At 36.7% G+C, this 53,495-nt stretch carries 43 protein-coding genes (1 of these 43 only partly in view); 17 read left to right on the top strand and 26 right to left on the bottom strand.

Annotation, left to right across the window (positions count from 1 at the left end):
- Nucleotides 1-549: 549 nt before the first annotated feature.
- From DBR39_RS21910 to DBR39_RS21865, 10 genes are all read right to left on the bottom strand, one after another.
- Nucleotides 550-1,119 (bottom strand): hypothetical protein, encoded by a 570-nt coding sequence (locus DBR39_RS21910; protein WP_124536673.1) that lies wholly within the window; start codon nucleotides 1,117-1,119, stop codon nucleotides 550-552.
- A gap of 9 nt (nucleotides 1,120-1,128) precedes the next feature.
- The gene (locus DBR39_RS21905; RefSeq protein ID WP_124536671.1) at nucleotides 1,129-1,662 is read right to left on the bottom strand and encodes a hypothetical protein; all 534 of its coding nucleotides are present in this window, start codon (nucleotides 1,660-1,662) and stop codon (nucleotides 1,129-1,131) included.
- Nucleotides 1,659-4,409 carry a hypothetical protein gene (locus tag DBR39_RS21900; RefSeq protein WP_124536669.1) on the bottom strand — a complete coding sequence of 917 codons (2,751 nt, stop codon included), beginning with the start codon at nucleotides 4,407-4,409 and terminating at the stop codon, nucleotides 1,659-1,661. The genes DBR39_RS21905 and DBR39_RS21900 overlap by 4 nt, the downstream gene beginning before the upstream one ends.
- Nucleotides 4,402-5,208, bottom strand: coding sequence for a WxL protein host-binding domain-containing protein (locus tag DBR39_RS21895; RefSeq protein WP_228447896.1), 807 nt, complete (start codon nucleotides 5,206-5,208; stop codon nucleotides 4,402-4,404). Before DBR39_RS21895 ends, DBR39_RS21900 begins: the two co-directional genes overlap by 8 nt.
- Before the next feature lie 102 nt (nucleotides 5,209-5,310).
- Entirely contained in the window at nucleotides 5,311-5,889 is a 579-nt protein-coding gene (locus DBR39_RS21890; RefSeq protein WP_124536667.1) for a hypothetical protein, read from the bottom strand.
- A 186-nt stretch (nucleotides 5,890-6,075) separates the two neighbouring features.
- Nucleotides 6,076-8,421: a phosphocholine-specific phospholipase C gene (locus DBR39_RS21885; RefSeq protein WP_124536665.1), complete on the bottom strand. Its 2,346-nt coding sequence runs from the start codon at nucleotides 8,419-8,421 to the stop codon at nucleotides 6,076-6,078.
- An 82-nt stretch (nucleotides 8,422-8,503) separates the two neighbouring features.
- A complete protein-coding gene (locus DBR39_RS21880) occupies nucleotides 8,504-10,024 on the bottom strand; it encodes a SusD/RagB family nutrient-binding outer membrane lipoprotein (RefSeq protein WP_228447895.1) in 1,521 nt (506 codons plus the stop codon).
- A gap of 20 nt (nucleotides 10,025-10,044) precedes the next feature.
- Nucleotides 10,045-13,185 carry a SusC/RagA family TonB-linked outer membrane protein gene (locus DBR39_RS21875; RefSeq protein WP_185147242.1) on the bottom strand — a complete coding sequence of 1,047 codons (3,141 nt, stop codon included), beginning with the start codon at nucleotides 13,183-13,185 and terminating at the stop codon, nucleotides 10,045-10,047.
- Nucleotides 13,186-13,517: 332 nt separating this feature from the next.
- Nucleotides 13,518-15,122, bottom strand: coding sequence for a hypothetical protein (locus tag DBR39_RS21870; RefSeq protein ID WP_228447894.1), 1,605 nt, complete (start codon nucleotides 15,120-15,122; stop codon nucleotides 13,518-13,520).
- Nucleotides 15,123-15,276: 154 nt separating this feature from the next.
- Nucleotides 15,277-16,065 carry an SDR family oxidoreductase gene (locus DBR39_RS21865; RefSeq protein ID WP_124536683.1) on the bottom strand — a complete coding sequence of 263 codons (789 nt, stop codon included), beginning with the start codon at nucleotides 16,063-16,065 and terminating at the stop codon, nucleotides 15,277-15,279.
- A 395-nt stretch (nucleotides 16,066-16,460) separates the two neighbouring features.
- Here DBR39_RS21865 and DBR39_RS21860 point away from each other — a divergent pair, with 395 nt between their 5' ends.
- From DBR39_RS21860 to DBR39_RS21850, 3 genes are all read left to right on the top strand, one after another.
- On the top strand, nucleotides 16,461-19,349 hold the full coding sequence (locus DBR39_RS21860; RefSeq protein ID WP_124536661.1) for a SusC/RagA family TonB-linked outer membrane protein: 2,889 nt from the start codon (nucleotides 16,461-16,463) through the stop codon (nucleotides 19,347-19,349).
- Between the two features lie 27 nt (nucleotides 19,350-19,376).
- On the top strand, nucleotides 19,377-20,885 hold the full coding sequence (locus tag DBR39_RS21855; protein WP_124536659.1) for a RagB/SusD family nutrient uptake outer membrane protein: 1,509 nt from the start codon (nucleotides 19,377-19,379) through the stop codon (nucleotides 20,883-20,885).
- A gap of 155 nt (nucleotides 20,886-21,040) precedes the next feature.
- Nucleotides 21,041-22,867 (top strand): alkaline phosphatase, encoded by a 1,827-nt coding sequence (locus tag DBR39_RS21850; RefSeq protein ID WP_124536657.1) that lies wholly within the window; start codon nucleotides 21,041-21,043, stop codon nucleotides 22,865-22,867.
- Nucleotides 22,868-23,083: 216 nt separating this feature from the next.
- Here DBR39_RS21850 and DBR39_RS21845 read toward each other — a convergent pair whose 3' ends face one another.
- The 5 genes from DBR39_RS21845 to DBR39_RS21825 all read right to left on the bottom strand — a co-directional run bounded on the left by DBR39_RS21845 (nucleotide 23,084) and on the right by DBR39_RS21825 (nucleotide 28,194).
- The gene (locus tag DBR39_RS21845) at nucleotides 23,084-24,067 is read right to left on the bottom strand and encodes a phosphatidylinositol-specific phospholipase C (RefSeq protein ID WP_228447893.1); all 984 of its coding nucleotides are present in this window, start codon (nucleotides 24,065-24,067) and stop codon (nucleotides 23,084-23,086) included.
- A 346-nt stretch (nucleotides 24,068-24,413) separates the two neighbouring features.
- The gene (locus tag DBR39_RS21840) at nucleotides 24,414-25,091 is read right to left on the bottom strand and encodes a hypothetical protein (RefSeq protein WP_124536653.1); all 678 of its coding nucleotides are present in this window, start codon (nucleotides 25,089-25,091) and stop codon (nucleotides 24,414-24,416) included.
- A 73-nt stretch (nucleotides 25,092-25,164) separates the two neighbouring features.
- Nucleotides 25,165-26,388 carry a 3-phosphoshikimate 1-carboxyvinyltransferase gene (locus DBR39_RS21835; RefSeq protein ID WP_124536651.1) on the bottom strand — a complete coding sequence of 408 codons (1,224 nt, stop codon included), beginning with the start codon at nucleotides 26,386-26,388 and terminating at the stop codon, nucleotides 25,165-25,167.
- A gap of 70 nt (nucleotides 26,389-26,458) precedes the next feature.
- Nucleotides 26,459-26,785 (bottom strand): nucleotide pyrophosphohydrolase, encoded by a 327-nt coding sequence (locus DBR39_RS21830; RefSeq protein ID WP_034692883.1) that lies wholly within the window; start codon nucleotides 26,783-26,785, stop codon nucleotides 26,459-26,461.
- Nucleotides 26,785-28,194 (bottom strand): hypothetical protein, encoded by a 1,410-nt coding sequence (locus DBR39_RS21825; protein WP_124536649.1) that lies wholly within the window; start codon nucleotides 28,192-28,194, stop codon nucleotides 26,785-26,787. Before DBR39_RS21825 ends, DBR39_RS21830 begins: the two co-directional genes overlap by 1 nt.
- Before the next feature lie 183 nt (nucleotides 28,195-28,377).
- Here DBR39_RS21825 and DBR39_RS21820 point away from each other — a divergent pair, with 183 nt between their 5' ends.
- From DBR39_RS21820 to DBR39_RS21785, 8 genes are all read left to right on the top strand, one after another.
- Nucleotides 28,378-28,629, top strand: coding sequence for a type B 50S ribosomal protein L31 (locus DBR39_RS21820; RefSeq protein WP_047489008.1), 252 nt, complete (start codon nucleotides 28,378-28,380; stop codon nucleotides 28,627-28,629).
- Nucleotides 28,630-28,907: 278 nt separating this feature from the next.
- On the top strand, nucleotides 28,908-30,068 hold the full coding sequence (locus DBR39_RS21815) for a GlmU family protein (protein WP_124536647.1): 1,161 nt from the start codon (nucleotides 28,908-28,910) through the stop codon (nucleotides 30,066-30,068).
- A 99-nt stretch (nucleotides 30,069-30,167) separates the two neighbouring features.
- A complete protein-coding gene (locus DBR39_RS21810) occupies nucleotides 30,168-30,677 on the top strand; it encodes an RNA polymerase sigma factor (protein ID WP_124536645.1) in 510 nt (169 codons plus the stop codon).
- Nucleotides 30,652-31,332 (top strand): hypothetical protein, encoded by a 681-nt coding sequence (locus DBR39_RS21805; protein WP_124536643.1) that lies wholly within the window; start codon nucleotides 30,652-30,654, stop codon nucleotides 31,330-31,332. Before DBR39_RS21810 ends, DBR39_RS21805 begins: the two co-directional genes overlap by 26 nt.
- A gap of 16 nt (nucleotides 31,333-31,348) precedes the next feature.
- A complete protein-coding gene (locus DBR39_RS21800) occupies nucleotides 31,349-32,635 on the top strand; it encodes a DUF4252 domain-containing protein (RefSeq protein WP_228447892.1) in 1,287 nt (428 codons plus the stop codon).
- A gap of 10 nt (nucleotides 32,636-32,645) precedes the next feature.
- Nucleotides 32,646-33,152 carry a DUF4252 domain-containing protein gene (locus DBR39_RS21795; protein ID WP_124536641.1) on the top strand — a complete coding sequence of 169 codons (507 nt, stop codon included), beginning with the start codon at nucleotides 32,646-32,648 and terminating at the stop codon, nucleotides 33,150-33,152.
- Between the two features lie 184 nt (nucleotides 33,153-33,336).
- On the top strand, nucleotides 33,337-34,797 hold the full coding sequence (gene guaB, locus DBR39_RS21790; protein WP_109739018.1) for an IMP dehydrogenase: 1,461 nt from the start codon (nucleotides 33,337-33,339) through the stop codon (nucleotides 34,795-34,797).
- Between the two features lie 350 nt (nucleotides 34,798-35,147).
- Nucleotides 35,148-37,016, top strand: a complete 1,869-nt coding sequence (locus tag DBR39_RS21785; RefSeq protein ID WP_124536639.1) for a GEVED domain-containing protein — start codon at nucleotides 35,148-35,150, stop codon at nucleotides 37,014-37,016.
- A 202-nt stretch (nucleotides 37,017-37,218) separates the two neighbouring features.
- On the opposite strand, the gene DBR39_RS21780 is transcribed toward DBR39_RS21785, so the two are convergent.
- From DBR39_RS21780 to ruvC, 4 genes are all read right to left on the bottom strand, one after another.
- Nucleotides 37,219-37,905, bottom strand: a complete 687-nt coding sequence (locus DBR39_RS21780; protein WP_124536637.1) for a T9SS type A sorting domain-containing protein — start codon at nucleotides 37,903-37,905, stop codon at nucleotides 37,219-37,221.
- 5 nt (nucleotides 37,906-37,910) lie between these two features.
- On the bottom strand, nucleotides 37,911-38,504 hold the full coding sequence (locus tag DBR39_RS21775; protein WP_124536636.1) for a phage tail protein: 594 nt from the start codon (nucleotides 38,502-38,504) through the stop codon (nucleotides 37,911-37,913).
- A 195-nt stretch (nucleotides 38,505-38,699) separates the two neighbouring features.
- Complete coding sequence (locus tag DBR39_RS21770; RefSeq protein WP_124536634.1) at nucleotides 38,700-39,770, bottom strand: DUF4407 domain-containing protein; 1,071 nt, start codon at nucleotides 39,768-39,770, stop codon at nucleotides 38,700-38,702.
- A 151-nt stretch (nucleotides 39,771-39,921) separates the two neighbouring features.
- On the bottom strand, nucleotides 39,922-40,476 hold the full coding sequence (gene ruvC / locus DBR39_RS21765; protein WP_103231265.1) for a crossover junction endodeoxyribonuclease RuvC: 555 nt from the start codon (nucleotides 40,474-40,476) through the stop codon (nucleotides 39,922-39,924).
- A 101-nt stretch (nucleotides 40,477-40,577) separates the two neighbouring features.
- Here ruvC and DBR39_RS21760 point away from each other — a divergent pair, with 101 nt between their 5' ends.
- Both DBR39_RS21760 and DBR39_RS21755 read left to right on the top strand, forming a co-directional pair.
- Nucleotides 40,578-41,069, top strand: coding sequence for a hypothetical protein (locus DBR39_RS21760; RefSeq protein WP_124536632.1), 492 nt, complete (start codon nucleotides 40,578-40,580; stop codon nucleotides 41,067-41,069).
- Between the two features lie 2 nt (nucleotides 41,070-41,071).
- On the top strand, nucleotides 41,072-42,430 hold the full coding sequence (locus tag DBR39_RS21755; protein ID WP_124536630.1) for a M64 family metallopeptidase: 1,359 nt from the start codon (nucleotides 41,072-41,074) through the stop codon (nucleotides 42,428-42,430).
- Nucleotides 42,431-42,460: 30 nt separating this feature from the next.
- Here the strand turns inward: DBR39_RS21755 and DBR39_RS21750 are convergent, their stop codons facing one another.
- Nucleotides 42,461-42,985 carry a 2'-5' RNA ligase family protein gene (locus tag DBR39_RS21750; protein WP_124536628.1) on the bottom strand — a complete coding sequence of 175 codons (525 nt, stop codon included), beginning with the start codon at nucleotides 42,983-42,985 and terminating at the stop codon, nucleotides 42,461-42,463.
- Between the two features lie 81 nt (nucleotides 42,986-43,066).
- On the opposite strand from DBR39_RS21750, the gene DBR39_RS21745 reads away from it, so the two are divergent.
- Both DBR39_RS21745 and DBR39_RS21740 read left to right on the top strand, forming a co-directional pair.
- Complete coding sequence (locus DBR39_RS21745) at nucleotides 43,067-43,390, top strand: PadR family transcriptional regulator (protein WP_103231261.1); 324 nt, start codon at nucleotides 43,067-43,069, stop codon at nucleotides 43,388-43,390.
- On the top strand, nucleotides 43,387-44,106 hold the full coding sequence (locus DBR39_RS21740; protein WP_124536626.1) for a hypothetical protein: 720 nt from the start codon (nucleotides 43,387-43,389) through the stop codon (nucleotides 44,104-44,106). The genes DBR39_RS21745 and DBR39_RS21740 overlap by 4 nt, the downstream gene beginning before the upstream one ends.
- Before the next feature lie 14 nt (nucleotides 44,107-44,120).
- Here DBR39_RS21740 and DBR39_RS21735 read toward each other — a convergent pair whose 3' ends face one another.
- From DBR39_RS21735 to DBR39_RS21710, 5 genes are all read right to left on the bottom strand, one after another.
- Nucleotides 44,121-45,230 (bottom strand): serine hydrolase domain-containing protein, encoded by a 1,110-nt coding sequence (locus DBR39_RS21735; protein ID WP_124536624.1) that lies wholly within the window; start codon nucleotides 45,228-45,230, stop codon nucleotides 44,121-44,123.
- Nucleotides 45,231-45,537: 307 nt separating this feature from the next.
- Nucleotides 45,538-46,245, bottom strand: a complete 708-nt coding sequence (locus DBR39_RS21725) for a diphthine--ammonia ligase (RefSeq protein WP_124536622.1) — start codon at nucleotides 46,243-46,245, stop codon at nucleotides 45,538-45,540.
- Between the two features lie 58 nt (nucleotides 46,246-46,303).
- A complete protein-coding gene (locus tag DBR39_RS21720) occupies nucleotides 46,304-47,194 on the bottom strand; it encodes a hypothetical protein (protein ID WP_124536620.1) in 891 nt (296 codons plus the stop codon).
- Nucleotides 47,195-47,273: 79 nt separating this feature from the next.
- A complete protein-coding gene (locus DBR39_RS21715) occupies nucleotides 47,274-47,474 on the bottom strand; it encodes a hypothetical protein (RefSeq protein WP_124536618.1) in 201 nt (66 codons plus the stop codon).
- A 176-nt stretch (nucleotides 47,475-47,650) separates the two neighbouring features.
- Complete coding sequence (locus DBR39_RS21710; RefSeq protein ID WP_124536616.1) at nucleotides 47,651-50,998, bottom strand: methylmalonyl-CoA mutase family protein; 3,348 nt, start codon at nucleotides 50,996-50,998, stop codon at nucleotides 47,651-47,653.
- 248 nt (nucleotides 50,999-51,246) lie between these two features.
- Between DBR39_RS21710 and DBR39_RS21705 the strand changes: the two genes are divergently transcribed.
- A complete protein-coding gene (locus tag DBR39_RS21705) occupies nucleotides 51,247-51,579 on the top strand; it encodes a hypothetical protein (protein WP_124536679.1) in 333 nt (110 codons plus the stop codon).
- 49 nt (nucleotides 51,580-51,628) lie between these two features.
- Here the strand turns inward: DBR39_RS21705 and DBR39_RS21700 are convergent, their stop codons facing one another.
- Entirely contained in the window at nucleotides 51,629-52,738 is a 1,110-nt protein-coding gene (locus DBR39_RS21700; protein ID WP_124536614.1) for a DUF3667 domain-containing protein, read from the bottom strand.
- A gap of 348 nt (nucleotides 52,739-53,086) precedes the next feature.
- Here DBR39_RS21700 and rplM point away from each other — a divergent pair, with 348 nt between their 5' ends.
- On the top strand, nucleotides 53,087-53,495 hold the 5' portion of the coding sequence (rplM, locus tag DBR39_RS21695; protein WP_027375420.1) for a 50S ribosomal protein L13. It continues 47 nt past the right edge of the window; 409 of the gene's 456 nt are visible here — the first part of the coding sequence; its start codon is at nucleotides 53,087-53,089; the stop codon falls past the right edge of the window.

Here is a 53,495-nt window from a genome sequence, read left to right as displayed (position 1 = left end):
TCTTTAATTTAGCTTCATTATTATTTATCTTCTTTAAGTTCATAGGACTAACCGAATGATAAGTTTTGGCTAAAGCCAGATGGAAATGGATTTTTTGACCAGAACGGGCTAAAGCCCGCTCCTATTGAATATGATAAATGTAGAATAATCAAAGCTGATCAATTACAGCCTAAAACCAGAACCTCGAATCTCATAATTCATCACTTATAATTTATAATTATCTTGCTTTTAGCCCCGATAGTAATGGTTACCCCGCAGCTTGAGTTGGAGAGTTGGTGGGGTTTGAGTGTAGCAGCGCACTGGCGCGAGGAGTATGAATGGATAGCGGGATCAAGCTCCTGATTTTTGATTTATTAGGATGTAGATTCTTTATCTTATTTAAGCCTTTATACTGCTTATGATCTATACAAATCTATTGAGAGGGCAGGAATGATTCAATACTTGCCAGAAACCACCTTATTTTAGCCGAAACAAATAAAAAAACCGCTTCTGCAAAGAAACGGTTCTCATTTATGATATATTGAATTACAATCGTATTGAAAAGAAACTTTAATTTGCCCCTATTGTAAAAACTATTTGTGCGCTATATGTTGCCGCAGGAATGGTTACAGAAACACCACCTATCTCCAGCTGCACATTCATGGCAGAATAGTTTACACTGTTGCCAAGACCTAATACTCCAGTAAATGTTATGGTTGAAAGGGTTACAGAGCCGGCTTGTGGTATCTCTATAAAATTGACATTTCCACCGGAAATTGTAGCGGTACATAGTACACAGAGACCGGTGATCGCTGTAGTTCCACCGCTTCTTTTTGCGTAAAGTTTCAAAGCACTATTCCAGGAAGTGGGAACATAGTGCATACTGATCTTAGCACCTGCACTGCTAAGGAGATTTAGAAAAGATCCGGGTAAATTACCGGATAATGTTAGTTGGCTTGGATTGTCGTAAGTTCCAGTATAGTTGGTTCCAGCCTCAGTGATTGTAGGAACGCTTACCGTCCAGTTAGTTCCCGCAATATTTATGGTTTGCCCCTCAAGATAACTGCCCATTATTAAAGCAATAATGTATAGATATCTTTTTAAGAGTATTTCTCTGAGAAAAGGACTGTTGATTTTCATTTTTAGATTTTATTCTGTGATGGTATAGGTAACTATAATAGCTGTATTAGCCTGTGCTTCTAAGTTAGAATAAGTATTAGTAGCGAGTGAAAAGGTGAGTGCATGCCCATTATTAGGACCATTACCGGTATATGCACCTCCAATACCACTAATGATCGTAACAGGGGTAGTTGTAAGAATAACCTGCCCTGAAGAAGTACCTAATGTTCCTCCGCCTGCTCCTGAAGCCGCTGCTGCCTGAAGTCTTATATTCACCCCAGGGATAAGTTTGTTAATAGATGCCGTAATTCTTCTGGTAGGCCCTGCGGAAGCAATAGCAGACGTGTAATTGACCCATTTTGATGTATTGGGAGTTGGAACCCCCAAAGCATTTCCAGCCTCGGTAGGTGCTGTAAAATTTAAAATAATATTTCCCGTAGGTTCAATATCCATTAAGGTTACTTTAGGCAATGTAAGAGTAACAGTGGTACTGGCAGTCTGGGAATAGATACAACCGGATGCAATAAAAGATACTAGTAATAATATGGGACGGATCAAAATCATCTTTTCTTTTTTATTTCATTATACCCTACTTTTAAGGACTCCTGTTGGTATTTTATTTCTATCTGCTGTTTGACAACATTGATGCTTAATTTCTTTGTTTCTGCAGGTTTTAAAGTAAACTGGAACTTGTCTGTTGAAATTTTATAGCGCTTATCCAGACCATTGCGGTACACTTTTACGATCCAATCCCCTGGTCGGAGATAAGTGAAATCAAAGTCGTCACCTATAAAGCAGATCTTACGGTAAGTCTGGTCATTACTGGTAGCTTCTACAATGATACTTTCCCTTTTTTTCTTTCCCTTTATAGTCTGCAGCTGTTCAATATCCGTTTGATCTTTTTCTCCAGTCTCAAGGAACTGAATATGCCCCTGAACATTAGCGGCAGTTGTTAATCCGAAATTTAAAGTATTTTCTTTATTCATAAGCGAAATTGCCGCTGGAAAAGTTTGAGTCGGAATATCGCTGATACCCATCGTTGAGCGGTCTATCTCCAGAAAATAATTGCCGGGGATAACATTTTTAAATAAATAATTACCTTCTTTATCTGTAATTGACAAATAGCTTCCGAGCATCAATCTTATTCCCTCAGTTTTTTTGATACCCAGATTGCTGATATTACCCATTAAAGTTACATATTCAGCCGTTTTCTGTACCGGAATATTTGGGCGCCATGTATACCGCATTGAAAATATAAAATCCTTATTTCCTATTTCTCCTCTTTGCAATGAATATCTGCCTGAAAGATCAAGTTCATTTCCGGGGAATAATTGCTGATGGAACAAAAGTTCAAATAAATTCCTGTCTTTGAAATATTCTTCCGGCATATAATTGTTCTGATAAAAAAGGCTTAAGCTGGTCTTGTCAGAAAACCGGCTGAAGATTCTTGCTCCATAATAAAAGTTTTTCTGATTTTCGAGCTGATATCTTGAACTGATGGCATAGCTTCCAAATAGATTAAAGGAAGTTCTGAATTTCTGAAACGAGAGATTGGCAGAATAGAAACTGGAGTTGCCGCTAAATCCAATAAGGTAATTATCTGTTTTCCCAAACTGCCCGTCAAGATTTATCTGGAATACTCCTATCTGCTGATTAATACTGATTTTAAAATACCGTTCATAATAATCAAACTGTTTAGGTTCCAAACGATCCTTGTAAGTTTGATAGCCGTTATTAAGGATGATAAAGCCACTAGGCATATATTTGTATTGTACTCCATATTGGAAATACTTTCGATAAGGTGCTGCCAGTAATAAAGTATCCCGTTGAAAATTTTTGGCGTCCTGCATATAATTGGCAAAAACACTCAGCTTTTTGGAAATATTATAATAAATATTACCGTTAAAAGTACTGGTATTCGTGAAATATCCTGCAAACTCAGGGCTTGCTTTCATATACATTAAGCTTCCATTGAATCGTTCAAAATTAGCTTCGGCCTGAACGATATAGGCTGTTCCATCCGTTTTTTTGGTTGTACTGTATGCAGCTTCGCCGGAAAGATTAATATTTTTTGTGATTTTAAATTTTCCTTTAGCATAGGGAAGATGGGCATCAGAGTCTAGCCTTACATCACTGTAATTGATCTCTCCCTTTCTGGGGGTCTTGTAAAGATATCCTACAGAAATTTCAGACTCTTTTCTGATCTTAAAGGCTGAATAGAAATTGAACTCATCTTTTATATCCCTGAAAAACCTGGGATGGTTGTAAAAACCACCGAAACTTACTTTATTAAAATCATATCGGACTTCTGCACCGCGGCCATATCTTGCAAACTCTGTCAAATATGAAGAAGAATACGTTTTGTCACCAAGATGAACCGAAAATTTATCCCGTTTATAATTCACAAAATACTCTTCATATTGGGTAAATGTATTGAGCTCTATAGGATTGTGTGTGACTGCCCGAAATTCAATCTGGTTTTTATTGTCTTTATCGAGTGTTCCTTTACCGTAGATCTCTCCCTGAAAACCATCATTATACACTCCCATATTCTGCATTCCAATGAAAGATAACGAAACAGCAACGGGAAGCCTGTGATAAATGTCGTTTTCAGACGGCTTTACTGATATTACCTGAGTGCTTATATAGACACTCTGACTGTCTTTAAAATTACCTTTTGAATAAACCGAAAGATTAAGGTTCTGAAATTCGTTTTGGGAAAGCTCAGGATTTGTTACTTTATGAATCGTTATTATTTTTGAGTCATTAGGTGCCAGTACTAATGATGATTCATTGTCAACAATGGCATTTTTACTTTCCAAGATAATATCTTCTGTTACATTGCCATTATTTTTTAAAAGAAATGAAGCGCGGATAGTTTCTCCAGCCCTTACAAACTCTGGTGAACTCAAAGCTGTGACAGATATATTCCGGTTTCCGGAAACAGTGATTTTTGAAGTTTTGGCAAAGGATATTGCATTATTTCTGTCTGTAATATTCAATGTTACAGAATAGATACCCTGTCCAGTTTCTGTTGCAATACGCAGAGGAACCAGATATACTGATGTTTCGTGAGGAGCAATTTGAAGTTCGCCTTTTGATAAAATCGGGATGATATGCGGACTTGAGGTACCCACTGAAATATCATAAGTCCTGTTTTCAGCTGAATTATTTTCTAATGTGAACGGGATAGAAGTAGACATTCCCGGTAATAAACTATCTTTTTTACTCATCAATCGGTTAGATTGCTGTTGAGAAAAAATAAATACCGGGAATAATGATATAATAAATAAAGTCCAAGTTCTAATCATTTTTTACTTCTAATTCCACATTGAGTGCAAATGCATTCTCCTCTTCATCAGTTGCTATAATTGCTGCTTTATATTTTTCAGGAGGTACTTTACTGATATCAATGTAAAATGTTTTGGACGTATTGGGCAGAAGTCCCATCGTTAAACTTGAATAAGTACCTAATTTTTCCCCCGTGTTACGGTTATAGATTTCAATAGCTGTTGTGGGTTTACAATAAAGATTGCCATTGTTTGCGATGGCTACCATCACAGTCCGTTTTCCCTCTAGCTTTTCTACTTTTACGCTTTCAAACTTAAGGATTGGCTTAGCTTTTTCTGTTTCAGAATCTGTAATGACCTGGATAGCATATCGTATAACAGAAGTAATGTTTACTCCTGCTTTATTGTCACTAGGTTTTATGTCCTCCACCGGTTCTACAATGATGACACTCCAATAGCTTCCGGGATCGATGGCTTGATTGGGAACCGTAATTTCATAAAATACCTCTGTTTTCTCATTACCTTTAAGAGTAACCAGGTTGGTATTAAGTTTTACCCATTCTCCATTAGAGCGTTTGTTGGTATGCAGTGCTGTGTAATTGATGGTTCCGTCAGCCTGGTAGGTAAAGTCCTGTAAAAATAATTTTACACTCTGAGGATTTTTGCTTGTATTTTCAATGGCAACTTTTCCTTTGTACACCTTTCCGTTTTCAATTTTGTAAGAATGCGTAAGCCCGTTGAGAATCACAATACCGGCATGTAAAAAGCTGAACTGCAACATCAGGGTGATCAAAAGAAGAATACGCTTTATCATCATCATTATTTAAAGTTTGGAGTTAATCATTAATAATACAAAACCAGGAAGAAACTGAATGCCAGCTTCTTCTTGTTTTCGAATGCAGAAAAGAATTTTATTTAAATTCTAATTGTCTGATATTGTATACGTAACGGTAGCTACTACAGTGGCTGTTGCCTGTAAGTCTGCATAAGCTGCCACCCCTCCAGGGCCGCTTCCTGCAGCAAGAGCATACGTAAGATTGTGGCCGTTATTTGCTCCATTTCCTGTATAAGCACTTCCAATTCCAGAAATAATAGTCTGGCCGGCAGCACTTAAAGTCAATAGACCTGCGGATGTTCCTAATGTACCAGCTCCGGCTCCGGTAGCTGCAGCAGCAGTTACATGAAGATCAACTCCAGGGATGATAGCATTCATACTTACACTTACATTACGGGTAGGATCTGCAACAGATTTGATGGAAGAATAATTAAGCCATAAGGTAGTGTTGGCCGTAGCTGGAGTAATAGGATTCCCTGCTTCTGTAGGCGCTGTAAATCCAAGAGTAATATTTTTCGTGGCAGCTGGTTCAATATCTACCAAAGCAACTTCAGGAATAGAAATTGTGACGGTATGGCCATCCGAATTGGTATCCTGCGCGCTCAGATTTCCAGACAGAGCAAACGCAAATAAAGACATTGCAATAGTTAAATTTAATTTTTTCATGATACTGATAATTAGTTAAGTGAATATAACGAAATTCAGTATACTTTGAAAAAAAAATACAATAATTTTCATATTGATGCTTATTTGCATTATGTAATGAATTATAATTGAAAGATGCTTTAAAGATAACTCAAAAAAAGACCTGTACGTTTTGGTACAGGTTTTTGTAGATATTTGAATCATTTTTTATGCCCAATGTGGATCAGATACAGAAACTTTTCCGGTCTCTATTCTTCCCGCAAAATGCCATAGATGATCGTTTAGCGTTAATTTCAAATCATACCAGCCTTTATTTTTATCAAGATCGATACTGATTTTTTCTTCCGGTTTTTGTACAGAAATTGTTTTTTTAGTTTTTCCGTACAGATCTTCCATGCTTATGGAAATATTTTTGCTTTTGTGGTTTCTGATGATCAGTTCAATCTGATTTTTTGAGGTCATATTCACCAAAACTATCTCTAATTCTGGAATATTACTTCCCTTAAACTTCCTGAAAAAGCCATTGGGACCGAAAACTTCATACTCATAGGCTCCGGAATGTACAGCATGGGACAGTTCCTGCTTTGCATATAATGCATATGAAAAATGATAATGAGTACTGTTGAATTGAGTTCTGTCGTAGACAAGCAAAGGAACTCCATTCTCTTTTAAATTGATCATTTTTATATTCCCGCCTTCCAGATTGACATGAAAATGATAAGGCAGCGGGTTAGATGGTTTCAACCCTCTTTCCTGAATTTCAAGTAAATTATTATTAAGCTCGCTTTCAGAATACCATTTCAAATTGGGAACAGGTTTGTTTTTGGCTGCATTGATGGTTTTAGCATAGTCTTTCTGATCCAGATAATTCATCTGTGGAGCTTTTACACTGGAAGAATTGAAGGCAGAGGTAAGATCTCCGCATATTGATCTTCTCCAGTCACTGATATTGTCAACATGAACATTCTTATTGAATTTTTTCATGATAAATTTCTCCAGAAACTGCAGCACAGACGTGTGATCTGAAACTTCAGAATTGACAAAGCCTCCTTTTGTCCATGGTGAAGCAATGATCATGGGAACTCTATACCCAAGACCTACGGTACCTTCAATTTTTTCATAATTTTTTAAAGAAGGATTTGACATATATTCCTGGGATTGATCTACATATTCGACCCCTTCTTTTCCATTCATATCCACAGGCTGGCTTGGATTCACCGGTGGTGCAAAAGGAAGAACGTGGTCAAAATATCCGTCATTTTCATCATAATTGATGATAAATATTGTTTTTTTCCAGGTTTCAGGATCTTTGGTAAGAATATTCAACACTTCAGAAATATACCATGCACCATACCATGGTGATCCCGGGTGATCAGAGAAATGTTCGGGAGCTACCAGCCAGGAAACCAGTGGAAGTTTTTTCTCTTCCACATCTTTACGGAACTGGAACAATACATCTCCTTCCGGAACAACCAGTCGTTCTCCGTTTTCATCCTTTCCGATTTCCAGATTCCAGTAATCAGGATCGTTTACATTGGTAGTGAAAGCTTTTTCATGAAGGTTTTTTTCTTCTTTTGAAAGCTTTGAATAATTATCCGGATGGTATTTTATCTGATCTTCCTGAACTTCAGCCATCATGGCTTCCAGTCTCTCTTTCTGCTTAGGATTTTTTTCAATCTCCTGTTTCAGATAGGCTATGATATTAGGGATATTCTGATAATATCCTTTTGAAAACTTTACGTTGAATTTTGAAAACCATTCAATCGGGTTATCAGTGAAATTACTTAACCAGGCTTCCTGTTCCCCGGACATTCCTTTTGGAAGGCTTATTTCATTCTGATAAATTCTCCACGAAACATTCTGCTGTTCCAAAATCTCTGGGAAACTTTTCCATTTTGCCTGTTTCGCTTTATCATAATCAATATTTTCGTTGACAACATTGGCCTTTACTTTTCCGTTTTGCTGTTCTCTTAATGTTCCTGACCAAAGGAACAATCTGTTCGGAGTAGTTCCGGTAAGGGAAGAGCAGAAATACTGATCGAATATGGTAAAGGCATCGGCCAGCTGATAATAGAACGGAAGATCTTCACGGTTGTAATACCCTAATGTCAACGGAATATTTTTATAATCTTTATTTCCTGAGGCTTTAGCCTGAAGCCACTGGTCATATTTTCCTTTATTCAGAGCTTTTTGCTGATCTGCCCATGAGTGAGGCAGTGAGCTCATCCAGGTTGATTTTGTATTTCTTAAATCCAGACGGGCAGGAGATGCATATTTTCCTTCGTCATTCTTTTGAAAGAAAACGGAATGTCCATCCTGCTTTATAAAAGCTCTTTTATCCAGGAAACCCCTTACTCCTTTGAGTGCCCCAAAAGCATGGTCAAATGAGCGGTTCTCCTGCATCAGGATTACGACATGTTCTGCATCAAAAAATGTAGACTGGGCAGCCGGATCAATGGCTAAAGCTTTTAAAATGGAAGGATGAAGAACACTTGAAGTTCCCAATCCTGCTAATAAAAGACTTGATTTCTCTAAAAATTCTCTTCTGTTCATATTCAATCGTAATAAGAAAGAAACCGCAAGTTAATAGGATTTTCCTGCGGTTTCTTTGTTTTATATAAAATTAATCAGATTTCTATTGTAACCACCAAGGTTTAGAGTTAATATTATCATTTCCTCCATATTGAGCGGCTACTGCAGCTTTTAAATTACTGCTGTTATAGTTGTATTCAGATTGTGGATATCTGAATCTGAACGGTGCAGCAACCCCATTTTTCAGAGGATAGTTTGGATATCCGGTTCTTAAGTAGTCAAAATAAGAGGTCCATTGTGCCTGATGGAACATCGTCATATATTTTTGAGTCATGATTTTTTCCACCTGCGTTTGCAAAGGATCAGCATTATTATAAACTACCAATGGCGTTGCCAGATATTGGTTCACATCAAAACCTGAGAAATATTGTCCCGGATTTTTTACATAGGTCTGATAAAAACTGAAACTTGCTTTGATGGCATTATCATAATGTGTTTTTGCAGATCCGGAAATCCACCCTCTGGCAGTAGCTTCTGCCAGAATAAATTCTAATTCCGAATAGCTAAGAACTGAAGCCGGCTCATTGGTTGGATCTTTATAAAAACGGTCGTTCACTTTAGAGATGTTTTTTGCTGTGATCAGAGCAGCATTGTCAGAATAAGGAGAAGTAGGATTTCCTCCATTATAAGCTGTATAATCTGTGATGGCTTTTCCGGCTTCTTTAGCCCCGGTAGTCTGTGCTGCAAACGTAAACAGACGTGGGTCTTGTCTGCTTTTGAACATATTGATGAAATAGTCTGCCATATACAAACTGGAACCATATCCGCTGTTGTTAAACATTGTATATCTGCTGTCTGCAGCATCCGCAAACTTAAGCTCCCCGTTATCAGCAATAGAAGTCATGAGAGACTGGCTTCCTGCAATAGAAGCAAATTCTGTCGCAATATTATAACTTCCTACCGTAGTTTTTTTAGATAAAGTGATCAGAACTTTCAGACGGAATGAGTTGATGAGTTTCTTCCATTTTAAAGCATCTCCGTTATAAACAATATCGCCTTCAATTTTATCATTGGTATTAATAAGATCATTGGCTTCTTTCAATTCTGATAAAATTCCGGACATGATGGCTTCCTGGCTATCATACTTTGGTTGTGTAATTCCGGATTCTCCTTTTGCAGCTTCGGAATAAGGAGCACTTCCTACTTTTAAGCTGATATTGAAAAAATGATAGGCTCTCAGAAACTTACCAATAGCGGCATAGTTTTTATTGTTGATCTTTTCAGCTTCCTGCATCATTTTTCCTGTATTCAGGAGTCCTTTGGTGTAGACTTCAAAAGAGGCATCATTCCATTTCATATACTGGTATGCATTTTCACCATCCGTACCAATCATCATTCTTGAGGCATACATATTATCACCGTTTACCTGAAACGTATATTTTTCTACATAGGTCAGAAGAAATTTAGGATCAATGCTGGCCTGATCATTAGGGTTTTCATTGATTTTATCAAGGTTGGATTCACATGAAGCCAATGTCAGAAGTCCTGCAGCAAATAAAGATTTCATCAGCCACTTTCCCGTTTTACCTTTTTGCCCTTTCACTTTATTGATATTATTTTTCATTGTCTTGACGTACTTTTTAGTTAAAACTTAAGATTAAAACCGATTCCGAACCATCTGCTCGAAGGATCCTGAATATCATTTTCCGTTTTTGCCTGGAAATCAGGGTCAGAATAAAGGTTCTTTGATTTTTTCCACATCGCCAGATTATAGGCAGAAATATTGGCAGTGAAACCTTTTACCATTCCTTTTGGGTTCAGTAATGAAGAGAAATCATATTCCAGTACTACAGATCTAAGTTTGATGAAAGTTCTGTCAAAAACGTTAGCAAACTCTTCACTTTCATCCTGCGTTACCCTTGCCTGGTATGGATAATTCTGCGCCCAGTCCTGGAAGCTGATCGCTTTTGTATGTGGAGTATAAAGACCGGTTGTAGGATTAAAATTAACCCCATCCGGTACAAAATAATAGGATCCCGGATTTGCATATTCCAGATCTCTGTACGCTACGGAATTAGGATGTTTTCCTCCCCACCACATTTTTTCCACTACCTGAGACCTCATCACACCACCGATGCTTCCATCGATTCCGATATTTAAAGTAAATTTCTTGTATTTGAAAGTGTTGTTGAAACCAAAGGTCCAGTCCGGATTAAAATGTCCCAGATTGCTTGGTGCATTGGCTCTTGTCGGCATTCCTGTATTGGCATCCAGAATGACTTTTCCGTCCGGAGATTTTTGCCATGTATAATCATAATAACTGTCCATTCTTTCACCTAACTTGATGTTTTTATAGTTAGGCATATTGTCATAGATGGAAGTCAGCTTTTGCTCATAAGTACTCCAGTTGATTAAAGTTTTCCAACTGAAATCAGCAGTTTTTACCGGAACTAGCCCAAGGGAAACTTCAAATCCTTTGGTGGTATACTCATTCCCGTTTACATATTGTGAAGTGAAGCCTGATGATTCTGCAGCCGGGAACTGAAGAATATTATTATAATCTAATGTTCTGAAATAAGTGGCATCTAAGGTAATTCTGTTATTCAGGAAACCTGCACTTAACCCTAATTCATAAGACTTTGTCTGCTCCGGCTTCAGAGAGTTTTCTACGTTCAGAGTGGTTGGGTAATAATAAGTAGGATTTCCGTTGAATGTAACTCCCTGATTATTCAGATAATAATTTCTGATAGAATAAGGCTGGAAGTCATACGCTACTTTTGCCCATGAAGCAGAAAGCTTTAACATATTAATAGATTCCGGCAATTTTACAAGGTTTGAAATAACTGCACTGATGGAAGCTGAAGGATAGAAGTAAGATCTGTTGGCCTTAGGCAGGGTAGAAGACCAGTCGTTACGTCCTGAAATATTAATGAAGAAAGCATTGTACAACCCGATATCAATCGTAGAATAAGCACTGTAAATCAACTTTTCCTTTAGATAGGAATAATTTTTCAGCGCTCCGATCGAGTTTTCAAACGTGTACACTTCCGGAATTTTTAAACCGTCCGTAGATCTTTCGTTGTTATTGTTTTTATAATAGAAAGCTGAACCTCCGGCATTGATGGTGAAATCAAAGTTTTCAGATATTTTTTTCTTGTAAGTTGCCAGCACATCATAATTGAGGTTCCATGTTTTGTTGTCCCTTAAAATATAACCTCCACTTCTTGGTGCATCGTAGTTGAAATAGGAATAAGGGCTTAATACCTCTGTTTTGCTATGATTTTCCACAAGAGATATTCTACCCTTTACTGAAAGATCCTGGGTAGCCTTATACTCTAAAGCGGTCTGAGCATTGATGATATTCGTTCTGTTCTGATTTTTATAATACTCAGCTCCGAACCATGGATTATTGTACCAGGCGTAGTTCCAGTTGGCTTGTGCCGTTCCTTCCCTTCCCGGAATCCACATGTGATTTTTTAGAGCTTTTCCGTCTACATCACCTCCCATCCAGATCAGGATGGTGTACATATGTCCGCTTGGGTTGTAATTATAGTTGGGAATATTAGGAGTAAAAGCCTGGTTGAAATTGAATTTCGTATCAAATATTAATTTATCTCCCAGATGATTCTCAGAAGAGAAGTTGATGCCGTATTTCTGAAGATAGGAATTAGGAATTCGGTCATCATAATTCATGAAGTTTCCTGAAAACCTGTATATATCTTTATTATCTCTATAGCTGATGGCGAAATTATTGTTGTTAATTACCGCAGGCTTTAAGAAAGTACTTAAGTTATCGTGGTATTTCCAGTCAATCGGAACTCTTTCGTATCTTGATTTATCATCATACTGAGTTCCTGTTACTGCTCCGTACCATGGAACAACCTGTCCCGTTACTTTATCTCTGATAGGGCTGTTCCATTGGGCAATCTGTAAACCCGGAACAAATTTTGGTCCCCAGATCATATCTCCATCATTCACCCCACCATCAGCTCCGTCCCAGAATTCATATTTTCCGTGAGAACCGTTACCGTATTCTGTCTGGGTTTTGGGAAGATTGGTAAATCCTCCGGTGATCATAGTATTCTGAGAAAATTCTACAGAGAATCCTTTCTTCTTAGCATTTTTTGTTGTGATCAAAACAGCTCCGTAACGACCTCTTGAACCATATAAAGCGGAAGCGGTAGCTCCTTTCAATACGTTAATGTTTTCAATATTGTTAGGATCCAGATTCTGGAAAACTTCTCTTTCCACAATTACCCCATCAATAACAAAAACCAGGTTGGAGTTTCCTCTTAAAGTAAACTGAGGCGCCTGCTGCATTCCGGTTGGGTTGGAAACATTCAGACCGGCTACCTGTCCTGAGAATAAATTCCCAATGCTTGGTGTGGTGATGGTTTCAAACTGTTTTGTTCCCACTTCCTGAGTAGAATACCCAATCTTTTCTTTCTTTTTAGCAATACCTAATGCGGTAATCACAACCCCTTCAATCTGCTTTTCGTTTGGCTTTTTTAAAATAACAGAATACTGTTTTTTGGAAGAAACCTCAACGGTATAAACGGAAAAATCAGGAGCAAAAAACTCAAGAATGTCTTTAGGGTTTGCAGAAATGGTGAAATTACCATTTTGATCTGTAGTAGCAGTCTTTCCTGTGTTTTTGTCGGTGATGTTTACACCGGAAACACTAGAACCGTTTTCTGATTTTACATTTCCGGAGATATTGATTTCCTGAGCGGAAAAATAAAGGGGAAGTAAAAAAACGGCAAAAGTAGCTAGAGTCTTCTTCATTTTTTTGAAGACAAATTTAGCGGAGCACTGTTACCTGTATTTTAATGAAGTATTAAAATAAAAATACGATTTTAATATTTTTTAACACAAAGAATTAATAGAATGGTAAAACCAAAATAGTCTTTTGTATAAGGACTTTTGCTTTATTGTATAGATATTAATATAAGGTAGGAAGCTGTGAGAGGGAGGCTGGAAGTTGTTGAGGTGTTGTCAACTTCTTGAAATCTGCAGTAATAAATTTTTGAAGAAGAACTTTCGTCTTATGACAGAAACAAATTTTGAAACCTAGACTCCGATAACTTCCAGCCTCCAGCTTCCTTCTTCCTTTCTTTTTAAAACCTGCTCAGAATCCCCCAGTGAATTTTGATATCATTAAACTTAAAAGGATTTCCGAACTCGTTACCATTAGACAGCTGGAAACTCATCAGACCGATAGGAATGAAGAAATTAAAACCAAGACCCACACTGTAGAGTTTAGGCTTTACTTTCAGCGATTTATTATTGAGCTGCCCGTATTGCCCAAAGAGGTCGAAAAAGGCCTGATTACCGATCAGATACCGGTATTCCAAACCTCCGTAGTAGTAAAAGTCGGCGGCGAGAGAGTTCTCATTGAATCCCCGCATGGAGTTCCAGCCCCCGAAACGGTATAATTCGTTGGCAGAGAATTCTATTTTAGAATCCATCATGGCGCCTTCCGCCTTAATGTTCAGGAAGTGGTTCCCCGAAATATGGTAATTATGCTCCCCAAAGAAATAAAACTGGTTTTGGGTAGCTTTGATGTTATTTTTAGAATAGGTTGTTGTTAAAAAGTCATATCCCGCATTGATCCTTGTTTTATAAAGGAAAAGGTCAATATCGGTAGGCTCGGTCATTTCAAACCATATCCCGATCCCATTTTTGGTATAATCTTTTCCCTGAACGTACAGAGTGTCAATAATGGTTGAGCTTTCCAAAGTTGCCCTTAAACCGATTTTATTCCGGTTGTTGATATGGTAATAAAAGGCCGGAAGGAATTTTACGTTGGCAAATGTAGAATCCTGTCGGTAGATATTTACTTTTGCATTCATCCCGACATTTGATTTGAACAGGTATGGAATATCTACCTGGAGATCAAAATTCTGCCCTTTATCAGGGTTTCTCTGCCAGTATAAATTGACGGTTTCAAAACCGTTGAACATATTCCTGAAATTCACATTCATGGTACCGTTTAACGTAAACTTGGAGCTTTTGTCGTTCCCGAAACCAATTACCCCATCAAAAGTATTGGTCTTTTTCTTTTCCAGAAACAGGTAAATACTCGTAGAGTCTTTTGTGAATAAGGTTTGTGGCTGCCGTTCAAGAGTCAGGAAGGGATGGCTCTGAAAAGTTTTATTGATAGCCAAAAGGTTTTTGTCATCGTAATTTTTGCCTTTAAATTCCTTTTCCAGGTTTTTGATGAATCTTCTGGGAACTTTTTCATATCCTTTAACGACAAAATTATTGATCGTTCTTTTATCATTCTTGTTGATGTCAAGTTCTACAATAGGATAACCGTTTTTCTGTCCTTTAAATTTAGATTTTATTCTGCTGAAAGAATACCCGTCATCTATATAAGTTTTGTTGATGCTTTTCTTGGTGGAATCTAAATTTTTAGTAAAAAAATCTTTCTGAATCTTTAGCTTCTGAACAAGAGAATCGGTAAGGCTAACATAAGTTTGATTAAAATTCTTCCCTTTATCATAGAAAATTTCGGTACTGTCGCCTTTTATTTTTACATCTTTCAGTTGAGTGAAGAAATAATTACTCTGGGCCAATGAATCCAGAAATTTCACCGCAGAAGTGGAATCCTTTACTTTTTTTCTGACCTTGGTTTCTGTATCAATCAGCCAATAATGCTTCTTCTGCGCTTGTGTAAAAACGCAGAACAGTACAAAAAATATTTTCAGAAACAGTTTCAATCCCAAATGTATCTACACCATAGACGAGTGATGAAATAAAGTGTAATGATAAGATAAAACTTAAAGCAAAGCTTGTCTTACTCATTCTTTACCACTTAATCCTTCTTAATGGTTTACAAATTATATTATTAATTAGCTTTCTATACAACTGAAACTAGTCCAGTTTATTATACTTCTTCATCAAATTCTCATAAGTTCCCTGTGGAAGAATCCATTTCAACGGAACCCCGATTTTCTGCCCGAATTTACCAAAATAATAATGAGCTTTCCATTTATTTTTTGCTAAAAGTTTTTCAATGTATTCTGCTACTTCCAAAGGCTCAGTTCCATCATTCACATGAGAATTCATGAGCGCATAAACTTTGTCGAAAACATTTTTATACGGTTGTGAAACTTGTGCTATAACTCTGTTGTCTGCAATATTGGTTTTGATATCTCCCAAATGCAGTGAGCATACTTCAATATTCCATGGGTATACCTCATACCTCATCGCTTCCGTTACTTTATCCAGAGCAGACTTTGAAGCAGAATAAAATCCACGGAAAGGCAGACCCATTTCACTTCCGATGCTGGATACATTGATGATTTTTCCAAATTTATGTTCACGCATTTTCGGAAGAACGGCGCTCATCATTTGTACAGGTCCTGCAAGATTCAGACTGAAAAGTTTCAGAATATCTTCTTTGCTGGAATCTTCCACAGCACCTACCATTCCCATTCCGGCATTGTTGATCAGAACATCAATTCTGGTTTCTGTTTTTACAACCTCAGCAATAGCATTCTGAACAGCGGTGTTATCGGTAACATCAGTAGGGATAGACCTGAAGTATTGGCTTTCTGTGTGCTTTCTGCTTAATCCGTATACTTTATGCCCTTTTTTTCCAAAATATTCGGCCAATGCAAACCCGATTCCTGATGAGGTTCCTGTAATGATGATGGTCATTGAATTCGTATGATTTTTATTGTTTTTATTTTTCTTCTGACATCCATCAGACCATTTTGCAGATCTGTGTTCAAAAGTAAAATCTATTTTCAGCAAATGTAAAAAAAGAAAAAGGAACTCTGCCACTTATTATTTCTGAAATGGCTTAAATGCTTGTTTAGACATTTTTTTCAAGGGATGATAAACTTAAAATAAAGTTAATCTCAATCATGCATAGAATATCAAAGGAATGATTACTTTTAATTACTTATTTGTTTGATTATTAGTATTTTAATATTGTTGTGTGGTAGGTGTTATCTGTGAAAAGCTAAAATTTCTTAATAAAAACATAAGGAAACCTTAATGAATGGTGGGAGCGGACTGGTCTAATTTTGCACCTAATCAAAAAGGATATCATGAATGTATTTAAAATCCCTGTCTCAGTAACTTATTTAACGGGTAGGGTATTACTTATTGGTGCAATATCAGCTTCACCGATGTTCCTCGCTCAGAAAAAAGACAGCTTAAAAGAAAAATCCATCGACGAGATTGTTGTTGTAGGATACGGAACACAGAAAAAAAGTAAAGTTTCCGGCGCTGTTTCGGAGGCTTCACTGGATAAGCTTACTTCCAGGTCTTTATCTGGAGTAGGAGAAGTTCTTCAGGGTAAAGCGCCCGGAGTAACTGTAGTGAACGAAGGTGGAGATCCTAACGGAGCACCTAAGGTAAATATTCGTGGTCTGGGAGGAATCAATGGAGAAACTCCTCTTTATGTGGTAGATGGAGTGGTTTTTAACGGAACACCATCTATTAATCCCAACGATATACAGGATATTTCTGTACTTAAAGATGCTTCTGCCGCGATTTATGGGGCAAGGTCTTCCGGAGGGGTTATCCTTATCACCACTAAAAGAGGAAAAAAAGGAAATCTTACGGTAGATTTTGATGTTAAATATGGAGTGAATCAGGCATGGAGGCTGAAAGAATCTCTGAATGCGGCTGAATTCCAGGATGTAATGTACAAAGCATATGAAAATGCCGGAAAACTGGGAAGCTTACCAATAGCTTTTAACCCTAGCCAATATCCTGACGGAAGAATTACCAGAACAGACTGGATGAAAGAAATTTTCAGAACAGGAACTATTCAGGAATACAATGTCAACCTAAGCGGAGGAAGTGAAAAATCCAGATATTTTGTGGGAATGAACCACAGAAGCCTGGAAGGGATCCTACTGAATACTCAGGCAAAACGATACAATTTTAGAGTGAATTCTGAACATAAAGTAAAAGACTGGTTGACGATTGGAGAAAATATGTATTATAATTACTCTGACGGAAATACAGCCGATACAAAAAGTGGGTATACAGGAGCTTTAGTAGCTGCTATGTATTATCCGCCAAATGTTCCGGTGTATACTCCTAACGGGGCATTCTCTGGATTGCCGATTGATGTGGCAGGAGGTTACGGAGATATGATCAACCCGGTTGCTTATCTTAAAAGGATCAGCATCAGAAATCCTACCCATGAGATTTTAATCAATCCTTATGCTGAAATTACTTTAGCAAAAGATTTAAAATTCCGTTCCAACTTCTCACAGACATTTAAGCTTGGGGATGTGAAGAACTTTACGTACAGAGTATTGGAAGTCGGGAAAATTTTCGATACCAATAATTTAGAATACCAGTCTAACAATTCATCTACAGCACTTGCAGAGCAGTTGTTAACCTATAAAATTTCTGCCGGACAGCATAATTTTGACTTCCTGGGTGGTTTTACTTTCCAGAAAACAATTGATGATGGTTTTGTAGCAAAATCTTATGACTTCAGAAGTGAAGCTGAGGTTTTCCAACACCTTCAGAATGCAGCAGATACCAATAAAGATGTTTCCAGTTACAGATTCAAACAATCTTTGGTTTCTTATCTGGCGAGAGTAAACTATGACTATGCAGGAAAGTATATCGTAAGTTTATTGGGAAGACGTGACGGTTCTTCACTGGTAGCAAAGCAAAACAGATTTGCTAATTACTATGCCGTTTCTGGTGCGTGGGTGGTTTCGAAAGAAAACTTTATGCAGGATATTTCATGGCTTTCAAGTCTGAAACTGAGAGGAAGTTATGGTATTCTGGGTAACCTTGGAGGAATTTCACCACAAGCTGTGAATCCATTGATGACGAGAGATAATAATGTGATTTTTGGACAGGATCCTTCTCAGAATATCGCGTATTATGCGACTACACGTCCAAATCCAGATCTGAAATGGGGGAAGTCTGAGCAGACGAACTTTGGGGTAGATGCTTCATTCTTTCACAACAGCCTTTCTTTACAGTTCGACTACTTCGTAAAGAATTCCAAAGATCAGATCTTCAACGTAAGCTTACCAAGTACGGCAACTTATAATAATCAGTATGTAAATGCAGGATTGTTCCAGGATAGAGGGTATGAATTAGGGATCAATTATAACAAGGTAGTTTCAGGTGATTTTACTTTCTCTGTCGGAGCGACAATGAGTCAACTAAAAAATACGGTAAAGCAGTTAGCTAATGTAGATGAGATATTTATCAACGACAATGGAGTAAGAGGAGTATTGAAACCAACCCGTATAAAAGTAGGTGATCCTCTATATTCTTTCTATGGCTATAAGACCGGAGGAATTTTTCAGACTCAGGAAGAAATCAACAATTATAAAGATGCCAACGGAAACCTTATCCAGCCGAATGCTAAACCGGGAGATATCAAATTCCTGAAGAAAGAAGGAAATACAGGAGTGCTTAATAATAATGACTTTGTCAATCTTGGAAGCCCTTATCCTAAATTCTCTTACGGATTCTCTTACAATATGACATGGAAAAACTTTGATCTGAATCTATTCTTCCAGGGAGTATATGGAAATAAAATATTCAACGGAATGAAGTTTATTTCTTTGAACCCGGGTGGAACAGGACAAAACTATAATATGGACCGAGATATCCTGAATGCATGGACGCCTCAGAACACGAATACTGATATTCCAAGGCTGGTACACGGAGATCCAAGCGGGAATTACTCCAAAGTATCGGATTTCTATGTAGAAGACGGGTCTTATTTAAGACTGAAGAACCTTACTATCGGGTATTCATTACCGAAAGAGCTTTACAGCAAGCTGGATGTAAATAAAGTGAGAGTATATATGACGACCAACAACTTGTTTACGATAACGAAATATACAGGATTTGATCCTGAAGTAGGAATGAATTCTTATGGTGTAGATACCGGAAGATATCCTCAGGCACGCTCATTCATCTTTGGGGTGGAGATCGGTTTATAATTTTTTAACCCAACAAAAAGTAAAAAAATGAAATTATTCAATAAAATATTTTTAATCTCAGGAATATCCGTAATGCTTTTATCGTGTACAGGAGAGCTGGATGTTCAGCCGGAAGGTACCCCTACCGAAGCCAGTTTCTGGAAGACAGAGAATGATCTTATTACCGGAGCAAACGCCATGTATAAGCCGTTATTCGACGGAGAATTTTATGGAAGAGGTCTTTTCTGGTTTATCAATGCCAGTGATGATATGGTAACCGGAAGAGCGAAAAGTGAAGCGGATAATGCAAAAAATTTCAGCAGCAATTACATTGCAGCAGGAGATCTTGAAACCCAGTGGAACAAAAGATATAATGTAATCGGAGTTGCCAACCGTGTGATCCGTAATATTGATAATATCCAGACTTCACAGGCTATCAAAAACAAATATCTTGGAGAAGCTTTGTTCATGAGCAGCAGAATGTATTTTGAACTTGCCTATTCTTACGGGAATGAAAAAGCAGGGATTCCTATTATCGACCGTTCAAAAGATCCTGATCCAAACCCCATTCCGAGAGCGGCAAACGTAATGGAAAACTATACTTACATCGTAAACGATCTGAAAAGAGCCGCAGAATTATTGCCTACCCAGGCAGAGCTTCCGGCAAAAGACTACGGTAGACCTCATAAAGCTGCAGCATGGGCACTTTTGGCAAAAGTATATCTTTTTATGAAAGACTGGAAAAATGCAGAGTTCTGGGCTAATGAAGTAATGACGAAAGGAAACAGAAGTCTTCTGAACAATTTTTCCGATGTCTTCAAGGCTGAAAACAGCTACAGTTCAGAATACATCTGGTCTATTCCTGGAACACCTAAGTTTACTGCATGGGGAAGTATTCTTCCGGGAGTAATGCTTGAAAATAAAGGATGGGGAGAATATAACGGCTGGGGATATTTCCAACCGACTAAAGAACTATTTGACGAATACGAAGCAGGAGATCTTAGAAGAAGTGCTACCATCCTGAAAATAGGTGACAAGTTTACATTTAATGGAAAGGAAAGAACATATGCTTCCAGCAATTCCCTTACCGGATACCAGTTCAATAAATATATGGATGCCTTCAAATATCAGCTGAACAGCGGTCACGTGAGTGCCAACGGAGATTATCCATGTACAGACCTTGCCGTTCCGATCATGCGTTATGCTGAGGTAATTCTTATCAAAGCAGAAGCTTTATTGATGCAGGGGAAATCTGCAGACCAGGAGATCAATATGATCAGAGTACGTGCAGGTTTGTCTGCAAAAAACGGATGTACGATAGCAGATCTGAAGCATGAGAGACGTTGTGAACTGGCAGGTGAATGGGCAGACAGACACAGAGACCTTGTACGTTGGGGAGATGCGCAGGCAGCGTATGCTAAGCCTCTGCACGGTATCAATGGACAGGTAGTCTGGGCAGCAAGAAACTTTAATCCAGCTGTACATAATGTTTGGGCAGTTCCTCAGGCTGAAATCGTAAACAGTCATGGGATCATCAAACAAAATGAAGGCTGGTAAAATTTAACCTTATTATGGGTCACTATATCATTGCAGAGATTCTGTGATGATATAGTTTTTTCAAAGGGATTATGAAACGTCCATGGCAAATGTGGACATACACCGATATTGATGTTAGGTGTTCCTTTCGATCCATAAATAATAAAGATATACGAATGAAATTATCAAAAATATGGGCTGTACTGGCCCTGGCTGTTTTTTCCAAAAATCAGGCACAGAATTATTTACATTACAATGTAGGGAATGCACATTCACATAATGATTATATGCAGGAGATCCCTTTTTGGGAGGCTTATTATGCCAATTTTGGTTCCATAGAGGCAGATGTTTTTCTGGTAAAGGATCAACTTTGGGTAGCTCATACCGAGAAAGAACTTTCTGCAGACAGAACATTGGAAAATTTGTATCTCGATCCTATTTCAAAACAGATTAAGCTGAATAAAGGAAATATCTATTCGGATGCCAACAAAAAACTGCAGCTGCTGATTGATATTAAGCAAGATTATAAAACATCACTGGCAGCGTTGGTCAGTACATTAAAAAAGTATCCTGAGATTACAGGAAACACAGGAATTAAAATTGTGATTACCGGAGACAGACCTCAGCCGGGAGATTTTAAAAACTATCCGAATTATCTTTACTTTGACGGAGATCTTGATAAAAGCTATTCTGCAGACCAGTTGAAAAGAGTAGGGATGTTCAGTGCAGACCTTCCGGGATTGGTAAAATGGAATGGAAAAGGAATTCCAAGAGATGAAGAAACAGCAAGGATTAAAACGGCCGTTGAAAAAGCACATTCCCAGCAAAAGCCTGTTCGTTTTTACGGAGCTCCGGACTTTCCGAATGCATGGGTAAATTTTATGGATTTGGGAGTAGATTATATCAATACTGATCACATTCCGGATCTTAAAAAGTTCATGAATGCTATTCCGAAAAACTTTTATAAAAATACAAAAGAGTACAGTACTTATACCCCGACTTATAAATCAGACGGAGTGGTAAAAAAAGTAAAGAATGTTATCCTCCTTATCCCGGACGGAACTTCTTTGCCTCAATATTATGCTGCCTTTACAGCCAATAAAGGGAAGCTGAATGTTTTCAACATGAAATCCACAGGCCTTTCCAAAACCAATTCATCCAATGCTTACATTACAGATTCAGCACCGGGTTCTACAGCATTTGCGACTGGTGTAAAGACCAAAAACACTTTTGTAGGAGTTGATAATATGGGGAAAGCACTGGCACAGATTCCTGATATTATCGCTGAGAAAGGAATGGTTTCGGGATTGATTTCCACAGGAGATGTTACAGATGCTACTCCTGCTGACTTCTACGCACATTCTGATAACAGGAACAGTTCAGAACCTATTCTGAAAGATTTTGCGGCTTCAAAAACGAAAATTCTGATTGGTGGTCCTACAAGTGGATTATCTCAGGAAAATCTGAAGAAATTTAAAGAGGCTAAAGTTGATTTGTATCAAGATCTGAAATCAGTGACTACAATAAACAACCGTACTCTGGTTATTGATCCTTTGGCTTCACAAAGAATCACCAACGGAAGAGGAAACTGGCTTGCAGATGCATTCGACCTTACCTTAAATGATTTAAAGAAGAATGAAAAAGGATTCTTTATGATGATAGAAGCCTCTCAGACTGACGGAGGAGGGCATAGTAACAATATCGAACAGCTGGTTACAGAATTACTGGATTTTGATCATGTCGTTGGTAAGGCGATGAAATTTGCTGACGAGAATAAAGAAACCTTAGTAATCGTCGTAGGAGATCATGAAACAGGAGGATTAACTCTTTTGGATGGAAGCCTGAAAGACGGCTGGGTATTCGGAAATTTCAGTACCAACGATCATACCTCTATTCCGTCAAGTGTTTTTGCTTACGGACCGAATTCCAAAGAATTCACAGGACTGTTTGAAAATACAGAGATCTTCAATAAAATATTGGAGGCTTACGGAATTCAAAAATAGTTTTTAATTTTAATACTTTTACTTTTACAAAGAGAGGTTGTTTCGTTATGGAAACAGCCTTTTTTTTGTATTAATTTAAGGCTTCCCAGATTAAGCAGGTGTTTGTGGATAATCTGCGTTATCTGCAAAATCTGCGAGAAATAAAAGCAGAGCAAGATTTAAAAAGGCTGCCTCAACAAGAGAGACAGCCTATGGATATATCTAACAAATAATAAATTAGAAATTGGTTTTCACGATGAGCTCAGACAGCTCAGCATTTACAAAGTCAATCGGCATTATTCCAAATGATCCCTGAGTATTTGTTTGGAAGAATGTTTTAAGTTTTGGATTAATATTGTTGGATACCGTGGGAATGCTTGGGATCCCGAAGATTCCAGGTTTATATCCGCTGGTGAAGTTCACGAAAAGTTTACCGTTGGTATCATTTTTTGCATCATTAAGAAGGTTGGAAATTCCGTTCCATTTATCGTCATTGTTCGTCACCTTATAATAATCCTGAACTTTCAGCTGTACACCGGAATTGTTGATGTCAAATGTTGTATTATCCGCCCAAGGTGAAGCGTTGATTCCCTTAGTTGTTCCTGAAGAAAATCTTCTTAATAACTTGATCTTTCCTCTCACGGCACCTAATGTAGGAATATTGGCTCCAAGATCCCATTTAGAAGAGTTTTTCTGTACATAGGAGTCAAAAGTCTGTTCAAAACTTCTGGTCGTATTTGAAGCGTCATATTCTTCCTTTACAGACATGATAATCGTTTCAGACGGATGGCTGTTAAGGAACGCATAACACGCATTCAATACATCATCAAAATTCAGATTTTGGTAAATCGCTCCGTGATGAATAGCAAAAGAATTGTCAATATGTCTGCAGCGGATATCCAGAAAACGGACTCCTGCATTCAGTTGTTCTGCAATGCTGAGGTCTTGAGTTTTAGCCGTACCTGATACAACAGGGGCATCTACACGTGCTCCGGAATCATGAGTTCCGGGAATGGAAATTTTTGAAATAGAAATATTATCCTGAAGACCAGACATCCAGCTATTCATTGCGATAGGCAGTAATGAAGTCTTACTACTTGCTTTTGCTAACGACATTGAAGAGGTTTCATTAGAATCTCTTTCCATCATACTGTCATTTGAACAGGAAAAAAAGATAGACGCAGTCACCACCCCAAGAGTGATGGCTGTAAAACGTTTCATGTTTTGTTTGAACATAGTTTTTTTATTTTTTAATGCAGCTTAAAAATAAGAATATATCAAAACATGAGGAGTTAATTTAACTTTAATAGATAATTAAGTTGATATAAAGTCAGGAACTTAGGAGACAGATTTTTATTAACGCAAAGTTTATTTTTTGTTCTGGAAATATAGAGAGCAAAGATGAAATCAATGAAATTGATTTTTTCTAAGCGGATGTATAATTCAAGCTTCATCAACGACATATGTCGGCCTCTTTGCTTTCTTTAATATGACGATAGAATTATTTTACTTTGCGTTTAAAAATAAGCAAAAAGTAATATCCAGTATTCAGTTTCAATCTTCCATCCTAAAAAACAAAATCCTCCTTCAGCCCGGGAAGTCTGAAGTTGTGATCTCCGATAAAGAAATCATTCATTTTAATAAGCGGGAATTTATGGGTAAATTCTTTGTGTAAGTTTTCGGGTACTTTAGTTTCATCATCACAGGATGAATATTCTCTGTCAACAATAACCTTTCCTGTAGAAAAATTGATTTCATTGGTAAAACTGAAATCACAGGTATCTTCAAAATGATCATGTGAACCTATCAGATAGAAATCTCCATTCTGAAATCTGAAGGTATATTTATATTGCTGGGTATGCCTTGAGTTGGTGAAAAACTGCTGTTCAATAGTAAGACAGTTATTTTTTATATTGATTTCAAGAACGTTATCAGAAGGATAAAACCCGAACCCGCTTGAAAAAAGAATGGCAGAATTTTCTTTCCATACTTTTAGACCGCTGTTTTCCTTTTTCAGAATATAAAAAACCCTCTGGTAGTCACTTGTACCTTCCGGGTTTTGCATGTATGATGCTTTTATATCCGTATTAAATATCAGGATAATTTCATCTTTTCCATCTTTGTCAAGATCACCTTTGGCTTCTGCAATCTGAGTATACCCTTTAGGAACCGAAAAACTTTTCAGATTCTGGGCAGATAAGCTTGAAACAGATAAAACAAACAAAAAGGAAAAGCAATGTTTCATGGTTATTATATAAAATTAAAAAGTGGTAATCCGAAATAAAATCATTTTCAAATTACCACTTTTTTGTATAACATTAATGAGTCAGTATATTTTCAAGATCTTTCCAGAACATTGGATAAGACTTTTCTACCACATCTTCATCTTCAATATTAAGTTCTTTAATCAGACTAAACGGAGCAAAACTCATTGCCATTCTGTGATCCTGGTACGTTTTGATCAAAATATTGTCTTCCGGTTCTCCAAAACTGATCGATTTAATGGTTAAATCCGTAATTTCTGTTACAGTACCAAGTTTTTTAAGCTCATTATATAATGCCAGAAGTCTGTCGGTTTCCTTTACTCTTAAAGTTCCCAATCCGGAAATATCGAAAGGAATCTTTAAAGCTGCTGCTGTTACACAAAGTGTTTGTGCAATATCGGGACAGTTGTTCATATCCAGAACAATTTTCTCCGGGAAAGAAAAATCAGGCTGAGGTTCCAATGTAAGCTTGTGTTCTTCTTCAATATAAGTTGTTTTGATTCCGAAGAAATCCTCATATATCTTTGCAATTGCAGAATCTCCCTGAGTAGACTCTTTATAAAAACTTTTCAGGTGAATTGTTTCTCTTCCCAAAGCACAGATAGAGTAGAAGTATGAAGCAGAGCTCCAGTCACTTTCGACTTCATAATGTACTATGGCAGAATTGTTTTCAGGAGCGAAAGAATGTACTTTGATGGTATTTCCTTCAAAGCTGTTTCGTATCCCAAACTTAGTAAGGATATCAAGGGTCATTTCAATATAAGACCTTGATGTAACTTCTCCTACAAGATTAATTTCCAGTCCGTTTTCAAGTTTTCCTGCAACAAGAAGAAGAGATGTGATAAACTGGCTTGAAATATTTGCCGGAACATTTACAGACGTTTGAGTAATTTTTTTTCCTGTAATTTTTAAAGGAGGAAAACCTTCATTCTCCATATACTCAATTTCTACTCCAAGATCTCTCAAAGCACTTACCAGGTTTTTGATCGGTCTTTCTTTCATTCTCCCGGATCCGGTAAGGATAGTCGTTTTCCCTTCCTGAATAGAATAATAAGAAGTAAGAAAACGCATTGCCGTTCCTGCGTGATGGATATCTACCACTTCCGTATCCTCAGATAATGCCTTTTTCAATAGCTGTGTATCCTGAGAATTGGATAAATTTCCGATTTTTATATTGCTAAACAGACTTTCCAGAATCAATAAACGATTCGAAATACTTTTCGAACCGCTGATCTGTACTGTTTTTCCTCCTAATAATTTTGATTTTTCTAGCTTCATTATGATCTACATTATATTTAAAAATGATGAGTTTAAAATTCATTGATAATTCATAACTCATCATTTATAATTATTTAAGTTTTTCGTTATTCTGATGCCGGTCTTTATCACGGTCAGTTTTGATTTTCATTTTTCTGTCGAAAGCGTCCTGCAGATTTACCCCGGTCTGGTTGGCCAGGCATAATGTTACAAAAAGTACATCTGCCAGTTCTTCGCCAAGATCTTTATTCTTATCGCTTTCCTTTTCACTTTGTTCACCATATCTTCTGGCAATGATTCTTGCCACTTCACCTACTTCCTCTGTCAGCATCGCCATATTGGTAAGTTCATTAAAGTATCTTACCCCAATGGTTTTGATCCATTCATCGACCTGCTGTTGTAACTGGGTAATTTCCATTATTGATAAGCTCCTAGAGTTGGGTTAGTCGTTCTGGATACATTGACAATATCAAAAGGTACGGTTGCTGCAACAGCAACATTCCCTTTTCCAATGGCTGGTGAAGTAGATTTTACTCTTAAATTCATTTTAGCCATAAAATAATTGACAAACTGCGGATCGGTATTCTTCGTTGTTTGTACCACACCTGGATTATTGTCAAAAGTGAAACCTGCTCCTGTAGCGCTGGTATATTTTATGAGTGAATTTTGAAGTAAGAACTCAAACTGCTGTCCAGGAGTTGCTTCAAAATGAACAGCATCATCTCTGTCAGAATATACAATACTGTTTTTGATGTTAAGCTGCTGTAGGGCTCCCTGCTGTGTTTGTCCTGCATCATTCTTCCATTCATTGGCTGCAAAAATTCCCGTTCTGTCGAAAGAACTCATTGTTTTAGAATAGTTTGCAATCGTAGCATGGGTATAGCTGTGTTTTCCACCCAGGAAAATTCCGATACATGATAACCCACAGTTGTTCATCACCAGGTTATTGGCATTTACTGTAGAACCTACTGCGTAAATACCGTATTCAAAGAACGTATGGATAAATGAATTGGTAATAGTAGCATTGGTTTGTCTCATATCAAGTCCTCTTGTTCCTCCGAAAAGTCTTGCATGGTTCATTTTAAGAGTAGAATTTGCTTCCATTTTGATAGAATTCCAGTTTTTAGGAATGGTATCATAATAAGGATCATTTCTGTCTCCACGAAGAATAACCTGATCGGCCATTGTTCCGTTGATATTTAAGACCGCTCCGGAAGAAACTTTCATTCCACTGTTTTTGTGGAAATACACTTTGGTTCCAGCGTTTATATCAAGGGTTACACTTGGATTAATGGTAAGGTTTCCGTAGATGATCTTTGCTTTATTGTTATTCCACGTTGTAGAATTGGTAATCACATTCGGATTCCCGGGAGTCTGAATAAAAAATTCAGCATCCTGAACTACGGAGAATAGAGTCACATGCTGCTGTCCCGTAGGTCCGGTGAACAGAACTTTGTCTTCAGCAATGGCTTCAGGTCCGGTAGCTGTAGGGGCAATTTCAACAAAAATATAAAGGCTGTCCTTCTTTCTTAAAGGAACATTCTTAAAATCATATCCCGGTTTTCCGTCTACATTGATTCTATATAATGAAGCAGCTCCTTTTTCAAGATTTACTCTTGGGATCATGATATCCTTATCTTCATTATTATATACCTTTACAACATATGTTTCTGAACGTACCTGGTGATATACCGTATCACAGAATACGGTGTCTCTTGAAAACCTCAGCGGCTGTGTAGGGCTGTCAAACGTAATATCATCCTTATTACACGATACCGCTATCAGTAACATCCAGAAGGAAAAAGCCAGTAATAATTTGAATTTCATTGAAATTAAAGTTTAAGTAAGTTCCAAATTTAACGAAAATACTTTAAATTTCTTATCAAGAAAAAAAAATGAATTCAGTATTTGGAAATTAGAAAAAATGTTGTATTTTTGCAACCTAAAATTTAGCAGAGAAATATCCATTACTATTTCGAAAGCAAACTTAATTTTTTTAAAAATAGTATTATGAAAAACGGAATCCACCCAGAAAATTATAGACTTGTTGTTTTCAAAGATATGAGTAACGACGAGGTGTTTCTTTGCAAGTCTACTGCGGAAACAAAAGACACTATCGAGTACGAAGGACAAGAGTATCCTCTAATCAAAATGGAAATCTCTTCTAGTTCTCACCCTTTCTACACAGGAAAAGTTAAATTAGTTGACACAGCTGGTAGAGTTGATAAGTTCATGAACAAATACAAAAAATTCGCTAAGTAATTTTTGTATACTTAAAAATATAGAAGTCTTCCAATCTTTGGAAGACTTTTTTTATGTAAATCAGGGCTCTGCTTGATATTCAATAGGAACGGGCTTTAGCCCGTTTAATAAAATAAAAAATTCTATTCACTGGCTTTAGCCAAAACTTATTCCACATTTCCCAACTTACCACTTCTTTTTGTATTTTTGTTTAGAAAGAATTTAGAATCTGCAGGTTCATTTCAGTGAACTCTATCTCAGGCTCTATTCTCCAACCTCTAATCTTTAACTTCTAAAAAATGCAATTAGTATTTTCAGACGCACAATATTGGGAAGATTTTCTTCCACTTACTTTTACCCGCCCGGTTGCTGCGATGCGATGCGGAATCCTGACATTCTCTGAGAGATGGCAGAAAATCCTGGAAAATGAAGAAGTATCTTATTTCACGGAAATGTATCTTCAGGATAAATTTAAAAGTCCGGAGGAAAAAGAAAGTCTCTTTTTAGTTCCGAACTTCCTGCCTACGGAAACTGTGATTCAGCAGATTAAAGATCTTAAGCAGGGAGAAGCGTTGGTTTATGAAGACGAATTGATCGCTGCTAAAATCAACATGAAAGATTTTTCTCTGAATCAGATTGAAAAAATGACGGATATTAAGGAAGATCTTATTTTTTTTAAAAGGCCAAAAGATTTATTTTCCTATAATCATCACGCCATTGATTTCGATTTTGAATTGCTTACCAAAGGAAAAACCTCACAGGAATTGTCCTCAACAAATGGCTTTTTAGGAGATAAAAAAGATCTGTTTATCGAAGAAGGTGCTGAAATTGAATTTTCCACACTGAATACCAAAACAGGTAAGATCTATATCGGTAAAAATGCCGAAGTTATGGAAGGCTGCCATCTTAGAGGCCCTGTTACACTTGGAGAAGATTCTAAGTTTAATCTGGGAGCTAAAATTTATGGAGCAACCACTATTGGCCCTCACTGTAAAGTAGGAGGTGAAGTGAATAATATTATCATTTTTGGATACACTAGCAAAGGGCATGAAGGTTTCATCGGAAACTCTGTAATAGGAGAGTGGTGCAACTTCGGTGCTGATACCAATTCTTCCAATCTTAAAAATAATTACAGCCCTGTAAAACTTTGGAACTACAGAATCAAGGCGTTTGAAGATACCGGTTTACAGTTTGCAGGTCTGATTATGGGAGATCATTCCAAAACAGCCATCAATACCCAGTTGAATACTGGAACCGTAATTGGTGTAGCTTCTAATATATTCAAACCAGGATTTCCACCCAATCTTGTGGAAAACTTTTCATGGGGCGGATTGAAAGATGATGAAAGATTTAAGCTGGATAAAGTATATGAAGTGGCAGAAAGGGCTATGGCCAGAAGAAAAGTGGCTTTAACAGAAGAAGATAAAGCGATTTTAAAACATATTTTTGATACGTATTAATTCTATAAAAATAAAAACTTCAATTTTTTTTGAAGTTTTTTTATTTTTGATGTAATAGATTTGAAACGGCAGTTGTCTTACCTATAAGAAACAAAACTCATGACCCAAGAAACTTTCAAGAATACGGTGTTTATTCTCAAAGACGAGATGTATCGTTTTGCGAAGCGGTTTGTCATGAGCAGTGATGAAGCAGAAGATGTAGTACAGGATCTCATGATGAAGTTTTGGCAGAAGAGGGATGAGCTTGAGCAATTTGGAAATTTTAAGTCCTATGCGCTGAAGTCTGTCCGGAACGAATGCCTGAACCGGCTGAAGCATCACGATGTCAAGATAGGCTTTGCGGATATGCAGCTTCATCGCTCGGAGCTTTATAGTATGGAAGTTGATAACCTTAAGGAACATATTATAGGATTTATCAATCAGCTCCCCGAGAAACAAAAGATGGTCATCCACTTGAAAGATGTAGAAGAATACGATGTTTCCGAAATTTCTGAAATGCTGGAAATGGAGGAAAATGCAGTAAGGGTAAACCTTATGCGTGCGAGACAAAAAGTAAAAGAACAAATCTCACAACTGATGAGCTATGAAAAAAGATCAATTACAAGATAAATACGACGAAATCTTCCGGGATATAAAGGAAGAAAAAATGGACTGGAGCTTTGAAGACTTTCTTCAGACTGCAGAAGGTGCGGAACCGGAACAGAATACTGCACCTATTATTCCATTGGAAGAAAAGAAAAAGCCCTCTTTTCCTAAATGGTTCTGGATGGCCGCCAGTGTAATGCTGGTTTTCGGAATCGGATTCTTTCTGAATAATAACTCCGGTACAGAAGTACAGGATACAGGAAAACTGGTGAAAGATGAAATCTTAAAACAGAAGTCCGGATTTATCGAAGAGAACAGTGACCACCAGGAACAGGTTGCCGTGAATCACACAGACTCTATTTCCGGAGTGAAAAAAGATTCTGTCTTTCAGGATAACCAGGTAGCAGAAAAGGATGTAATGGACGAGATCCTACCAAAAAGAGGAAGACTCAAAAAGGAAACTAGACCTAGATATGTAAGCAATTCCTCAAACAACAAAAATATAAATGATTCAGCATCAGCTTACAATGATTCTTATGTAATTGTAAACGGCAAAAGAATCAGTAGTGAAAAAGAAGCCCTGGATGTTACCAGATATTCCTTTATGAAATTAGGAAATGAGTTTAAAAAAACAGTAGCATCTTCTCAGAAAAATGAAAATCTTGACAGCGAATACTAAAAATCAGAACAATCCCATGAAAAAAATATTTTTTATAATAGCCATAATGCTAAGCAGTTTTGCAACTTATTCTGCACAGACTGAGAAATTGGATAAGCTTTTTCAGGATTTTGAAAAAAAAGGAAGAGTAACCTCTATTAATATCAAAAAACCGATGTTCAAGCTATTGAATACCATTGATGTTGATGATGCTTATATCGGAAAAATAAAACCTATTCTGAACGAGGTAGATGGTCTTAAAATTCTGATTATCCCCAAAATTACATTTCCAGATCGTTTAAAAGATGAAAATCTTGCCAATATAAAAATGAATGAAGATAAGACGGCAAGAGTAAACGATGCTTTGAGGTCCCTTAACTTCAATGAACTGATGTCCATGAGCAGTGACGGAACCTCCATGAAATTCTTGGCTGAAGATGAAAAAGACAACTACCTGGAAAATCTTGTATTCAATGTAGATTCCAAAGAAGAGAATATTATTTTTATTCTTAACGGAAAAATGAAATTATCAGATGTGAATAAGATCATTAATTCTGGGGAAACCACAACTTCTTCTGTGACGACTTCCGTGAGAAATGACCTTACTTCTGGTAACACCTCTTCCTATCTGAATGGAGATAACAGAAACGTAGGTGAATTCTCAAAGATAGATGCCAGTGTAGGAGTAAATGTTACTTTCAAACAGGAAAACACAAGAAGTGTAAAAGTAATTGCAGATGCAGATAAACTTCAATATGTTATCACAAAAGTGGAAAATGGAGTGCTAAAAATATATGTAGACAATAAAGGAGTTAGAAATCTGAGATTTAAAAATCTGAATATCAATGTTTCAGCTCCCAGTATTAACGCTATAAAAACATCATCAGGCAGTATCTTTACAGCAGTGAACCCTATTACTGGAAGCAGTTTGGCAATTGAGGCAGAGTCTGGCTCTATTATTAAAGGAACATTCAATGTGAATCAGACAGCAGCAGTTGCAGTGAGCTCAGGTTCGGTAGTGGATGTTGATGTTAAAACACCCAACCTGGCATTGGATATATCCAGTGGTGCAAGCGTTAGCTTATCCGGGGAGTCCGCTTCTGCTGTGATTGATATCAGCAGTGGAGCATCTTGTAAAGCAGATGATCTTAAAATAGGTACAGCAGTAGTAGAATCTACTTCAGGTGCAAGTCTTTCCTTACTGGTTACAGATAAGCTGAAAGTAAGCGTTTCTTCAGGAGCTGCTGTAAAACTGAAAGGAAATCCAGAGCTGGATGCCAAAGTAGATAAAGTTTCGGGAGGAAGCTTCAGACAAATCAAATAAAAACTAAACTATGAAGACTCTTAAAAACATTTTCCTTGCTATTCTGACAATAGGTATGCTTCAATCATGCATCGTTTCAGAAAAACCGAACATTGACTTTTTTCAAAATTCAAAATATGATTTCAAAGGAGCTCGGTTCGCCAGTATTAATGTACCCATGATTTTGGCTAAATCTTATATTAAAAAAGCTTTAAGGGAAGAAGGAGAAAGTGAGGAGACCATCAATCTGGTAAAGAAAGCTTCTAAGATAAAAGTGCTTACAGTAACCAATGGGAGTCAGGAAATGCTTAATGATTATACCCAATATCTGAATAATAACCATTATGAGGAATGGGCTACTATAAAACATGACGGAGATAATATCAATGTAAGGGTAAAACAAGATGGAGATGCTATTAAAAATATGCTGCTTACCGTAGGCTCCAATAATCATGAAATTGTTTTTGTAGATGTGAAAGGAAATTTTACGGCTAATGATATTTCCAAAATGATCAATTCCATTTCTGTAAATAATTAATTAAACCCTTTAATGTAGTAACTAGCAATTAGTTTCAAACATATTCAATTATTTTGTACCGTAACCGTTCTTATAAAAAGGACGGTTTTTCGATTTAAGTTATTGATTATTAAATTTTATTTAAACTATTAAAAAGGATTTTCATATCTCATTAAAATAACCTAATTTTGCAAAGAAAGTAAAGATGTCTATTCATAACAAAATTGTAGAGACAGCCATCACTTTCGATGACGTTCTTCTAGTCCCTTCTTATTCAGAAGTTTTACCTAACCAGGTTTCATTAAAATCAAGACTTACCGACAAAATCACGCTGAATGTTCCGATAGTTTCCGCTGCGATGGACACTGTTACTGAAGCTGATCTGTCAATTGCTTTGGCAAGAGTCGGAGGTTTAGGCTTTATTCACAAAAACATGACGATCGATGAGCAGGCTGCTCAGGTAAATCGTGTGAAGCGTTCCGAAAACGGAATGATCTCTGATCCGGTAACATTATCCAAAGACCATACTTTAGCTGAAGCTAAAGCATTGATGTCCAAATATAAAATTTCAGGGCTTCCGGTAGTGAATGCTGATAATGTTCTGATCGGAATTATTACCAACAGAGATGTAAAGTATCAGGAAAATCTTGATATGAAAGTAGAAGAGATCATGACCAAAGAAAATCTGATCACTTCTGACAAAAACACCAACCTTGAAAAGGCAAAAGAAATCCTTCTTAAGAACAGAGTTGAAAAACTTCCTATTGTAGATAAAGAGAATAAACTTGTGGGATTAATTACGATCAAGGATATTGACAATCAATTGGAATACCCGAACGCAAATAAAGATGAAAATGGTCGTCTTATTGTAGGGGCTGGAGTAGGTGTAGGAGAAGATACATTGGTAAGAATTGAAGCTTTGGTAAAAGCCGGAGTTGATATTGTAGCCATTGATTCTGCTCACGGTCATTCTAAAGGTGTTCTTGATAAAATTGCTGAAATCAGAAAGAAATATCCAAACCTTGATATTGTAGGAGGGAATATTGTTACTGCAGAAGCTGCAAAAGACCTTATTGAAGCAGGTGCAAACGTACTTAAAGTAGGTGTTGGTCCAGGTTCTATCTGTACTACCAGAGTAGTTGCAGGGGTAGGAGTTCCTCAGCTATCTGCCATCTATAACGTTTACGAATATGCTAAGTCTCAAAATGTAACGGTAATTGCTGATGGAGGAATCAAACTATCAGGAGATATCGTTAAAGCTATTGCAAGTGGAGCAGGTGCAGTAATGCTAGGTTCACTTTTAGCTGGTACAGATGAGGCTCCGGGTGAAGAAATTATCTTCCAGGGAAGAAAGTTCAAGTCTTACCAGGGAATGGGAAGCCTTTCGGCAATGAAGAGAGGAGGTAAAGAAAGATATTTCCAGAGTGAAGCTAAGAAATTCGTTCCGGAAGGGATCGAAGGAAGAGTACCGCATAAAGGAAAATTGGAAGATGTAATTTTCCAGTTGACAGGAGGTTTGAGAGCAGGTATGGGATACTGTGGATCTAAGGATATCGAGACGCTGCAAAAAGATTCTAAATTGGTAATGATCACAGGAAGTGGATTGAAAGAATCTCATCCGCATGATGTCATTATTACACAAGAAGCTCCAAATTATTCTTTATAAAATTATAATTGAATTTTTATACGAAAAACCGCACAATTAGTGCGGTTTTTTTATTTTATGATTTCGTTTTAATGTTTTGATTTAAAATATATTAGTTTTAATTTTCTATTTTATTGAATTATCTATTTGTTTGTATTTTTCGTTTTTTAATGATAATAAATTAATTAAAATAAATATTATATGAAATGATGTTAATTTTATTTTTAGATTAAAATGTAACAATAATGCGTCTTTTTCTACTAACTGTAGTAAAGTTTTAAATTTTGTGATGATTTTTAGTTATAAATACCACTAATTAATTCATGAAATTAATAAATTTGCAACTTGTTTAATTTTTTTAAATTATTGAAATGAAGAGAACTATACTTTGTGGAGTATTATTGCTATCCCTTTCGGTATCAGCACAGCAAAAAAAAGATTGGTGTGATTTTGATAACGAACAAAGAGTACATCAAAAACAGAACGGAAAAGTTGACGAAATGATTCGTAATATCCGTGACAAGATTATCAGCAGTAATCAAAATACTTCTGCTAAAAATGCAAGTGCATACAAAATTGTAAATGGAGTTTATGAAATTCCTGTAGTTGTACACGTAATAGCACCTACTGGTGCTACTGTAGGAAGTGCTTATAACAAGAGTGATGCACAAATTCAGGCTTGGCTGGACCGTTGTAATCAAATGTATGCAGGTACTTATCAATGGGCTCAGGGAATTCCTGCTGATTTTGGTACTGCAGCTACAATGCCGATCAAGTTGGTATTGGCAAAGAGAGATCCTAACTGTAATGCTACTACAGGGATTGTTAGATACAATGGTGGTACTCTTCCGGGATATGATGCAAATGGGGTAAATCGTAGTGGTACGGCAGGTGTTACTACAGACCAAATTAAAACAATTGCTCCACACTGGCCTGAAGCTTCTTACTTTAATATTTATATTATGAACAGAGTAGATGGTGGTGGACAATATGGTATCATGGGATGGGCAGGATTGCCTCAAAACCCTGATTCTGCCTACGAATCCTTTATGAAATCTTTTGTAGTTACTTTACAGGACGATATTACTTTAGCTCATGAGTTTGGACATAGTATGGGGTTGCTTCATACTTTTGGAAATGCCAATGCTCAACCACCACTAGGGACTACTTCTACTAATTACTGCCCAGCGGCAACTACTAATAACTGTACTAAAGATAATGACCAGGTGTGTGATACAGAAAGGTCAAGAAGCTTGCTGAATGATCCTGCTCCTACCAATAATGATATGAATTATTGTACTGGAACAAACTATCAGGGAGTACAGTATAATATGATGAACTATACTAATCCAACGGCATTCAAATTTACGAATGGGCAACATGATAGGGCTGCTCTTAATTTCTTCTTATTGAGAGGGGCATTAAGTACTTCGTTAGGAGCAACAGCTCCATCTGCAGCTTCTACAATTGGAACGCCTATTGCTGCTACATGTAACCCAAGTGGGATAGATACTCCTGATGATTTTTTTGTAGGACCAACTTTGGTTAAGTTAGGAAATATAAACAATGGTTCGACAGGATATTGGTCAGGAGCTCCTAATTTTTATGAAGATTATACAGGAGCAAGCTGCCTGAAAGCTACATCAACTGAGCTTTCTGCAACAGGAACTCATAATCTTCAGGTGAATGTATCTGGTTCTGCAAATGACGTGAGAGTTTGGATCGATTATAATAATAACGGTAGTTTTGAAGCATCTGAACTTGTGGCTTCAGGTGATGATATTGTTGCAGATGCAGTTACTGCAATAGGTACTTATAGTACTACGATTACTGCTCCAGCTTCAGTAGTATTGAATACTCCACTTAGGATGAGAGTTCTTGTGGATGATGAGAATCCTAATATGACTCCTTGTGGACAGTTGAATTACGGACAAGTTGAAGATTATACTGTAAAGTTTGTTACCAACTTGGGAACAAGTGAAGTGAAAGCTGATAATGGTGATTTAACAATTTATCCTAACCCGGTAGCAACTGGTGATAAGATCTTCATTAAAGCTAAAAACGGTAAAAACTTGAAAGTTTCTATTTCTGATATGTCAGGAAGATTGGTAGCTAGCCCATCTGTAACTGAAGAAGGAAGTGGAGTTTTCAAAGTAGATCAACAGTTAGAAAAAGGAGTTTACATGATTCAGGTTTCTAATGGAAAAGATTCTAAAGCTTCTAAATTGATCATCAAATAAATTGATCATAAATTAAAATAAATATTGATGCCTCCACTTAGTTGGAGGCATTTTTTCATTCAATCCTAATATATCTAAAGCTAAATTTGATGGACTTTTTAGAATTTGCCCTTTAAAATTTCACCTTACAAAAAAACCTGAAAAGCAAAAGCTTCCGGAAATTCCGAAAGCTTTAATCATTTATTCTCTATAAAATAGGCGTTTATTTTTTCACAAATTTAAATTGATGAGTCTGAAAATTTCTGGTATTTATCTTCATTACATATCCACCAGGGACAAGTTGAGAAACGTCAATCTTTGAATCAAACATTTCAGATTTTACCAAACGTCCGTCCATATTATAGATTTGGACAGACAATCCGTTGTCAATACCGGAAATATGTATAAAATCACTCACAGGATTAGGGAAAATCTGGATTCTATTTTTTGAATTTTCTGATGTTCCTAATGTTGAACTCTGCACATCACCGGTCATGGTAGAATTTACCGCGGTAAGGTTACCACCGCATTGTCCGCCTGTAGCTGTTGTATTCTCTATCCAGGTTCCGACAGTATTACCCGGAGGTATTGGAATGGAGTTATTTCCAGTTGAATTATAATAGATTAAAGACGGATTGGCAAAAGTTCCATTTCCATCATCTGCAATAAACTCCCATCTCGTAAGAGTGTTGTTCCACTGGATTTTAAAGTCACAGTTGCCTAATCCGCTGCAAGGTTGTTGATCATCAATAGGAGTTGTAATATAAATGTTCTTGTTAAAAGCATCTACTCCTGTTTTGTTAAAAGTATAAGTTGTATCATCAAAGTAATTAGGGCATCCCTTAAAGGTTATTGTCTGCGCAAAAGCTGAGCTTCCCAGGGCAAGACATACTAAGTAAAGAATTTTCATAACTGTTAGTTTTGTGATGGAAAGACTCCTACTAATGAAATAATGCATTTCAAAGTAATAAAAGGAGGTCTGTTTTCATGAGCCTGATTTCCTCCTGTATTGTTTACCATTGTACTCTTCATCGTAGTATTTGCTGTTGCATCAGAATACTCTTTGTCAAGAAGTTTGGTGTCTGCAGGAAGGCTATTGGTAGGGGAGTTTTGATTCCCTTCAGCAGTTACAGCATTTACTGTATGGCTATGCGCCGGCATTTGTGTCACTGTTAAAGTAACGCTTTCAGTTCCTCCGGTTTGTCCCATAGTATAAGTAGTGGGTCCTCCCGGAGCCTGTCCGTTATGAACAAGTACTCTTCCTCTCATATCCGGTAAAGCAAATGTAGTTGTTCCGTTTCCTCCGTAAGTTGTCCCCAGAAGTGAAAAAAGAGCTTGGTTTTGTGCTATGGGAAGGAGCTGTCCATTGCATTCTGCCCAGTTTTTGGGAACAAATGTGTAAGGTACAAAAGCAATTTGCCCTAAATATGGGTCTGATGCCTGAGCTTTTAAAGCAGGAGCAAATGCACTGCAGATTAGCAGTGTACATGCAAAAAATAAGTTTTTCATGATGACAAGGATTTTTAGTAATATAAAATTATAAAATATTTCCTATAAAATCAATCATAAAAAGAAAAACCTTTCATTTATTTAATGAAAGGTGGATTTTATTAGTTAATATTTGAATTTATATAGATTTTTTCTCTAATTTTTAAAAACTCAATAGGCAATACATATAATGGTTGGTAAATTGAGTATTCATCTTTAACTTTTCAAGTTATCTTTAAAATCCTCAATCCTGAAATCTGTCAAAGCATTTCCTTTTTCAATTTTTTCTTTGGAGTACAGCCTGAAATCGTTTTCTGTTTTTTCTAAAAGATAGTCATAAGGGCCTATATGAGAAATTAATTTTACCAAAACCGGAGAAATCTCAAGACAGATAAACAATCCCATGATAAAGGATGCGGCAAGTCCTATAATTGCAGAGTTTTTTCCAAGCTCATCCAACGCCTGAAGCCTTGCAGCAAAACCATTGAATTTATCTTCAAAAGTCTCTGTAGATTTTCTTTCGGTTTCCAGATTGGTATATACCTTGGATATTTCTTTATCCAAATAATCCAGTCGTGGAGTGGCCTGCTTTTGATAATTTTCCAGATCTTGTCTGCGCTGTTCTTTTAATTCCTGTTTACGTTTGGCATTAGGTCCATAGCCTTCCTTTCCACTTGTTAAGCCAGATTGTTTTCCCAGAATTTCTTTCTCAAGTTCTACCGAAGCAGAATCATATGATTTCTGATATTGCGCAATTTTTCCTGAAATCTGTTGTTTTTCTGTTTCAAAAGGTCCGCTTTGCTGAAGAATTCTTCCGCTCATCTCCCCTTGAAGCTGTTTTTTATTCCTTTGGATAATGGTATTCAATTGCTTGTTAACCTCTTTTTCAAAGATTTTAAGCTCTAATGGTTTAGAAATAATAATTCCTAAAAACGTAGCAAGAATAAGACGGGGAATGGCCATCAGAATCTGATTCCACCAGGTTCCGGTTTTTTTGATGGAAGAAACAATATAACGGTCAAGATTGAAAATCATCAATCCCCATAGAATTGCAAACCCCACTGAAGCCCAGATATTGTCAAATACAGTATACATAGCATACCCTGCAGATAAAGTGGCAAATACCGCAGTGAAAAGTACGATTCCTCCAATCCCGGAAAATTTATTCCATTCACTTGGAGTCTTTCTTAAAATATGGATGTTCCCTCCGGAACAGACCATCAGAAACTTTTGGAACCAGTTTATTTTATGAGTTCCTTGATTTATAGTTTGTTGGTTTGTTTTCATAGCTGAAAATTTATACAAAGGTAATACTAAAAATCATACCAATGTTAAAGATAGTATTATGTTTTACCAAGTAACTACATATATCGGTATAAATTATTATAATCTAATAAGTTAAAGTTAGCATGTGAAAACTATAAACGGAAAGATAAAATTATTTCAACCTATCCGGATTCTGCTTCAAAAAACTCTCCCACCCAGAATACGATTTGGTATCCGCTATAGTTCCAGAATTAAAATGATGACATACCGCAACGGCAAGACCATCGGAAGCATCTAAGTATTTTGTGGGAAATTCCTTTAAGTTAAGAAGGTTTTGCAGCATTCCTGCCACCTGTTCTTTACTTGCATTTCCGTTTCCGGTAATGGCCATTTTGATTTTTTTTGGAGAATATTCAGTGATCGGAATATTTCTGTAAAGACTGGCAGCCATAGCAACTCCTTGTGCACGGCCAAGTTTCAGCATACTTTGTACGTTTTTTCCAAAGAAAGGAGCCTCCAGAGCTACTTCGTCAGGATGAAACTCGTCGATGAGAGACAGAGTTCTTTCAAAAATATATTTAAGCTTTGTTTCGTGATTAGGATATTTCTTCAAGATGAGCTCATGGATAGAAACCATCTCCATTTTTCCTTTTTTTACGGAGATAATACCAAATCCCATGATGGCTGTTCCCGGGTCAATCCCTAAAATTATTTTCTCTGAAATCATTGCCTCAAAGATAGGACTTTCTAAGTTTTTGAGGGATGAAAAGTATTAAAAGTGGTTTTTATTTATATTTAAAACTTTAGTAACTTTAAACAAAAATGATTATGAAAAATCTATTTAATATGTTAATTGTTCCTGCCTTTCTGTTATGCAGTTTCCAGAAAGAAAATGAATTATCACAAGATAGGCAGCTGGTTCAGACAAAAGTTACAGTAAAGAGTGACCGTATTATTTATTTGTTTTTCAAGGCGGATAAGGATCAATCAGGAAATGTACAAATAGCTCTTCAGAATACTAAAATTGCAGAGGGCAGATTGAAGCACATCGCTTCTTTTGATAGAAATGAAGTTCATAAAGGAGATCTTATCATCACATTGGCAGAGTCGGGTGGAAAAGAACTGGCGAAACAGCTTGTGAAAGACCCTTTAAATCCTGAGCTGGAAGTTTATGAAAAAGAAGGAATTTCCAGACATAAAGCTTCCCTTCAAAATACGGAGTTCAGTGCCCGGTTTTCTTATTCTGGAAATGTTCAGCTCGTGAAGGTGGAGAAGGCAACAGAGGATGGGGTACAACTATTATTCACACAAAAACTATAATTATGAAAAAAACTATATTATCCCTTTTTATCGGAAGCTGCTGCTTTGCCCAGACATTCGAAACAGTTCCGCTTTTGCAGAACGGAGACAATAGCAAGCGTGTTATTATTGCAGTGCTGGGAGACGGATTTACCGCTGCACAGCAAACTGCTTTCACTACATCGGCTCAAAATACCATCAATTATCTTTTTACAAAAAGTCCTTATACAGAATATAAAAATTACTTTAATGCCTACGCCGTAAAAGTGGTTTCAACAGAATCAGGAGTGAAACATCCGGGAACAGCAACAGATGTTACAGAGCCTGTAATCCCTGTATCCAATCCTAATAATTATCTTGGATCTACTTTCGATGTGGGAGTACATAGATGCATCTATAGTAATACAACCAATAAAGTGGGGCAGGTTCTTGCTGCCAATATTCCAGATTATGATATCACTTATGTATTGGGTAATTCTACCGAATATGGCGGATGCGGAGGAACTTATGCTTTTGCTTCCTTAAATGGATCTGCCAATGAGATTGTTGTGCATGAGCTGGGGCATTCTTTCGGTAAATTAGCCGATGAATATTGGTTTGCCGGCTCGCTTGAATCCGCAAATAAAACACAGAACTCAGACCCTGCCACTATAAAATGGAAAAATTGGGTAGGGTTGAACGGAGTAGGAGTGTATCCTTATACCGAAAGTCCAACATGGTTCCGTCCCCATCAGAGTTGTGAGATGAGATATCTTAACCAGCAGTTTTGTTCTGTGTGTAAAGAAGCGATTATTGAAAAGATACATACTCTGGTTTCTCCTGTAGATTCTTACACTCCGGCAAATAATACTTCCGTGGATGCTACCACAAATGTTACTTTTACTGTCACTGAAATTCTTCCTATTCCTAATACATTGGTCAATACGTGGAGTCTCAATGGAACGGTTCTGGGATCTACAGGAAGCTCTATTACCATTACTCCTGCACAACTTAATAGCGGAAATAATACGTTGACATTTTCTGTCGTAGATAATAATCCACTTTTGAAAGTAGATAACCACAGTACGCTTCATATTACAAACGTTTCCTGGACACTGACTAAATCTACTCTCAAAGTTTCAGAAGTAAAAGCTGAAGAAAGACGTTTTAGTATCTATCCGAATCCTACAGACGGAGAATTTTATATTAAAGGAAAGCAGGAATTTTCAAAAGATATAAAAATTGAAGTATATGATGCTTCCGGAAGGCTTATTCCATCTAGATTTGAATTGAAAGATTCCGGAATAAAGGTTGATATTAAAAACTTCCCGGCAGGGACTTATCTATTGAATGTAAAAGAAAATAAGAACCTGATTATTTCTCAGAAGATTATAAAAGAATAAACTTAACTGAACCGGCTCCCACAGCCGGTTTTATTTTTGCAGTCTTTTTTCTGCAATAGGAACCCATTGCCCCTCATGGCGTAATAGTAAAATTTTGTCAACTAAGAATTTAGTTTGGTATTTCTGTTCTTTATATTTTTCCAAGGCTTTGAGGTAATTTTCCCAGGTCAGATCTCTGTATCCTACAGTCATGTGCGGAGTGAAAGAATATTTTGCAAAATTAAACTGCTGTTTCACATTGTGATAAATTTCTGTCAGGTATAAATTTTCTTCCGGTCGAACAAATAATACAGGATTTTTGGGATTGGGGAAACTTCCAAAACCGTTCAGTTCAATAGTAAAAGGATCCATCGCTGTATTGATCTTCTGGAAAGCAGTATGAATATCACTTTCCAGCTCAATTTCTCTGGAGAAAGGAGGGAAAAGAGTAATGTGGGCTTCATTTTTCAACGCTTTCGAATTGGCATAATTAATTGCCAAATCTCTTTTAAAAACTTTTACTTCTTCTATGATCTCTTGAGGAGGATAGATTGCAATAAAGTACATTTTTTTCATAAGACAAATTAAAATATTTTAGATTAAAATTATATACATAAGAAAATTATGCATATGTTTGCAATGTATAGAAATCATTTAATGAAAAAGAACAGTCTTTATAAAGGTACCCTGCAGAATATTATTTTGAAGCTTCTTTCAAAAGAGATTAAAATGTATGGCTACCAGCTCACCCAAAGGGCAAAAGAGCTTACACAGGGAGAGCTTGAAATGACCGAAGGGGCACTTTATCCATTGCTGCACAAACTGGAAAGCGAGGGAATGATTATTTCCGAGCTTCAGAAAATCAATGGTAGAGACCGGAAATATTATCTGCTGACTGAAAAGGGTAAGAAACAACAGGCAGAAAAAGAGACTGAGATGAAAAGTTATTTGTTAAATCTACAGACAATTTTCAATATATGATAACCGAAGCAGAGGAAAGTAAAGTCACAGATTATCTTGTTGCTCAGCAGCTTTCATTGGATATTCTTGTGGAAATCAGGGATCATATGATGAGTCAGATTTCAGATCTGCAGTTCAATGAGAATTTGAGTTTTGAAGATGCTTTTTTAAAGATAAAAGAATCCTGGAATGGAGAGTTTAAGATGGTCAATTATCTGTTGTTTTATCCGGAGAAAATACCTTTGATTGCGAAAAGAATTATTCAGGAAAAATATAGTGGCCTTTTCAAAAAATCTTTAATAATAAGTACTTCAGCTTTGGTGATTAATCTGTTGCTGATCTTTATAGCAGGAAATCAAGAGGAATATCAGCTCTTTTTCAGACTGCTAAACGGTTCGTTTGTACTGATGACCATATTGGTCTGGATTTTTAATTATAAAATCTGGAAATATATAAAGGCTGATTTTAAATATAGGGGAAAATGTCTGTATACCATGTATCAGCAGAACCTGGGATTGATGGTTGTATGTACTACCTCAATGACTCAGGTAGCGATGAAGAGCGGATTTTATGGTTACCAGTTTATCAAAGAACAGAATCATAGTGATGTTTTCATGACCTCGATCACCTTGATTCTTCCATTTGTACTACAGATGGCCCTTGTTTTTGCTGTATTGAATTTTCTTGAACATAAAAAGAATTTAATAAAAATGAAGGAATTCATTAAAATCGCGTAGATGTATAATTAAAACTAATGTTTTGATCTAAGCTGTGTAAGGGTATTCTCAAGATGATCTGTAATCTTTTTTACTTCAATATGAGGTCTGAAGATCACGCCCTTTCCTTTTTCCTCATCTGCAATATTAGACAGAATGATCACAGACGTTTTGGTCTCAGGATAATAGATGTTTAATGAAGGAGATCCCTTGATATAGCCACTGTGAAAATAAGAATTAGGCTGCCCAATATTCAGCATGATTCCGTAGGCATAGCCCATTTTCCCAAATATGGCATGATGCCTTTCCGCACTTTTTGCCATAAACAGTTTCAGGGTTTCGGGTTTTAAAATTTTTCCGCCATACAAGGCATTGTTCCATGAATGAAGATCCTGAATAGTTGACAATATTCCGCCGGCAGGAGTTCCTATTTCCCGTCCGCCTAATCTTCTTGGCATATTGGGAACTTCTGAAAATTTAGCAGGGGTACCAACATAAGCACTGGCAAAATTATTTCCCTTAAAAATATCTCCTGTGGAAGAATGGGACATCCCAGCTTTTTTAAAAAGCTCCATAACATTCTCATCATATGATTTACCCGATACCTTTTCTACAATTTTTCCAAGGGTATTAAACCCATCGTTGGAGTAGAAGAAATCTGATCCGCTCTTAAACATCAGCTTTCCACCCATCATGTTCAATCCTGAAGTATGGTTTAATAGTTGGTGAATCGTTATGTTTTCATATTCCTTGGTCTGAAATTCCTTGAGGTATTTTGAAACTTTATCTGTCACATTCAGTTTTCCCTGTTCCATCTGGAGTAAGGTCAGAACGGCTGTGAACTGCTTACTTACAGACCCTATGGCAAAAACGGTACTACTGTCAATTTTAGTTTTTTTCTTAAAATCTGAATAGCCGTTTTCTCTTTTGTACAATGTAGTAGAATCTTTAAAAAAGGCAATACTTCCATTAAAATGATACTTTTTAAAAGCAGAATCAATCTGTTGCTCTAAAAGGGTTTTCTGAAAAGCGGAGATGGTAGAATCAATAATTGCTTTTTTATCAACAGGAGGAGCTGATGGCGCTTCGGTTGTACAGGAAAACAAGAAACAGAAAATGGAAAGGAATACTAAATTTTTTATCACTGGTGTTGTATTTTTAAATAATGATTGTACTCTTAAAGATACTAAAATATCCAGAAGAGCAGTAAGGGATACAAATTGCGTGCTAGAAAGAGGTTTGGGATCAATTTAATCCGGATTTAATATAACTTTAAAAAGTATTGAATAGATGATCTGTCATAAGATCATGAAAGTAGATTTGAAAACGAGTCAGTTTTGTGAGCGGGATAGCCAATGGAAAAGATATTCGGCTGGTCGTCGGGATTATGAATGAAATGATCGCCAAATTAAAATAATAGATTGAAAAGCCTGTGTATGAATGTTCACAGGCTTATTTTAACAGCAGGTCACAGAACCAGAAAACATAGTCTCCATCTTCTTCAGGAGATGTTTTAGGCTTGGGATAGGTTTTCTTTACCGTTTCTCCAATTTCAAACGGAACCGGGTTTTTAAAAATAGGTCCGTCAAAAGTAAAGGTGTGAAACTCCCCGTTTTCACCGCAGGGATCTACATTTGCAGGGAGATCATCAAGAAACTTCTGATCTATGATTCGTCCTGCAAAACTTTGATCAAGGTAAGATCCGTTAACGCAGGTGACAATTGTTTTAAACCCTAATTCTAAAAATTCATGGATGAGGTTGGAGGTGCCCTGTTTCCAAAGAGGGAATACGGCTTTCATGCCGATTGCATTGAGTTGGTCTTCACGATATGTACGCAGGTCTTCCAGAAAAATATCCCCGAAAACAGAATGGGTAATGCCCTGAGCCTGAACTTTAGCCATCGTTTTACTCATAATTTGCTGATATTCTTCCATGGACGGCTCTTTGGGAAGCTCCATTTTAATTAAAGGAATTCCGAGGCTTTCCGCTTGTTTTTCTAAAAGAGAAACGTGAACACCATGCATAGAGATCCTTTGAAATTCTGCATTGATGCTTGTAAGCAGGGTAGAAATTTCATATTGGTCTTCCTGAAGGGTTTTGTAAAGGGCAAGAGCGGAATCTTTTCCGCTGCTCCAGTTGAATAAAGCTTTTGGTTTCATGTAAAAATAAAAATCTCTCAAAAATAGGGAGATTTTATGGTTGATGCGATATGAAATACTACTGCCGGTAGGATACGATGACTCCGTTTTCTACATCATATTCTTCAAAGAGTTCTTTCGCATAGGCTTCCGTAAGAAAATAAGACCGGATATTGTTTTTCTTTTTATTTTCTTCATATTCTTCCTGGGAAATTTTTTCACCATCAAGAAAATATAGAAAGTCGTTATTCTTTGGACTGGGGTGTAATTCTTTTGCTTTATTCAGATCTAGATTTATAGGCGAATCATCTTTAATTTGCCTGTCTTCAGCAAAAAGAAAATATTTGTTTTTGTTCCATTCATCATTCTGATCTTTTGGACCTTCAATCACAAAGATGTTTTTTAATTTGATATCATCGGAAGGAATATTTATATAATTTTCATAGCCCGAACTGAATTTTTTGGTGGGAGTAAGAATTGTAATAAAATAATTTTGATTTAAGATTTTTTCATTATTCAAAAGGTTAACTTTCAGATTTCTGGTAATATTATGCTTTGGATAATATCCTTTTGATCCGTAAGGTGGTTCATCTACTGGTTTTGGTGCATAGACAATAAGTCCATCCAGATTATCATAGTTTCGGAGGGTATCCATTTTTGTTTTTTGTGCCTGGATATTGGATGTTAACAGAACGGAGAGGAAAATCCCTCCCGCTACTTTACTAAAAGGAATCTCAGATAAACTGTAACTGATAACTGGCTTTTTATCAGGAGTAGATATTCTGCCAGCCTGAATTCTTCCACAAATGGAGTCATTGGATTGCAATAATACTTTGATTTCTTCATCCGTTTTTTGCGTAAGATCATGGACTTTCTTTGAGCAAAAACCACAAAAACTTCCACCAGGAATGTCCTGCATATTTTCTCTGCCTACATGACATAGCTCATTGATTCGAAATTCTTTTTCCATGATATCAGTTTTGTTTAGATTAAAAATACAAAAAACTCCTGAATAGATCAGGAGTTTTTTAATCATAAAGGAGATTTCTTTATTTTGAAGCTGGCTTTCCGTAGTTGTTGATTGGGCTTGTAATATCAAGCTTTTCCTTTTCCGCCTGTTCTCTTTTTTGTAGTTCTTCAACATTTCTAACCATATCGCTTTTGTTAGAAGTTTTTACAGGAGATGTTTTGCATGAACTTACTACCACAAAAAGACCCAACACCGAAATAATTTTAATAAATGTTCTCATTCAAATTTTTTTTTCATGGCAAATATATAGTAAAGGTCAATTCATTTTTTTGCTTTTAACAAACATTGTGACTAAATATGCTGGAAATTGGGAGTTTTTTCACATTAAAAATAACAAAACCTCAAAGAAATTTCTTTGAGGTTTAATGTATAAAAAATGTATGTCCAACTACGGGCTTACATATTTCTTCTGTATTTACCGCCTACTTCAAATAAAGCGTTGGTAATTTGTCCCAAAGAACAGTATTTTACGGCATCCATCATCACACCAAATAAGTTTTGCTGATTGATAGCTGCATATTGCAATTGTCGCAATGCTGCCTCAGACTTATCTTCATTCGATTTTTGGAAATTATGAAGCGTTTCAATCTGAACCTGTTTTTCTTCTTCCGTAGAACGGATCACTTCTCCAGGACGAACTGTTGGTGAGCCGTCTTTTCCAAGGAAAGTATTAACCCCGATGATAGGATATTCTCCGGTATGCTTCAGCCATTCGTAATGCATAGATTCCTCCTGGATTTTAGAACGCTGATACATGGTTTCCATAGCTCCAAGAACCCCTCCTCTTTCTGTAATTCTGTCGAATTCTGTATAAACAGCTTCCTCCACAAGATCCGTCAGTTCTTCAATGATAAACGATCCCTGTAATGGATTTTCGTTTTTAGCCAATCCTAATTCTTTGTTGATAATCAGCTGGATTGCCATTGCTCTTCTTACAGACTGCTCAGTAGGAGTCGTGATCGCCTCGTCATAAGCATTGGTGTGAAGTGAATTACAGTTATCATAGATCGCGTAAAGCGCCTGAAGAGTCGTTCTGATGTCATTAAAATCAATTTCCTGAGCGTGTAGAGAACGTCCTGAAGTCTGGATGTGATATTTCAGCATCTGGCTTCTTTCGTCAGCTCCGTATTTTAATTTCATAGCTTTTGCCCAGATTCTTCTTGCTACACGTCCGATTACTGAATACTCAGGGTCGATGCCGTTAGAGAAGAAGAATGATAAGTTGGGTGCAAAATCATTGATATCCATTCCTCTTGACAAATAATATTCCACATAGGTGAAACCGTTTGCTAAGGTAAATGCCAGCTGAGAAACCGGATTGGCTCCTGCTTCTGCAATATGGTATCCTGAAATAGAAACTGAGTAGAAGTTTCTTACTTTTTCTGTAATGAAATACTCCTGAACGTCACCCATTAATCTCAGGGCGAATTCAGTGGAGAAAATACAGGTATTCTGAGCCTGGTCTTCTTTTAGAATATCAGCCTGAACGGTACCACGAACGGTAGCAATCGTTTTAGCCTTAATTTCAGCATAAGCTTCAGCTGGAATAACTTCATCTCCTGTAATTCCTAATAGTTTTAACCCTAAACCGTTGTTAGACGGAGGCAGTTCACCATTGTATTTTGGTCTTTCCAGACCTTTATCATCAAATTTTGCTTTTAAAACAGCCTCAACTTTAGATTCCAATCCATGTTGAGCGATATATTTTTCAACATTCTGGTCAATGGCTGCATTCATAAAGAAAGCCAGCAGCATTGGAGCAGGTCCGTTGATTGTCATTGAAACTGAAGTCAATGCATTCACCAAATCAAACCCTGAATACAGTTTTTTTGCATCATCCAGTGTTGCAATAGAAACTCCTGCATTTCCGATTTTACCATAAATATCTGGTGGTAAAGCAGGATCCTGACCATATAAAGTTACAGAGTCAAAGGCTGTAGACAAACGTTTTGCAGGCATTTCTGCAGAAACATAATGGAATCTTCTATTGGTTCTTTCCGGTCCTCCTTCTCCGGCAAACATCCTTGTAGGATCTTCACCTGTTCTTTTGAAAGGATAGATTCCTGCTGTAAAAGGAAATCCTCCAGGAAGGTTTTCCTGACCTTTCCATTTGATCAGATCGCCCCAGTCGGTATATTTTGGTAAGGCAATTTTTGGAATTCTTAAGTGGGATAAAGATTCTGTTGAAGTCTCAACTTTAATTTCTTTTCCACGAACGAAATAAGAATAAAACTCTTCATGGAAGGCTTTTTTCGTATCATCCCATGTTTTTAGGAAGTCAATATTTTCCTGTTGAAGATCTTTTTCTGCCTTTTGATATTCGGCATCTAAAATTTCGTTGGAAATAATATTTTTTACTCCATCAATATGATACATTTTTCTGGCTAATTCAGCCTGTTTTTCAACATTAGCATCATATATTTTGTTGTTTTCAACAATTTCAGATAAATAACGAACCCTTTTTGGAGGAATGATGGTTACTTCTTCTGTAATTTCCTGTTCAACAAACGTTTTTAGTTGTAAGTCGGAGAATTTATCGTTTACTTTTGAAATTAATCTGTTGTATAATTCTGTTGTTCCGTGATCATTAAACTGAGATGCTTTTGTTGCATAAACAGGCATATCGTCTAATGGGCTTTCCCACAATAAATGGTTTCTCTGGAACTGCTTTCTTACAGCTTGTAGAGCATCAAGAGCACCACGTTTGTCAGATTTATTTAAAGCAACCAGATCCGCATAGTCTAACATGTCGATTTTTTCCAGCTGCGTAGAGGCTCCATATTCAGGAGTCATCACATACATGGAAACATCCGCAAAATCAGAAACTTCAGAACCTGACTGTCCAATACCTGACGTTTCTAAAATGATAACATCAGGATGAGCTAATTTCAAGACATTCAATGCAGAATGAATGAACGGAGAAACGGAAACGTTATTTTCTCTGGTTGCCATAGAACGCATATAAACCCTCGGGTCATTGATCGCATTCATTCGGATTCTATCTCCCAATAGAGCACCTCCTGTCTTCTTTTTCGAAGGGTCGATAGAGATAATAGCAATTTTTTTATCAGTATTTGAACGTAAGAAACGTCTTACCAATTCATCTGTTAAAGAAGATTTACCCGCTCCACCAGTACCTGTGATACCAATAATTGGAATAGTTAAACCTTTAGATTTTTCGTCGATTGCTTTTACAAGCTCAGGTTTTTCTTCCGAGAAATTCTCAACTGCAGATATGATTTTAGCAATGCTTGTGGAATTTTCAAAGCTAATAGAATCTAAATCATCTGCCGTTACTTCTTTCCCTGTTGCAAAATCTGATCTGTTGACCAAATCATCAATCATTCCCTGAAGACCAAGCTCACGGCCATCATCCGGAGAATAAATTCTGTCGATCCCGTAATCCATCAATTCTTTGATTTCTTCCGGAAGAATTACACCGCCACCGCCGCCAAAAATTTTGATCTGAGGTGAATTTTTTTCCCTTAAAAGGTCATAGATATATTTGAAATATTCATTGTGACCTCCCTGATATGAAGTTAATGCAATGGCATTGGCGTCTTCCTGGATTGCTGTATTCACAACTTCCTCTGCTGATTTATCGTGTCCTAAGTGGATCACTTCGCATCCTGTTCCCTGAATAACACGACGCATAATATTGATCGCAGCATCGTGGCCATCAAATAATGAGGCCGCAGTTACGATTCTTACCTTGTTGGTTGGAGTATATTTTTGGGTTTCCATAAAAATTCTAGAAAGTTTCTAAGTTTCCAAATATAACAATAAAAAAAGAACCGGGTGTTTGAATTTATTGTTCTGATTATCAGGTTTCTGATTGTGTTTATTTAATTATATGTCCCCTTTTTGAGTTGGATACTTTGAAAGTTTGGAAACCACAGAATTAAAATGAGTTGCGTGAACATCGTTTTCAAATGAACAGATCTTATATTCTCAAATTAAATTCTCTACTTTTGCAGAATATTTTTACAGACATGCAAAAAGCTTTGATGTACTTCGCATTGGGAACAGTAGTAAGCTTCCTGATCAATTATTTCTTTATAAGTTCAGAGAATATCGGACTGGATATTTATTATGCTTTTGCCTTTGGCTCTGCCTGGGGAATTGCTTATTATCTGGATACTCCTAATTTTACACTGCCCAAGAAATTAGGCCTGTCATTTTTAGCGATGGGAATTCTGGTTCTTATAGGAGCTTTGATTTTTAAACTAGAACTGGCGATTCCTTCTATCCTGAAATTTTCCACAGTTTTTGTCGCCTATTATCTATTTGCAAGCTTTAGGGCAAGCAAGTCGTTAAGAAAATAATAATAAATAAAATAAATAAGGCTGTCAAATGTGACAGCCTTATTTATTATTAGTGGATCATCAGGAAGCTTACCAGGGCAAGGCCGACAACCAAAATCATAAATGCCATAAAATTAATGGTCAGTAAGGCCATACCAATGATCATACTTACTAATCCATGGGAATGGTAAACCCGGCGGTGGGCGATAAAGAAATATCCTATGCTGTATATTGACAGTGATATTATTATTAAATACAAGAATATATTAATCAGTCCAATGCTTGTAAGATCTACCAGTTTTGCGAGTAGGAATATAAATAGAATAGTCAGTAATAGGAATGAGAAATAATGCAGTGTAAAAATTCCGTGATCGAAATACCACCATTTTTTCTTATTGTGAAAAATCCATAAAAAGAATGCAAACAGCGGAAGATAGATGAAAAGCGCCTTTGGCATGTTATGGAAAGATTTTTCCGCCAAATTTTTAAAGATTTCTGCTTTTGTAAGACCATTTTCCTTTAGTTCGAAGAACTTGTGAGCTAATGGAGTTTGTATAAAATCTAAAGCTGATGGGTCTTTAGCCGTTGCAGAGTCGTAGGATTTTTTTGTTCTATATCCTCCAAAATTAACATCTGCATCGATTTTCTTATTCATTTCAAAGGTTTCTTTGAGATCGTTTATCTTAACAGAATCAGATAATAATGTATTAATTTTTTTTATCGTTGCCGAATCTCCCCGACTGGGATTTTTTTCCGCTTTTATACTGTCGAGTATTTTCTGCGTCTCTGCCACTTTTATTTTGTCGAAAAAACTTGGTGTATTGTGACTTCCGGCATCTTTTCCTTCTGATAAATTAATATTGATCATCGGAAAAAGAGCAAACATGAAAAAAGTAATGAAACTGACAAAAATATAGAGTTTTACAGGAGGAACGAATTGCTGCCTCTTGCCTTCCAGATAGGTGTTGGTAAGTTTTCCGGGTTTAAAAATTAGGTTTTTCAAGGTTCCCCAAAATTGTCCGTCATAATGGGTGAAATCTTCAATAAAGTGGGTGAAGAGATAGTAGAAAGGCTGTCTTCGTTCAGTGTTTTCCTGCCCGCAATGGGGACAAAACCTTTCTTCAACCTGGTGTCCGCAGTTCAGACAGGTTTTATCATCTCTTAGTTTTCCGTGGCTCATGAATTATTAATATGATTGATACAAATATAATTATTTCAATGAAACAGTAGTTGTATTAATGTGTTTTACGGAAATCTTTAAAGTAAATTTAATAAAAGAAAGAGTTGAGGGAATAAACTCTTTGCTTTGTCATGTGTGTTTTTAGAATCTTCTGAGCGTTTTTTTCATCGCCACAACATTTTTCAAGATTTATGCCAAACGTATTAATGATGTTAAAATCTATTAAAGGTCAGTACTATAACAGATATTCTATAGATTAAATAAAATATGTTTTTGGGTTACAAAAATAATTTGTACCTTTGCACACCCTTTTAGGGGTAAATTATGTTTAATCTTTAACTAAAACGTGTGAATACATTAAGTTACAAAACTGTTTCAGCGAACAAAGCTACTGCTAATAAAGAATGGGTTGTGGTAGACGCTGAAGGACAGCCGTTAGGAAGACTAGCTTCTACGGTTGCAAAGATTTTGAGAGGTAAGCACAAAACGAACTTTACACCTCACGTAGATTGTGGTGATAACGTGATCGTTTTGAATGCTGGGAAAATTACGCTTTCCGGAAATAAGTGGGCTGATAAGACTTACATCTGGCATACAGGTTATCCTGGTGGACAGAAGTCTATGACTGCGGCTGAACTTCAAAAGAAAGATTCTTTAAAGGTATTAGAGAAATCTGTAAAAGGTATGTTACCTAAAAACAGATTAGGAGCTGCTATCCTTAAGAACCTTTATTTATATGAAGGAACTGAGCACAAAC

It is taken from the genome of Chryseobacterium sp. KBW03, from assembly GCF_003852415.1.
In the GTDB taxonomy this organism is placed as follows: domain Bacteria; phylum Bacteroidota; class Bacteroidia; order Flavobacteriales; family Weeksellaceae; genus Chryseobacterium; species Chryseobacterium viscerum.
This window is presented reverse-complemented; position numbering and strand designations above follow the sequence as displayed.

Excerpts from the sequence above, each read along its gene's own strand:
- DBR39_RS21760 (WP_124536632.1), top strand. The coding sequence starts at position 40,578 with ATGAAAAATCTATTTAATATGTTAATTGTTCCTGCCTTTCTGTTATGC.
- DBR39_RS21750 (WP_124536628.1), bottom strand. The coding sequence starts at position 42,985 with ATGAAAAAAATGTACTTTATTGCAATCTATCCTCCTCAAGAGATCATA.
- DBR39_RS21840 (WP_124536653.1), bottom strand. The coding sequence starts at position 25,091 with ATGAAACATTGCTTTTCCTTTTTGTTTGTTTTATCTGTTTCAAGCTTA.
- ruvC (WP_103231265.1), bottom strand. The coding sequence starts at position 40,476 with ATGATTTCAGAGAAAATAATTTTAGGGATTGACCCGGGAACAGCCATC.
- DBR39_RS21810 (WP_124536645.1), top strand. The coding sequence starts at position 30,168 with ATGACCCAAGAAACTTTCAAGAATACGGTGTTTATTCTCAAAGACGAG.
- DBR39_RS21845 (WP_228447893.1), bottom strand. The coding sequence starts at position 24,067 with ATGAAACGTTTTACAGCCATCACTCTTGGGGTGGTGACTGCGTCTATC.
- DBR39_RS21815 (WP_124536647.1), top strand. The coding sequence starts at position 28,908 with ATGCAATTAGTATTTTCAGACGCACAATATTGGGAAGATTTTCTTCCA.
- DBR39_RS21865 (WP_124536683.1), bottom strand. The coding sequence starts at position 16,065 with ATGACCATCATCATTACAGGAACCTCATCAGGAATCGGGTTTGCATTG.
- DBR39_RS21880 (WP_228447895.1), bottom strand. The coding sequence starts at position 10,024 with ATGAAAAATAATATCAATAAAGTGAAAGGGCAAAAAGGTAAAACGGGA.
- DBR39_RS21745 (WP_103231261.1), top strand. The coding sequence starts at position 43,067 with ATGAAAAAGAACAGTCTTTATAAAGGTACCCTGCAGAATATTATTTTG.
- DBR39_RS21780 (WP_124536637.1), bottom strand. The coding sequence starts at position 37,905 with ATGAAAATTCTTTACTTAGTATGTCTTGCCCTGGGAAGCTCAGCTTTT.
- guaB (WP_109739018.1), top strand. The coding sequence starts at position 33,337 with ATGTCTATTCATAACAAAATTGTAGAGACAGCCATCACTTTCGATGAC.
- DBR39_RS21895 (WP_228447896.1), bottom strand. The coding sequence starts at position 5,208 with ATGATGATGATAAAGCGTATTCTTCTTTTGATCACCCTGATGTTGCAG.
- DBR39_RS21805 (WP_124536643.1), top strand. The coding sequence starts at position 30,652 with ATGAAAAAAGATCAATTACAAGATAAATACGACGAAATCTTCCGGGAT.
- DBR39_RS21825 (WP_124536649.1), bottom strand. The coding sequence starts at position 28,194 with ATGAAATTCAAATTATTACTGGCTTTTTCCTTCTGGATGTTACTGATA.
- DBR39_RS21785 (WP_124536639.1), top strand. The coding sequence starts at position 35,148 with ATGAAGAGAACTATACTTTGTGGAGTATTATTGCTATCCCTTTCGGTA.
- DBR39_RS21875 (WP_185147242.1), bottom strand. The coding sequence starts at position 13,185 with ATGAAGAAGACTCTAGCTACTTTTGCCGTTTTTTTACTTCCCCTTTAT.
- DBR39_RS21770 (WP_124536634.1), bottom strand. The coding sequence starts at position 39,770 with ATGAAAACAAACCAACAAACTATAAATCAAGGAACTCATAAAATAAAC.
- DBR39_RS21700 (WP_124536614.1), bottom strand. The coding sequence starts at position 52,738 with ATGAGCCACGGAAAACTAAGAGATGATAAAACCTGTCTGAACTGCGGA.
- DBR39_RS21705 (WP_124536679.1), top strand. The coding sequence starts at position 51,247 with ATGCAAAAAGCTTTGATGTACTTCGCATTGGGAACAGTAGTAAGCTTC.
- DBR39_RS21800 (WP_228447892.1), top strand. The coding sequence starts at position 31,349 with ATGAAAAAAATATTTTTTATAATAGCCATAATGCTAAGCAGTTTTGCA.
- DBR39_RS21855 (WP_124536659.1), top strand. The coding sequence starts at position 19,377 with ATGAAATTATTCAATAAAATATTTTTAATCTCAGGAATATCCGTAATG.
- DBR39_RS21905 (WP_124536671.1), bottom strand. The coding sequence starts at position 1,662 with ATGATTTTGATCCGTCCCATATTATTACTAGTATCTTTTATTGCATCC.
- DBR39_RS21715 (WP_124536618.1), bottom strand. The coding sequence starts at position 47,474 with ATGAGAACATTTATTAAAATTATTTCGGTGTTGGGTCTTTTTGTGGTA.
- DBR39_RS21885 (WP_124536665.1), bottom strand. The coding sequence starts at position 8,421 with ATGAACAGAAGAGAATTTTTAGAGAAATCAAGTCTTTTATTAGCAGGA.
- DBR39_RS21740 (WP_124536626.1), top strand. The coding sequence starts at position 43,387 with ATGATAACCGAAGCAGAGGAAAGTAAAGTCACAGATTATCTTGTTGCT.
- DBR39_RS21755 (WP_124536630.1), top strand. The coding sequence starts at position 41,072 with ATGAAAAAAACTATATTATCCCTTTTTATCGGAAGCTGCTGCTTTGCC.
- DBR39_RS21835 (WP_124536651.1), bottom strand. The coding sequence starts at position 26,388 with ATGAAGCTAGAAAAATCAAAATTATTAGGAGGAAAAACAGTACAGATC.
- DBR39_RS21775 (WP_124536636.1), bottom strand. The coding sequence starts at position 38,504 with ATGAAAAACTTATTTTTTGCATGTACACTGCTAATCTGCAGTGCATTT.
- DBR39_RS21725 (WP_124536622.1), bottom strand. The coding sequence starts at position 46,245 with ATGAAACCAAAAGCTTTATTCAACTGGAGCAGCGGAAAAGATTCCGCT.
- DBR39_RS21890 (WP_124536667.1), bottom strand. The coding sequence starts at position 5,889 with ATGAAAAAATTAAATTTAACTATTGCAATGTCTTTATTTGCGTTTGCT.
- DBR39_RS21830 (WP_034692883.1), bottom strand. The coding sequence starts at position 26,785 with ATGGAAATTACCCAGTTACAACAGCAGGTCGATGAATGGATCAAAACC.
- DBR39_RS21900 (WP_124536669.1), bottom strand. The coding sequence starts at position 4,409 with ATGATTAGAACTTGGACTTTATTTATTATATCATTATTCCCGGTATTT.
- DBR39_RS21910 (WP_124536673.1), bottom strand. The coding sequence starts at position 1,119 with ATGAAAATCAACAGTCCTTTTCTCAGAGAAATACTCTTAAAAAGATAT.
- DBR39_RS21720 (WP_124536620.1), bottom strand. The coding sequence starts at position 47,194 with ATGGAAAAAGAATTTCGAATCAATGAGCTATGTCATGTAGGCAGAGAA.
- DBR39_RS21850 (WP_124536657.1), top strand. The coding sequence starts at position 21,041 with ATGAAATTATCAAAAATATGGGCTGTACTGGCCCTGGCTGTTTTTTCC.
- DBR39_RS21795 (WP_124536641.1), top strand. The coding sequence starts at position 32,646 with ATGAAGACTCTTAAAAACATTTTCCTTGCTATTCTGACAATAGGTATG.
- DBR39_RS21710 (WP_124536616.1), bottom strand. The coding sequence starts at position 50,998 with ATGGAAACCCAAAAATATACTCCAACCAACAAGGTAAGAATCGTAACT.
- DBR39_RS21860 (WP_124536661.1), top strand. The coding sequence starts at position 16,461 with ATGAATGTATTTAAAATCCCTGTCTCAGTAACTTATTTAACGGGTAGG.
- DBR39_RS21820 (WP_047489008.1), top strand. The coding sequence starts at position 28,378 with ATGAAAAACGGAATCCACCCAGAAAATTATAGACTTGTTGTTTTCAAA.